This is a genomic window from Nonomuraea sp. NPDC003754, assembly GCF_053605785.1.
On record NZ_JBSGJX010000031.1, the window covers coordinates 53,199 to 108,548 of the forward strand.

Sequence of the window (55,350 nt, forward strand, 5' to 3'; positions counted from 1 at the left end):
CGAGACCGACAGCGCGATCACGAAGTCGACGGCGGGGGCGAAGGCGTCCCACGAGCCGCCGGCCGGCGCTGGAGCCCGCTGCAGGAGCGCGACCGCGAACCAGACGGTCGAGACGATCACGCCGATCGTGACGACCCGCCTGATGAGCCTGATCGCACCGAGCGGGTAGATCGTCAGCCCGGTGGTGATCACGCCCGCCACGATCACCCAGACCGCGTACGGCACGGCGTCGCCGACGATCGCCTGGGCGCCCATGGCGATGACCCACAGCTCGAAGGCACCCCACCCGAGCATCTGGATGATGTTGAGCACCGTGGGGACGTAGGACAGCCTCGCCCCGAACAGGCCTCTGAGCAGCACCATCGCCGGCTGTCCCGTCTGGGCGCCGGGGATGGCCGCGAGGCCCACCATGGCGGTGCCGATGAGACTTCCCACGACGGTGGCGGTGACCGCGGCGGTCATCGTCAGCGGGTTGTCGTCGAGGAGAGGGTTGATGAGGAAGAGGGCGAAGGAAAAACCCAGGAGGCTGACCCCGAGGTTGGCCCAGAAGGCGCCCTGGTCGAGGACGCCGAGGGTTCTGGGCGGGGCCTGGTCGAGGGTCAGCGGTACTTCGGCATGCTTCGGATCGACGACATGCGTCATCGCACGCTCCCTACGCCGGCATTACCCGGACAGGTTCATGCGGTCGGCGACGCCTGGGGGTCGCCCTCTCAGCCCGGCCATGCCCGAGCTCCCGCGGTTACTGGTTTGAGGCGAATTATTACATCTCGTTCCTTTTTGGCAACCACCCCCTACCCGCCTCCCCACCCCTCCCGCAAGCCCACACCACCGAACCGGCCCTCCCGGAGAAACCCCGACCACCCGCCCACACCACCGAACCGGCCCCCCGGCCACCCAGGAAGACCCTGCCCACGCCCCCCTACAACCGCGACCGCACGCCAGTACCGGCCTCCCCAAGAAACCCCGGCCCGCGCCTCCCCAGCCACCCCGGAAGACCCTGCCCACGCCCCCCTACAACCGCGACCGCACGCCCGCACTGGCCCCCGAGAAACCCCGGCCCGCGCTTTCTTCGCAGTTCCGGGAGGTTGTGGTGGGGCGGGTCCGCGAGAATGGGGACATGACCGTTCCCGAAATCGACGTCACCGACGTGCCCGCCGGAGCCTTCCTGCTCGACGTCCGCGAGCCCGAGGAGTGGACGGCGGGCCACGCCCCCGACGCCACCCACATTCCACTCGGCGAGCTGCAGGCCCGCGTCGACGAGCTCCCCTCCGGCCCCGTCTACGTGGTGTGCAGGGTCGGCGGTCGGTCCGCGCACGCCGCCGCGTGGCTCAACCACATCGGCCGCGACGCGGTCAACGTCGGCGGCGGCATGCAGTCGTGGGAGCTGGCGGGCAAGCCCCTGGTCAGCGAGAGCGGCCGGCCGCCGTTCGTCGCCTGACGCCACCTACGCGACATCCGCCGCTGGACGCCGCCAGGTGACGTCCGCCGCTCGACACCGCCTGTGTGACGTCCGTCGCTGGACGCCCCTGTGTGACGTCCGTCGCCTGACGCCGCCAGGTGACGTCCGCCGCTAGACGTCGCCTGTGTGATGTTCGTCGCCTGACGCCGTCTACTTGAGCAGCTTCGACATCCGCCGGTCGGCAAGGATCTTGCCCTCGGTCTGACAGGTCGGGCAGTACTGCAGCGAGGAGTCGGCGAACGACACCTCGCGGATGGTGTCGCCGCACACCTCGCACGGCTGCCCCGTCCTGTTGTGGACGCGCAGCCCCGACTTCTTCTCCGCCTTCAGGTCTTTGGCCGCCAGGCCGTGGGCGCGCTCCACCGCATCCCGCAGCGTGGTGACGATCGCCTCGTGCAGGTCGGCGATCTGCGCGTCGGTCAGCGTGGCCGCGATCTTGAAGGGTGACATCCGGGCCGCGTGCAGCACCTCGTCGGAGTAGGCGTTGCCGATGCCCGCGATGATCTTCTGGTCCCTCAGCAGGCCCTTGATCTGGGTACGGTTGCCGCCCACGATCTCCTTCAGCGCCTGGACGGTGAACTCGGGGACCAGCGGGTCGGGCCCGAGCGAGGCGATGCCGGGCACCTCCATCGGGTCCTTGACGACGTAGACGGCCAGACGTTTCTGGGTGCCTGCCTCGGTCAGCTCGAAGCCGGGCGCCAGGCCGTCGTCGTCGGGCGCCAGCCGTACCCGGACCGCGAGCGGGCCCTTGCCCGGACGCACGGGTTTGGCGCCCGACAGGTCGGCGCGCCAGCGCAGCCACCCCGCCCTCGACAGGTGGGTGACCAGGTGGAGGCCGTCGCAGTCGAGGTCGAGGAACTTGCCGTGCCTCGCCACGCCGGTCACCGTCAGCCCGCCGAGCGCGGTGACGGGCGGGTCGAAGGTCTTGAGCGCCTGGAAGGCGACCACGTCGACGGCCAGGATCGTGCGGCCGACCGCCTGCTCGCGCAGGAAGCCGGCCAGCGACTCCACTTCGGGAAGTTCCGGCATGCCTCCAGACTAGAGCGCACCCCCGGCGAGCGCCCTCGGACGAGCCGGGGCCGCGTCAGGGAAAAGGTCAGCTCGTGCCGCATCCCCTCGGCGGCCGCCCTCGCTCCCGAGCGGAAGTGACCATCCAACGCCCACCATCCCGAGCGGAGACGGCCGACTCGCGCCGCGCCCCGAGCGGAAGCGCCCGCCCCATACTCCGCGCCCCAAGCGGAAATGCCCGACCCGCGCGCCGCGACCCCGAGCGGAAATGCCCGACCCGCGCGCCGCGACCCCGAGCGGAAGTGCCCGACCCGCGCGCCGCGCCCCGAGCGGAAGCGGCCGACCCGCACTCCGCGACCTCGACCGGAAGCGGCCATCCCATGCCCCACGACCCCGCTCCCCGACGGAAGCGGCGGGTTCCTGACCCCCACGATCCCGGACGGCGGGGCCCGGGGTCAGGGGACGTCCCAGAAGGCCAGCTCGTGCCGCATGCCCTCGGTGAACAGTTCCTTCGCCCTGCCGAGGTCGGGTGCGGCCTCGTCGATCATCCCGGCGATGCGCTCGGTCAGCGCGGCGAACCCGGGGTCGGCGTAGGTGTCAACCCAGGCGCGGTAGCGGGGCTCCTCCGGCTTGTTCTCGGCGAGGATCCGGCCGAGGGTGGAGTATCCCCACATGCACGGGTACAGCGCAGCCAGGCCCTCGGCGTAGTCGGCCGCCGACTCCAGCAGGAAGGCGGTGTAGGCGGCGCAGGCCGGGCCCTTCCGCGCGCCGTCCAGGTCCGCGTCGAACGACGCCGACAGCGACCGGTGCAGCGAGAGCTCGTCGTGGTACGTGGTGTGCGCGAGGTCGACCAGGTCGCCCAGGTGGGCGGCGGGCGCCTGCCACGCCAGCCGGGCGAACACGCGCACGTAGTCGTGCAGGAACAGCCAGTCCTGCTCGAGCCACGACCTGAAGACCTTCTCCTCGAGGTCTCCTCTGCCGATGCCCACGACGGTGGGGTGCGCGAGTTGCGCGTCGAGCAGGGGCCGGCCGATGGCGTGCAGTTCCGCAGAAATCGACATATGCGGCAAGTTACCGGTTTTCCGTGGTGAGAGCGGCGGCGCCGAACGACACGCTGAACCGCTTGCACCAGATCGACACGCTGGTCAGGCTGCCGAGGTCGGTGTCGGCGGGGATGGCGTAGTTGGCGTTGCCCTTGTTCCCCTTGAGATGGCCGAGCTCCACGTACCTGCCGTCGTCGAAGTTGTGCCAGGAGTCGGTGACCGGCTGGTCGCTCAGCCATACGCGCAGGTCGGGGCCGTCGGAGGTGGCCAGGCGCTCGATGCGCAGCACGCGGCTGCCGTCGGGCAGCCTGAGCACCTTGGCGACACCCGACGTCTTGTGCTCATGGGTCACGAAATTTCCGGACATGAGGATGGTGGTTGCCGCAGCCGTCGCCGCCGGGACACCACCCGCCCCAGGGCTCGGCCTGCCCGGGGAGGACCGGTCCGGGGAGGACCGGTCCGGGGACGGCCGGTCCTGCGAGGGCGGCGCCGAGGACGTGACGGCCGCCTCCGGGAACGGCTCGTCCACCTCGACGGTGGTGAAGAGCCGCCACGGCTGGAACAGGTACATCGCGACCCCGAGGACCACCGCCACGGCGATCCAGGTCAGCGGATGGCGGAGGAGCTTCTTCATGGGTCCACCTGACCACGCCCCACGCCTGACGACGCTTACGGACCCCTTACGGCGTAATTTGAGGATATGAGTGTCACCATCGCCGAAGAGGTCCTGTTGCTCGCCCACAGCGAGGAGGACGGCAGGCAGCTGATCGGCTCCGCGGAACTGGGCGCTGCGCTGGGCGGTGCCGTCCTCGCCGAGCTGGCCGTCCAGGACCGGATCGAGCTGTCGAAGAAGACGGTCGCCGTCAAGGACCCCACCGGCACCGGCGACCCGGACCTCGACGCCGCGCTGACCCGTATCGCGGAGGACGGCAAGGAGCGCAAGCCCGCCTGGTGGGTCTCCAAGATCGGCACCAGCAAGCTGAAGACCCGCCTGCTGACCAAGCTCGCCGACGCCGGCGTGCTGTCCCAGGAGCGGGGCAAGGTGCTCGGCATCTTCCCCACGACGCGCTGGCCGGAGGCCGACGGCGGGGTGGAGGCCGAGGTTCGCGAGCGGGTGGCGAACGCGCTTGCCGGCGCGGACCCGGAGCCCCGTACGGCGGTGCTGATCGCGGTCATGCACGCGTGCAAGCTCGACCGCAAGGCCTTCCCCGGGGCGAGCAAGGAACGGATCAAGCAGATCACCGACGGCGAGTGGGCCGGCGAGGCGGTCGCCAAGACCATCGCCGACATCAACGCGGCCATCATGATCGCCGCCACCAGCGCCGCCATCGGCGCCGCAGCGGGCGGCTCCACAGGCTGACTCAGGGCAAGGCACCCGCCATCCCAACCGGCCCAGAAAGCCCGCGACCGGCTCAGGAAGACCCCGGCCGACCTACGAAGGCCCGCGACCGGCCCGGAAAGGCCCCGGCTCGGGGAGGGGTACCGCCCCTCCCCACCGGGGTGGTCACGACGGCGGGCGCACCGGCCCCGGGGTCAGCCCTTGTCCAGCGCGTCCTTGGGAACCGGCTGGTCCGCCTTCAGCGCCTCGAACAGCTGGGTGGCCCGCGTGGTGTCCCACTTGACCGCGGCCCCGCCCGCGACGTTCTCGTTGCCGCCGAACGGCACCACCGTCGTGATCGGGTCGCCGCCCATCGCGAGCCCGAGCGACAGCAGGTCGAACGCTCCGGTCGAGCCGTCGACCCGCACCGCGTCCGTGGCGCCGATGGCCAGCGGGATCGAGGTGAACGGGTTGATCAGCACCGCGGGGCTGGCCGCCTTCTTCACCACCGCGCCGAGGAACTGCCGCTGCCGCTTGGTCCGCTCGAAGTCGGGCAGCGCCCCGCCCTTCCTGGTGCGGACGTAGCCGAGCGCGGTGCCGCCGTCCATCTCCTGGCAGCCCTTCTTGAGCTTGAGCCCGGCCTTGGGGTCGTTGATCGCGTTCTTGACGCAGATCTCGACGCCGCCCACCGCGTCGACGATGCCGACGAAACCGGCGAAGCCGACCTCCATGTAGTTGTCGATCCTGATGCCGGTGACGTTCTCGACCGTGCGGGTCAGCAGCTGGGGGCCGCCGATGGCGAAGGCCGCGTTGAGCTTGTTGCGCCCGTGGCCGGGAATGCTGACCGCGGAGTCGCGGGGCAGGCTGACCAGGGTGGGCCGGTCGCCGCCCTCGGGGATGTGCAGCAGCATCATCGAGTCGGTGCGCCGGCCGACCGCGCGTCCGGTGGCGAGCTTCCTGCGCTGGGCCGCCGACAGGCCCTCGCGGCTGTCGGAGCCGACGAGCAGCCAGTTGGTGCCGGGGGTGTCGGCGGGACGGCCGTCGTAGTCGTCGAGGACGCCGTCGATGCCCTGGATCCGCCCGTTGATCCAGAAGAACCCGACCACGCCGAGCACCAGCAGGATGGCGATCAGGGCGGCGAGGATCATCAGGATCGTCCGGCCCTTGATCCGGCCGCCCAGCAGCGGGCCGCGGGGGCCGCGCGGCTCCCTGGGTTCCTTCGGCGGCTTGCCCAGGGGGCGGACGGGGCTGGTGCCCGAGCGCGCCTTGCCGTACACGCGGGACGAGGAGGGCGGCGGGGGCGGGGACGGCGGCTCGTTCACCCTGGTGGGCTCGGCGCCGGGGACACGGTGCGCGGGCGCGCCGCCCGAACGGGGTTGACCTTCCTGCCGCCTGGGCAGGGGGCGGCCGTCGCCTGGCGAGCGCATGGCCCTGGTGCGGTCGTCCTCGGTCACGTCGTTTTCTCCCCCTCGGTATGGTTCGACGGTACTTCGTGGCTCTCACCAGTGCAGAGTGCTCGCCAAGGTTTTCCCATGGAAAAGTACTCAGACAAGAGCCGGAGTCCCTCCGGAAACATCTGACGCGACCTGGATCGTTACGGTTGGTGGACGACGTCGAACGAAAGGATGATCGTGTCCGCTCCGGACCCATGGAGTACTAGCCCGTGCATCCGCACGGGACCCTCTGCGAGCTCGAAATGAGCGCCTATCTCGGCATCCTCGCCCTCTTTCTTCTCACCGCGGCGACCGGTTACTTCGTCGCCCAGGAATTCGCCTTCGTCGCCGCCGACAGGGGCCTGCTCCGCGAGCAGGCGAGCGGCGGTGACGCGGCCGCCGAGCGGGCGCTGCAGGTCACCTCGCGCCTGTCGTTCATGCTCTCCGGCGCGCAGCTGGGCATCACCGTCACGGCCCTGCTCGTCGGTTTCCTCGCCGAACCCGCCATCGCCACGCTCGTCCGGCCGCTGCTCGGCGACCTGCCGGCGGCCTTCTCCGTGGCCATCGGCGTCTTCGTGGCGACCGTGATCCAGATGGTGCTGGGCGAGCTCGTCCCGAAGAACCTCGGCATCGCCAAGCCGGAGACGGTGGCCAAGTTCCTCGCCCGCTCGACCGTGGCCTACCTGGCGGTCGCGGGCCCGCTCATCAAGCTGTTCGACTCGGCGGCGACCGGCCTGCTGCGCCGCCTCGGCGTGGAGCCGGTGGAGGAGGTGGAGCACGGCGCGACCCCGGAGGAGCTGTCCAGGATCATCGCCGAGTCCACCCAGGCCGGTGAGCTGCCCCCGCGGCTGTCGGAGCTGCTGGAGCGGGCGCTGGAGTTCGGCGACCGGACGGCCGAGGAGGCGATGGTCCCCAGGCCGCGCGTGGTCGTGCTGCGCGGCGACCGGACCATCTCCGACCTCATCGAGACGATGAGGGAGTGCGGCCACTCGCGCTACCCGGTGCTCGGCCCCGACGGCGACGTGGTGGGCGTGACGGGCGTGCGCGAGCTGCTGGCCTCGGGGCTGCAGGACGGCCCCGTCAGCGCGATCGCCCGGCCCGCGCTGCTCGTGCCCGACTCGCTGCCGCTGCCGCTCGTGCTGCAGCAGATGCGCGCCGCCAAGGACGACCTCGCCTGCGTCATCGACGAGTACGGCGGCCTGGCCGGCGTCCTGACCGTCGAAGACCTGGCCGAGGAACTGGTCGGCGAGCTCCTCGACGAGAACGACCCCGAGCCCGTCGGCGTGGTCGAGCGTCCCGGCGGTGTCTGGGACGTCCCCGGCACGCTACGGCTGGACGAGGTCGAGCGGGCCACGGGGATCGCGCTGCCCGAGAGCGACGACTACGACACCGTGGCCGGTCTGGTGCTGGCCAGGCTGGGCCGGATGGCCGAGCCCGGCGACAGGGTGACCGTGGAGCTCGTCGCCGACGCCGACCCGTTCAGCGACGACGCCCAGGAGTCGCAGGCCGAGCTCACGGTGCTGTCCCTGCAGCGCAGGGTCCCCGAGTGGGTACGGCTGGCCCCCGTCCCGCACCCCGCGGAGGTGGGCCGGTGAACCCGCTCGTCCTGCTCCTGCTCAGCGCGGCGCTGCTGGTCTTCAACGCGCTGTTCGTGGCCGCCGAGTTCGCCTTCGTCTCCGCGCGCAGGCACCGCCTGGAGGAGATCGCCTCCGGCGGCGGCAAGCTGACCAGGTTCGTCGCCAAGTCGGCGGTCGAGGCCGGCAAGCAGCTGTCGCTCATGCTGGCGGGCGCGCAGCTCGGCATCACGCTGTGCACGCTCGGCCTGGGCATGGTGACCGAGCCCGCGATCGAGCACTATCTGGAGCCGGTCTTCGCCTGGATCGGCATGCCGGAGGGGCTGCGGGTGCCGATCTCGCTGACCATCGCGCTGGCCCTGGTCACGTTCCTGCACATGGTCGTCGGCGAGATGGCGCCCAAGTCGTGGGCGCTCACGCACCCCGAGAGGGCCGCGCTGCTGCTGACGGCGCCCTTCCGCGCCTTCACGCGGCTGATGCGCCCGCTGCTGTGGGCGCTGAACGGTTTCACCAACCTGATCCTGCGCGTGTTCGGCGTGCACGCCCGTGACGAGCTCGCCACCACCAGGACGCCTCGCCAGCTCGCCATGCTGGTCGGCGAGTCCGGCCGGATGGGGCTGCTCGACCGCGACGAGCACGACCTGCTGACCAGGGCGCTGCGGCTGGAGGCCGAGGGCATCGAGCGGCTCATGGTCTCGATCGACCAGGTCGTCATGGTGCCTGCCGACGCGGACTCCGGCGAGGTCAGGCGGGTCGCGGGCAAGAGCGGCCACCTGCGGCTGCTGGTCGGCACGCGGTCCGACGTCAGGGGCGTGCTGCACGCGCGCGACGCCGTACTGCGCCCGGAGACCGCCGCCGGGGAGCTGGCGCGGCCGCTGCCGCGCCTGCCGTGTGTCACCCAGGTTCCCGAGGCCGTGGCGGCCCTTCAGGACGCGCGGGCGCACCTGGGGCTGGTCGTCGCGGCTGACCAGTCGGTCATCGGCATGGTGAGCCTGAGCGACCTGCTCGGCGAGCTGCTGGACACCAGAGCCGCGTGAGCCGGATTCCCCCGGCGCCCCATGGGCGCCGGGGGAGCCAGGCCACAGTTGTGTCACAAGAGGGCAAAGTCCGCCGGCCGCATCGCGACGGGCCGGTCCCCCGATGAATCAGCTCTGAGCGAAACATTCGAAAACACGAAATGGTCGTGTAAGCGAGTTGAAAGTGGCTCGCAAGCGAGGTCGGATACCGTTTCGCAAGCGGGCGCGGGCCGTGACCCAAAAAACGAGCCCCGGCTCTTGCGAACCGGGGCTCTGTTTCGTCAATGTTGGTCCACCGATGACATCGGGGACCTGAGTGGGCGAGGAGGGATTTGAACCCTCACGTCCTTTCGGACACACGGACCTGAACCGTGCGCGTCTGCCGTTCCGCCACCCGCCCTTGTGGGTGCGGAGAAACAGTAGCACGGATCAGACGCTGGTACCGAACCCGGATACGATCGCATCAAGACGCGGAGAGAAGAGCTGGGTGCAAGAGAGCGACTCAGGAGCCACCGGCACCCCAGCGGCCGCGACGATATGCACGGAGGAGGGGAGGTACCCGGTGGGAGTCCTTCAGCGCTTCGAGCGAAGGCTCGAAGGCTTGGTTGAGGGGGCCTTTGCGCGGGCGTTCAAATCTGACCTTCAGCCGGTCGAGGTCGCCAGCGCGGTGCAGCGGGAGATGGACGAGCGGGCCGCCATCGTGGCTCAGGGCCGGACGCTCGTGCCCAACGACTTCGTGGTGGAGCTGTCGACGACCGACGCCGAGCGACTCGAGGTCTACGCCGACAGCATCAGCCACGAGCTGGCCAACCTCGCCAGGGAGTACGCCAAGGAACAGGGCTACTCCTTCGTGGGACCGGTCCGGGTCCGGTTCGAGACGGCCCCCGACCTCGCGGTCGGGCTGTTCCGCATCCGCTCGGGCGTCATCAGGGGAGCGACGGTCGAGCAGGACGAGATCCGCCAGCCCAAGAGCGATCTTCCGGCCTCGCGGCCGGGGGCGTTCGGCGGCCGGCCGCGACTGCTGGTCTCCACGCAGGACGACCCGCAGGGCGACCGCTCGTACGAGCTGACCACCCCGGTGACCTTGCTCGGGAGAGGCACCGACTGCGATCTTCGTCTTGTCGATCCAGGCGTCTCCCGGCACCACGCGGAACTACGCGTCGAGGGTCCGCAGGTCGTGCTCGTCGACCTCGGCTCCACGAACGGCACATTCGTCAACGGCCAGCCGGTACGCAGGATCGAGCTCCAGAACGGCACTCGTGTCACCCTGGGGCGCACGACCCTGGTGTTCCGGCGCGATTAGAGGTAGACAAACGGTCCATGTCCGAGCTCACGCTGCTGCTGATCCGGCTCGCCTTCCTGGCGGTGCTGTGGTTCTTCGTCATTGCCGCAGTCGGGGTGATCCGGACGGACCTGTTCGGTTCACGTACGGCTCCGGCCGCGCCCCGGCCCAAGGCGGCGAGCCCCAAGCCCGCCGCCAAACCCAAGAGCAAGAAGGGGGAGCCACGCCAGCTGGTCGTCACGGGCGGCCCCCTGCAGGGCACCACCATCAGCCTCACGGAGACGCCCATCACCATCGGCAGGGCCAACGACGCCACGCTGGTCGTGACCGACGACTACGCTTCCAGCCGGCATGCCCGACTCTTCCCCCAGGACGGTCAGTGGATCGTGGAAGATCTTGGCTCAACCAACGGCACGTATCTCGACCGCTCGAAAGTCACCCGCCCGACCCCTGTGCCGCTCGGTGTCCCGATCCGGGTCGGCAAGACAGTCATTGAATTGCGCAAATGACCATCGCACTCCGCTACGCCGCCCGCTCGGACGTCGGCCTCCTCCGCGAAGGGAACGAGGACTCGGCGTACGCTAGCGGCCGCCTGCTCGCCGTCGCCGACGGCATGGGCGGGCACGCACACGGCGAGGTGGCGAGTTCCGTCGCCATCGCCGCAATGGCCTCTCTGGAAGAGAGCCAACAGGGGGGTGACCTGCTCAACGCCATCGAGGCGGCGGTACGCGACGCGAACCGCAAGCTCCACGAGATGGTCGGGCGGGATCCCAGCCTCAAGGGCATGGGCACCACTCTCACCGCGATGCTCTGGAACGGCACCCAGGTCGCGCTGGTGCACGTCGGCGACTCGCGCGCCTACCTGCTCAGACGCGGGGAGCTCTACCAGATCACCCACGACCACACGCTCGTCCAGCAGCTGGTCGACGACGGGCGGATCACCCCCGAGGAGGCGGCGACGCACCCGCAGCGGTCGATCCTGCTGCGGGCCCTCGACGGCAGCGGCGAGGTCGATCCCGACCTCACCCTGCGTGAGGCCCAGCTCGGCGACCGCTACCTGCTCTGCTCCGACGGGTTGTCGGGGGTGGTGAGCGCCGAGACTCTGCACGCGACGCTCACCAACATCGACGACCCCGAGGAGGTCGTGCGCCAGCTCATCGACCTGGCCAACAGAGGCGGCGGCCCCGACAACATCACCTGCGTGCTAGCCGACGTGGTCGATCTCACCGAGGGCGTACAGGTGCCCACGGAGGCGGCGGTGGTCGGCGCGGCCGGCTCCAACCGGCTTCGGGCGGGTTCCCCCGGGGAGCCGGCGGGGCGAGTGAGCGCGGCGACCGCACCCCAGCCGGTGATCACCGACGACGATGACGACTACGACGACGCCGAGGCGTCGGGGCGAGCCGTCAGGCGCCGTCGCGTGTGGCCCGTGCTGGTCTCCGTGCTCGGTGTGGCCGGGGTGGCCGCCGGTGTCGGCGGCTTCTTCGGCTGGCAATGGGTTCAGGACCAGTACTTCGTCGGAGCAAGGGGCGACGAGGTGGTCGTTTATCGCGGAGTGCAGCAGGAGGTGGGCCCCATCCAGTTCTTCGAGGTGGTCAAGCCCACCGGTCGCAAGGTCTCCGACCTGTCCTCCACCGAACAGGCTCTGGTGAAGGACGGCATCAAGGTCGCCGACGAGGGCGAGGGCCTCGAGAAGATCAACAGCCTGACGTTCAGTCTCAACGCCACCGAGCCGAAGCCCTCGGTCACCCCGTCATCAACCCCGACCAAGACGAGGTCCCAGTAGGTGAGCGAAGTGGTCGCGACCCCCGTCCCCATGCCCGCCAAGCGGCGTGCCGTCCAGCTGTTCATGCTGGCCGGAGCCGTGGCGATCGTCATGGGGGCCTACGCCAACGTCGGCCTGGCCGTCGACGGCGCCATCCCCGCCGGCATGCTGACGTACGGCCTCAGCCTCGGTGGCCTGATGCTGGTCGCCTACCTCGTCCTGGCAAAGTTCGCCCCGTGGGCGGACCCCCTCATCCTGCCCCTGGTCACCCTCGTCAACGGCCTCGGCCTGGTGATGATCTACCGGCTGGAGGTGGCAGGGCAGGAGGGCGCGTCCGCCACCAACCAGATCGTCATGACCGGCGTCGGCGTGGTGCTCTTCACCGTGACGTTGATCGTGCTGCGCGACCACCGTGCCCTGCAACGTCTCACCTACACCGCGGGCCTCGTGGGCCTGGTCCTGCTGATCTCCCCGCTCACCCCGGGGCTCGGCAAGACCATCAACGGCGCCCGCATCTGGATCGGCGTCGGCGGCTTCAGCATCCAGCCCGCCGAGTTCGCCAAGCTGGCGCTGGTGATCTTCTTCGCCGGTTACCTGGTGGCCAAGCGCGACGTCCTCGCGCTGGCCGGGCGGCGGCTGCTGTTCATCGACCTGCCACGCGCCCGCGACCTCGGCCCCATCCTGATCACCTGGGCCGTCGCGATCGGCGTCCTGGTGCTGCAGCGTGACCTGGGCTCCTCCCTGCTGCTGTTCGGCGGCTTCGTCGTGATGCTCTACATCGCCACGCAGCGCACCTCATGGGTGCTGATCGGCGTGCTGCTGTTCGTCGGCGGCGCCTACATCGCCGGCCAGCTCTTCAGCCACGTGGGCGACCGGTTCGACGTGTGGCTGGACCCCGCCAACCCCGCGTACTACGACCGCCCGTTCGGCGGCAGCTACCAGCTCATGCAGGGGCTGTACGGCTTGGGCGCAGGCGGCATCCTGGGCACGGGGCTCGGCCAGGGCCACCCCAAGGAGATCCCGCTCGCCTTCTCCGACTTCATCTTCACCGCCGTGGGCGAGGAACTCGGCCTCACCGGGCTGATGGCGCTGCTGCTCATCTACGCGCTCATCGTGGAGCGCGGCCTGCGCACCGCGATCGCGGCCCGCGACCCGTTCTCCAAGCTGCTGGCCGGCGGCCTCTCGTTCATCCTCGCCTGGCAGATCTTCATCATCGTCGGTGGCGTCACCGGCCTCATCCCGCTGACGGGTCTCGTCACGCCGTTCATGTCGCAGGGCGGTTCGGCGCTGCTGGCTAACTGGATCCTTATCGCCCTTCTGGTACGCATGTCTGATGCCGCCCGACGCCCCCCACCCCAGGCGATCCAGGACGAAGGACTGACGCAGGTGTTCCAGCGATGAACGGGCCTCTCAAGCGCGCGGCCGTGGCGTGTCTCGTCATGTTCGGGCTGCTCATGCTGAACGTCAACTACGTGCAGGCCCTCAAAGCCGAGAGCCTGAACGACGACGCCAGGAACAAGCGCAACTTCTTCGAGCGCTACGAGGTGCAGCGCGGCCGCATCACCGCGGGCGGCACCATCCTCGCGCAGTCGGTCGAGCAGAAGAAGGGCAACTTCCGCTTCGTCCGTGAGTACCCGGACGGGAAGGTCTTCGCGCACGTCACCGGCTACTTCTCCCCGGAGAGCGAGTCGGCGATCGAACGCGCCACCAATGGCTACCTCGACGCCAGCCACCCCGACCTGCTGCTGCGCAGGAGCATCGACCTGTTCACCGGCGAGCCGACGCGCGGCGCCAACGTCGAGGTGACGATCAACCCGAAGGCGCAGAAGGCGGGCCACGAGGCGCTGGCGGCCAGCGGCAAGCGGGGCGCGGTCGTCGCGCTCAACCCGAAGACCGGCGCGATCCTGGCCATGGTGTCGCTGCCCACCTACGACCCGAACGTGCTGTCGGGCACCGACAAGGGGACGGTCTTCGCCGCCTACAACAAGCTCGACAAGGACAAGACCAACGGTCCGCTGGTCAACCGGGCGATCAACCGCACCTACCCGCCCGGCTCCACCTACAAGGTGGTGACGGCGGCGGCGTTCCTCGAGGACGACTCCAGCCGCGACGGGCAGACCATCGTGCCCGCCCCACAGGTCCTCGATCTGCCCAACACCACCGCCGACCTGCCCAACTCGGGCGGCGCGGCCTGTGGTGGCGGCCAGGTGCCACTGGTGTACGCGCTGGAGCGCTCGTGCAACACGCCGTTCGGCAAGATCGGCATGGACCTCGGCTACGACCGGATGGCCGAGCAGGCCGCGAAGTTCGGCGTCGGTGAGCCGCTGTCCGTCCCGATGGAGGTCTCCAAGAGCGACGTCGGCCCCAAGGAGGACGCCGCCGCGCTCGCCCAGGCCTCGATCGGCCAGCGCAGCAACCAGATGACGCCGCTGGAGATGGCGATGGTGGCCGCCGGCATCGCCAACGACGGCAAGGTCATGCGGCCGTACCTGGTGCAGAAGATCACCGACGCCAAGAACGACACCATCGACGAGGCCGAGCCCGAGGAGCTGTCCGAGGCGGTCAGCTCCGAGACCGCGGCCAAGCTCAGGCAGATGATGGTCAGCGTCGTCAACAACGGCACCGCCAACCGCGCCCAGATCCCGGGCGTCGAGGTGGGCGGCAAGACCGGCACCGCGCAGACCACGCCGGGCAAGGCGCCGCACGCCTGGTTCATCTCCTTCGCGCCCGCCCAGGACCCGCAGGTCGCGGTGGCGGTCATCGTCGAGTCCGGCAGCGCGGGCACCGAGGCCTCCGGTGGCCAGACCGCGGCTCCCATCGCGAAGGCCGTGATGGAGGCGGTGCTCGCCAAGTGACCTCCCCCAGTCGCCGGCTCGGCGAGCGCTACCTCCTGGTGTCGCGCATCGCCGTCGGCGGCATGGGCGAGGTCTGGCGCGGCAAGGACGAACTGCTCGGCCGCGAGGTCGCCGTCAAGCTCATGCGGGGCGGCGTGGCGGCCGACCCGTCCTTCCTCGCCCGCTTCCGCAACGAGGCCAGGATCACCGCGGGCCTGTCCGATCCCGGCATCGCCCAGGTCTTCGACTACGGCGAGCAGAGCGACCTGGCCTACCTGGTGATGGAACTGGTGCCGGGAGAGTCGCTGTCGGCCATCCTGGCGCGCAACGGCGCGCTCGGCCCCGAGGTGGCGCTCGACGTGATCCACCAGACCGCCAAGGCGCTGCAGGCGGCGCACGCGGCGGGCATCATCCACCGCGACATCAAGCCGGGCAACCTGCTGGTCACCCGCGAGGGCACGATCAAGGTCACCGACTTCGGCATCGCCCGCGCGATGGAGGCCGCACCCGTCACGCAGACGGGCACCGTTCTCGGCACGGCCCAGTACGTCAGCCCCGAGCAGGCGCAGGGTCTGCCGCTGACGCCCTCGACCGACCTCTACTCGCTCGGCGTGGTGGCCTACGAGTGCCTGGCCGGCAGCACGCCCTTCCACGCCGACAGCCAGGTGGCGATCGCGCTCCAGCACCTCAGCGCGGCTCCCCCGCCGCTGGACGCCTCGTTCCCGGCGCCGGTGCGCGACCTGGTCATGGAGCTGCTGTCGAAGGAGCCGTCGAGGCGTCCCGCGAGCGCGCGGGAGCTGGCCGACCGGGCTCTCGCGCTGCGCCAGACGATGCTGGGCGCCGACGACTCCGGCACCGAGCTGCGCATGCTGACCGATCCGGCCGGGTTCCGCGTCAACCAGCGGACCGGCCAGGGTCCGGTCGGCGGCTCGCCCGAGACGGTCATCGAGCCCGCCGAGCCGTACGGCGGCACGCCGACGCCGGTGCCTCCCGGCGGGGGCGGCCCGTACGGGGACGACACGGGGCGGTGGGGCGCGCACACGCAGATCTCCGAGCCCGTGCGGCGGCGCAGGCGGCGCACCACGGTGCTGGTCGCGACGGCGGGGTGCGCCGCGGCGGTCGGGCTCGGGGCGTTCGCTATCGCCAATTACGGCCTCGGCGAAACCCCCAACGTGACGGAACCCACACAAACTGTGGAAAGCACTCCGTCCATGAAGCCGAGCAGGACCAAGACACCGTCACGCCGGCCCGCCACGGTTCCGCCGAGGACCGCTCGGCCGGTACCCTCACGGTCAGCTACGGTAAGCACGTCGGCCACTCCCACGCAGCGGCCGACGACGACGAAGACGCCAAAGCCGACCCCGACCCCGACCCCGACGCCCACACCAACGCCCACCCCCACCCCGACGCCAACAGTGACACCAACTGGCTCCCCCGATCCGGGCGAAACCATCCCGCCGAACGAGGAGACGTGATGCGTCGCGGGGTCGATGATGGACACTGGCGGCCCGCGAGCCGGCCGGTACCCAAGATGAACGGTAAGGGACAGTGCAGGAAATGACTCAGCCTCGGCTACTCGGAGGTCGCTACGAGCTCGACGGCGTCGTCGGGCGCGGCGGCATGGCCGAGGTGTATCGCGCACGAGACATCCGGCTGGACCGCATCGTCGCGATCAAGACGCTCCGCGCCGACCTCGCGCGTGACCACACCTTCCAGGCCCGCTTCCGCCGTGAGGCCCAGTCCGCGGCGTCCCTGAACCACCCGGCCGTCGTCGCCGTCTACGACACCGGCGAGGACGCCACCGACGGCACGCCCGTGCCGTACATCGTGATGGAGTACGTCGACGGGCGCACGCTGCGCGACCTGCTCAGGGCCGACCGGCGGTTGCTGCCCGAGCGCGCGGTGGAGCTGGTCGACGGGATCCTGCGGGCGCTCGACTACAGCCACCGCGGCGGCATCGTGCACCGCGACATCAAGCCGGCCAACGTGATGATCACCCGCGCCGGCGACGTCAAGGTGATGGACTTCGGCATCGCCCGCGCGATGGCCGACTCGGCCGCCACGATGACGCAGACCGCGCAGGTGATAGGGACAGCGCAGTACCTCTCGCCCGAGCAGGCCAGGGGCGAGCGGGTCGACGCCCGCAGCGACATCTACTCCACCGGCTGTGTGCTGTACGAGCTGCTGACGGGCCAGCCGCCGTTCACCGGCGACTCCCCCGTCGCGATCGCCTACCAGCACGTGCGCGAGGAGCCCATCCCGCCGTCGCAGATCGACCCCGAGATTCCCCCGTGGGCCGACGCGATCGTGCTCAAGGCGATGGCCAAGGACCCGGCCCAGCGCTACCAGAGCGCGGGCGAGATGCGGGCCGACATCCAGCGCGCGATGTCCGGCATGCCGGTCGAGGCGCAGACCATGACGATGGTCGCCAACTACGGCCCCGGCACCCGCACGATGGCCGCCCCGCAGGGCGCCGGCCCCGCCACGCAGCGCACCAGCGCCATCCCGCCCTACGAGTACGGCGAGGGCGAGCCCAGCCGCGGCGGCAGACGGCGCGCGGGCGGTGGCGGCGGCAACACGGCGGCGAAGACCGCGGCCTGGATCCTCGTCCCCCTGCTGATCATCGGCGCGTTCGTCTTCGTCGGCTACAAGTTCCTCGCCTCGGGGAGCAGCACGGCCGCCAAGCAGGTCACCGTGCCGCAGCTGGCCACGCAGAAGCAGAAGGACGCCGAGGCCGAGCTGACCGCGCTCAAGCTCAAGTTCACGGTCACCGAGGAGAACGACGCCGAGGTGCCGAAGGGCGTGGTCATCAGTACCGAGCCCGACGCCGGCACCAAGGTGGACGAGGGCGCCTCGATCGCTCTCAAGGTGTCCAAGGGCCCGAAGAAGATCGCCGTGCCCGACGGCCTGATCGGCTCCTCGCCGGAGGACGCCAGGAACGCGCTGAAGGACGCCGGTCTCGAAGGCGTGATCACGCCGGTGGTCTCCTCCAGGGAGCAGGACAAGGTCTTCGACACCAAGCCCAAGTCCGGCACGGAGGTCGAGGAGGGCAGCTCGGTCAAGCTGTACGTGCCCAAGGCCCAGGTTCCGGTGCCCGGCGTCGTCGGCAAGACGCAGGAGGAGGCCGAGAGCGAGCTGAAGGCCGAGGGCTTCCGGGTGAAGGTGGTGCCGCAGCCGGGCGAGCAGCCGCCTGGCACGGTCATCACGCAGAGCCCTGAGGCGGGCAGCTCGCAGAACCAGAAGACGACGGTCACGATCGTGGTCTCGACGGGGCCGGAGCAGCAGCAGCCGACCGAGGAGCCGTCGTTCCCCGCGACCGAGGAGCCGACGGACATCCCGTCCGACCCGGCGACCGATGATCCAGGCGACACCGGCGAGCCGCCAGACCTCGGCCCGTGACCCAGGACGGCCCCCTCACCCGGTTTCCGGGGCGAGGGGGCCGTTTCCTTTCCCGCACGCTCGTGATCGCGGCCGCCCGGCGTGCAGAGCGCCGGTAGGCGGTCGTGACGGCCCCAGGACCCCGCTGGAGGCTCGGGAACGCCGCTGGGCCCCGGTACACACCCGTGGACGGCCTGGAGGACGCCGGGGGCGTTCACCCGGGATCGGCGTGGACCGTCGCCGCCGCTCGGGGCGGCCCGGGGGCGGAATGTGACCGTCGCCGCCGCTCGGGGCAGCTTGGACGCCGGGGGCGTTCGCGCGGGGGCCGGAATGGAAACGTCCCCGCCGCTCGGGGGCAGCCTGGACGCCGGGGGCGTTCGCGCGGGGGCCGGAATGGAAACGTCCCCGCCGCTCGGGGGCAGCCTGGACGCCGGGGGCGTTCACCCCGGGGCCGGAATGGGAAACGTCCCCGCCGCTCGGGGGCGACGGCGGGGACGTTCACCCGTAAGTCGTTCCGAGGCGGCGCCGCGTTACACGATGGTCGACAACCAGTTGCCCAGCAGCTGGTGCCCGTGCTCGGACAGCACCGACTCGGGGTGGAACTGCACCCCTTCGATGGGCGCGGTGCGGTGCCGGAGGCCCATGATCGTCCCGTCGGCGGTCCGCGCGCTCACTTCCAGCTCGTCGGGCACCGTCTCGGGTCGTACGGCGAGCGAGTGGTAGCGCGTCATCGTCACGGGCGAGGGAAGCGACGCGAACACGCCTTTGCCGTCGTGGATGATGGCGCTCGTGCGCCCGTGCATGAGCTCGGGCGCCCTGGAGACGACCGCGCCGTAGGCCACGCCGATCGCCTGGTGTCCGAGGCACACGCCGAGCAGCGGCTTGCCGGTGGCGGCGGCGTGGCGTACCAGCGGCACGCTGACTCCCGCCGCCTCGGGCGTGCCGGGCCCTGGGCTCACCAGGACGCCGGCGAAGCCGTCGGCGTCCTCCACGCGCACGACGTCACGCGGCCGCACCTCGCACACGGCGCCCAGGAAGCGCAGGTACTGCACGATGGTGTGGACGAAGCTGTCGTGGTTGTCCACCACCAGGATCATTTGCGGACGGTCACCTCATCCAGCGTCACGGCGGGCTCGAGAAGAGGAAAGACGACATACCAGAGTACGGCTCCCGCCACGGCGACCAGCACGAGGGCCGCCAGGAGCCGCGTCGGCGGTCCGCCGGGCAGGTGCCGCCAGATCCAGCCGTACATGTCAGGCCTTCCTCTGCTCGGTGGACTTCAGCACGCCGTAGACGATGAGCCGCTGGGCGGCGGAGTACTCGGGGTGGCAGGTCAGGAGCGTGATCATCGCCCTGATGGGGGTGATGTCGGGTTTTCCGGGCACGGGGGCGAGGATGTCCACCTCGTCGGGCTCGACGACGTCCTGTGAGATGACCCGGTAGGTGTAGCGGGCCTCGCGGGCGTCCACGATGATCTCGTCGCCGCGCCGGAGCTCGTCGATGCGGTTGAACGGCGCCGCGTAGGTGGTGCGGTGGCCCGACAGGACGAGGTTGCCGATCTTTCCCGGCAGCGCCGATCCCGGGTAGTGACCGGGGCCCTTCTTCAGGTGTTCGGCGTCGACGCCCTCGACCACGGCGTACTTGTAGTCGTCGCCGAGCCTGGGGATGCGCAGCAGGGCCAGGGCGTTGCCGAGCCTGATCCGGCCGAGGTGGGCGGTCGCGTCGCCCTGCTCCTCGGCGAGCTGCCGCTGGAGCAGCTGCTGCTGGCGCTGGGTGTAGGCGCTGGTGCCCCACAGCAGGTAGGCGCAGAAGAACATCATCACCAGGCCGGCCGTGATGCTCAGCTCCCCGCAGGTCCGCAGCAGTGCCCTCACTCTGCTCAGGTTATGCACAGGCGTGGCGGACGCCGGGGATCGCCATGTTCCGCGCGTGGCGACTATCCTGGGCAGACCAGAGAGCCTGGGGACTATCCGGATGGCCCCCGGCCGCCAGCAGGAGTTATCCCGTGCCCAAGCCGAAGACTCGCAAGAAGGCGGTCTACACGCCGCCGCAGAAGTCGCAAGAGGTCAAGGTCAGCCCGCGATGGCTGGCGCCGACCATGGTCCTGTCGTGGATCGTCGGGATCCTGTGGATCGCGGTCTACTACGTGGCCCCTCAAGCGCCTCTGCTCAAGGATCTCGCCAACTGGAACCTGCTGGTCGGGTTCGCTTTCATCATCTTCGGTGTGGTGCTTTCCACCCGCTGGCGTTAGTACTTTCCACAGGTTTTCCACAGCCTGGGGAAAGTCTCAGGACAGCAACGACGTCGCGCGGATGACCGTCAGCGCGACCATGATCACGAAGCCCCCCAGGAGGGCCAGCGCCTGATACAGGGCGCGGTGCTTCCTGGGGGCGTAGACCAGCGCGGTGGTCAGCACCGCGCCGGTGACCAGGCCGCCGACGTGGGCGGTCCAGCTGATGCCGAATCCCGTGACGGCCGGCACCACGAACGTGATCACCAGGTTGAGCACGATGACGGTCGCGATGCCGCGCACGTCGAGCTTGAGCCTGCGCCCCACGATGAAGATCGCCGCGAACAGCCCGAAGACCGCGCCCGAGGCGCCCACCGTGGCCGTGCGCAGGTCGTCGAACCACAGGCTCATCACCGAGCCGCCCAGCGCGCACAGCAGGTAGAGGGCGGCGAACCTGACGTGCCCGAAGGCTCGCTCCAGGTAGGGCGCGATGGCCCAGATCGCCCAGGCGTTGAAGAGCACGTGGAAGATCATCGTGGTGGAGTGCGCGAAGGCACTGGTGATCATCCGGTGGTACTCGCCCTCGCCGACCACGTAGACCGTGTTCATCATGAGGGCGGAACCGAGCCTGTTGTCGGTGAGGAGCTGGCCGGCGAAGACCAGGGCGATGAGCCCCAGGATCGTGTAGGTGACGTAGGGCGTCGTGACGACGCCGCCGCCGAAGGTCGAGCGTGCCTGCCGTACGGTCCTGTTGCCCTCGGCGACGCACTCGGGGCACTGGAAGCCCACCGCCGCGTCGCGCATGCAGTCAGGGCAGATGGGCCGTTCGCAGCGCTGGCAGCGGACCCACGTCTCCCGGCCAGGATGGCGGTAGCACGTGGGCACGGTCTCCTGGGGGCTGGGCGGCTGGCTGGTCATGAGGGGCCTTTCTCGTCCACTGACCGCCAGCCTACTCATCGGGAGGGTCGGCGCTGGACCGTCGCGGGCGACAGCCTCGCGTTCCCGACGAGCGCGGCCGCCCAGCCCGTCGCTCAGCCCTCGACGCGGTCGATCGTGACCGACTGGAGGACCACGTCCTCGGTGGGTCGGTCGTTACGGCCGGTCGTCGTCTTGGCGATCGCGTCGACGACGTCCTGGCCCTCGACGACCTCTCCGAAGATCGAGTGCTTGCGGTTGAGGTGCGGCGTCGGCACGACGGTGATGAAGAACTGCGAGCCGTTGGTGCCCTTGCCGAAGCGGACGCCCGCGTTGGCCATGGCCAGCAGGTACGGCTTGTTGAAGACGAGCTCCGGGTGGATCTCGTCGTCGAACTCGTACCCGGGGCCGCCGATGCCCTGGCCGAGCGGGTCGCCGCCCTGGATCATGAATCCGTCGATGACGCGGTGGAAGATCGTGCCGTCGTAGTAGCGTCCGGTGCTCTTCTCGCCGGTGCCGGGGTGGGTCCACTCCTTGGTGCCCTCGGCGAGCTCCACGAAGTTGCGAACCGTCTTCGGCGCCTTGTTGGGGAAGAGTTCGATCTTGATGAGACCACGGTTGGTCTGCAGGTTTGCGATCAGCTTCTCAGCCACGAGACAGCTGCCCCCCTCTGTGCACAGGGATCATTCTGTGATGGTTTGCATGTCAAGGCCGCTGGGGCCACTCATGCATCCTCCCACGGCTCGTCATGATTGAGCCGCCTTGTACCGGGAAGGTCACGCTGCGGGGCCCCAACGACAGGGGAGGTTGTCGTGTCCCTGACACTGAGAAAGCGCCACGTCGTGGTAGAGATTCCCGCGACGTGGTTGGGCCGCATGAAGGCTCAGGCCATGCGGGCCGGATACCGGCTCGCCCCGATGGCGGACCAGGCCAAGACGGTCACCGCGCATCGGATCGAGGATGCCCGTTACTGGGCGGCGCCCAAACTGGAGGATGCCGCTCATCGGGTCGAGGATCAGCTCGCCCCGAGGATCAGCGCCATGCTGAGCCAGGCGGCCAGCAGAATCGACCCGACACCGGCAAGGTCCCGCCGGTGGCCGGTCATGGTGTTGATGACCGGGGTGGCACTGGGCGCCATGGGGTTCGTGTTCTACCGCCGCAACGCCCAGCAGTGGACCGACCACATGAAGGAGTCCGCCACTGACGCCTCTCGCTGGGTCAGCGAGCGGGCACACAAGGCGGCCGACAAGGTGTCATCCCACGCGGAGGACACGGCCGAGAAGGTCGACGAGGCGGCGCCGAAGACGACCTGACGGGTGCGACGCGGCCGCGCCCCTGCGCGCGGCCGCGTTGACCTCTAACCAAGCGCTTGCTACAACCAGCGCATGAGCCTGTCACCGCTCGACGACTTCCCCGTCCACCAGGCCCCTCAGGTCATGCGCCACGTGGCGACCTCCGATCGCAACTTCTACGATCGCTACTACTTCAACTGCCATGCCGGCACCGACGAGCTCATGCTCATCGTCGGGCTCGGGCAGTACCCCAATCTCGGCGTCACCGACGCCTTCGCCTGTGCCCGCCGTACGGACCTGCACCGGGTGGTGCGGGCGTCACGGGAACTCGGCGGCGACCGCATGGACACCTCCGTCGGCCCGTTCAGGATCGAGGTCATCGAAGGGCTCAAGCGGCTCAGGGTGATCCTGGAGCCGAACGAGCATGGCCTGTCCTTCGACCTCACGTGGACGGGCACGATCCCGGCCACGCTCGAACCCCGCCACTTCCTGCGCTGGCAGGAGCGGGTGATCTTCGATTCCGTACGGCTGGCACAGACCGGCCGCTGGAGCGGCACCATCGTGGTCGGCGACGACGAGATCCCCGTCGACGGATGGCAGGGCACCAGGGACCGCTCCTGGGGCATCAGACCGGTGGGCGAGCCGGAGCCGCCCGGCATCCAGGTCAAGAACCCGGGCACCTTCTACTGGCTGTACGCGCCCATGCAGTTCGACGACCACGCGATCCTCTGCATCGTGCAGGAGGACCACGAGGGCCGCAGGGTCCTGGAGGAGGCCGTCAGGGTGTGGTCGGACGGCCGGGAGGAGTATCTCGGCCGCCCCGGCTACCACCCCGTCTACGCCCCAGGCACCCGCGACGTCGTGTCGGCCACGATCACCTTCGACAAGATCGAGGTGCGGTGCACGCCGATCCTGCCCGTCCATCTCATGGTCGGCACGGGGTACGGCCTGGAGCCCGACTGGAAGCACGGCATGTACCAGGGAAGCCAGCCCGTGGTCCAGGGGGTGACCTACACGCTGCCCGAGGACGCCGGCCGCATGTGGGGCATGGTCGACGCGGTCGCGCGCTTCGAGTACGACGGGCAGGTCGGCCACGGGCTCTTCGAGTACTGGGCGCTGGGCCCGCACCCGTCCTTCGCCTGAGCCCCGCCGTACCGGACCCCCATCGCCGGTACGGCGGGGCCGCGCCCCGTTACTCGGCGCGGCAGGCGATGGTCACGGCCTTGGCGTTCTCGTCGTCCGCGGGGGCGATCGCGACCGCGCTCTCCGTGATCTCGGCGGCCTGGATCGGGGCGTCCTTCCGCTCGGCCTCCGTGGCGGGCGTCGCGGGGACGGCCTCGGTGACCTCGCTCCACCGCTGGACGTGCGGGGCGCCGTCGGGCGGGGTCGTGACCGTCACGGTCTCCCCGTCGGGCGCGACCTTCGCGGCGCGCGCCACGGCACCGGTCGCGTCGACGTCAGCGGAGAGCCGGACCTCGCCCTTCTCGGCGTGCTCGATCTCGGTGGCGGGGATGGCGTCGACGAACTCGAAGGTCCTGCCGTCGCTCGTCACGCAGGTGCCCTTGGCGGGCGGCTTGGCGGGCGGTTCCCCTGAGGCGGCGTTGGCCGATCCGGCCAGCCCCCCGGCCAGCAGCACGGCACCCACGGCAACGAGAGCGGCGATACGTCGCTTGAACACTTCCCTCTCCTTCGTTGATCGAACGGAATGAACGCAGCTTCGCCCACGCAACCTGAAGGCAGCCTGAACGCCGCCGAAATGATCTTCAGGTTGGCTTTAGGTCGCGTCAGGCACGCTGAGCACTGTGCGAGTTCTACTGGTCGAGGACGAGAAGAGGCTGGCCGACCTGGTCAAGGGCGGCCTGGCGGGTGAGGGCTTCGCCGTCGACGTCGCCTACGACGGCCGCGACGGGCTGTGGATGGCCTCGGAGAACGACTACGACGCGATCGTGCTGGACGTCATGCTGCCCAGGCTGAACGGGTACGCCCTCTGCGCGAAGCTGCGCGAGGCGGGCAACTGGACTCCGATCATGATGCTCACCGCGAAGGACGGCGTCTACGACGAGGCCGAGGCGCTCGACACCGGCGCGGACGACTACCTCGCCAAGCCCTTCTCCTACGTCGTCCTGGTGGCCAGGCTGCGCGCCCTGGTCAGGCGGGGCGGCAAGGAGCGGCCCGTGTCGATCACCGTGGGCGACCTGACCGTCGACCCCGCGGGCATGCGCTGCCGCAGGGGCGGCGTCGAGATCGCGCTGACCCCGAAGGAGTTCGCGGTGCTGCACGGCCTGGCCCGCCGGGCGGGCGAGGTGGTCAGCAAGAGCGAGCTGCTCGCCCAGGCATGGGACTTCAGTTACGACGGCGACCCCAACATCGTCGAGGTGTACGTCAGCGCGCTGCGCCGCAAGATCGGCCCCGGCGTGATCGAGACCGTCAGGGGCGCCGGCTACCGTCTGGAGGCGGTGTGAAGAGCCTCTTCTCCGTACGGCTGCGCGCCACGGTCGCGGCCACCGCCGTCGTCGCCGTCGCGCTCGGCATCGCCGCGGCCGTCCTGGTCATCTCGCTGAAGGGCAGCCTGGAGGCCAGCGCCAGGTCCGAGGCGGCCAGGAAGGTCGTCGCGGCGATGCCGCTGGCCGCCGTCACCAAGCCCGCCGAGCTCGTCCTGACCGCCGACCCGGACGTCCAGGTCAGCACGCCCACGGGGACGGTGGACCCGTGGGAGACGGTGGGACCGTGGGAGACGGCGACCCCGGGCCAGTTCGCCGTCGCCAGGATGGCGGTCGACACGGAGACGGGTCCTGTCGAGGTCTGGGGCCGGGCCTCGCTGGCCGGCGCCGAGCAGGCGCTCCAGACGCTGAACGGGCTGCTGCTGCCGGGGGTGCCGCTCCTGCTGGCCGTGGTGGCGGGGATGACGTGGTTCTCCGTCGGCCGGGCGCTGGCGCCCGTCGCGGCGATCAGGGCGAAGGTCGCCGACATCACCGCGCGCGACCTGCACCAGCGGGTGCCCGTCCCCGAGTCGGGCGACGAGATCGCCGGGCTCGCCGTCACGGTGAACGCCACGCTCGACCGGCTGGAGACGGCGGTCGAGCGGCACAAGCAGTTCGTCGCCGACGCCGCGCACGAGCTGCGCAGCCCGATCGCGACCCTGCGCGCCCGGATGGAGCTGGCCGAGCCCACCGAGCTGTCGACCGAGGCGCTGGCCGACGTCGAACGGCTGCAACGGCTGTCCGGCGACCTCCTGCTGCTGGCCAGGCTCGACGCGGGCGAGCCGCTGCGGAGGGAGGAGGTGGATCTCGGCCAGGTCGTCGCCGAGCGGAGCGCCCGCCCGGGGGCGGCCGTCACCCTCGACATCAGCCCCGACGTGGTCGTCAGCGGCTCGCGCGGCCACCTCTCGCGGCTGGTCACCAACCTGGTGGACAACGCGGTACGGCACGCCGCGACGGCGGTCGAGGTCAGGGCGTACGAGAAGGACGGCGAGGCGGTCCTGGAGGTGCTCGACGACGGGCCGGGGATCCCGCCCGAGCACAGGGAGGCCGTCTTCGACCGCTTCACCAGGCTGGACGAGGCCAGGGCAAGAGACGGCGGAGGGGCCGGGCTCGGCCTGTCGATCGCCAGGGACATCGCGACGCTGCACGGCGGGACGCTCGCCGTACGGGACGGCGGGTTCGTCGCGAGGTTCCCTGCGCACCGGAACTGACGCGGCCGGGGCGGGACGGACCCGCCCCCGGCCGCGGCTGCCGGCCTCAGGCGTCGCGGTCGAGCTGCAGGAACGCCCGCTCGATCGCCTCCGGGTAGGGCATCTGGGAGACCAGGTCGCGCAGGCCCTCGACGTGCGCGCGGCGGGCCAGATCGGCCGTGACCGCAAGGTCGTTCAGCTGGGCCGAGACGAACGCGCGGTCGACCACCGCGCCGTGCCCCGGCACGATGACCTGCTCGGGCAGCTCGGCCAGCAACGCCGCCAGCGTGCCCGGCCAGTCGAGCGGGTAGGCGTCGCCGAAGGCGGGCGGTGCCCCCTCCTCCACCAGGTCGCCGGCGAAGACCACACCGGCGTCCGGCACGTGCACGACGATGTCGTTGTCGGTGTGCCCCCTGCCGAAGTACCGCAGGTGCACCGGCCTGCCGCCGATGTCCAGCGTCGCCCGGTCGGTGAACGTGTGGTCGGGCACCACGATCTCCACGTCGGCGGCCTCGGGATCCCGGCCGGCCGCCACCCGCTCCCTGGTGCCCTCGCCGTCCCTCTTGATCTCCTCGGCCGCCCGCGCGTGCGCCCAGAACTCGGCGGGCACGAACAGCGCGTTGCCGAAATAGTGATCGAAGTGGGCGTGGCTGTTGACGACCGTCCACGGGTCGGGAGTGATCCTCCTGATGGCCTCGATCAGGTCGGCGGCCTTGGGGTGGGACTCCCGCGTGTCGAGGACCAGGCACTGGCCGTCACCGACGACCAGGCCGACGTTCAGGTCGTAGGACTCGTGCCGACGGACGAACACCCGGTCGCCGATCTCCAGCCACTGCTCGTTCATGTCCTCATCTTGGCGGATACGAGCGACTCGTGTGCCGGCCCGGCCTCCTCGTGGCCGGAGGCCGCGCGGACGGAGAAGGTGCCCGCGAGGTCCGGGACGGCCAGCAGGCGCAGGAGCAGGGCGCAGTGCCCCGTCGCGTCCTCGTCGCCCCACTCGACGGTGAGCAATCGCGTCGGCCCGCCGTCGCGACCGCCCTCCCCGCTGAGCGCCTCGGTCCGCAACTCGCCCACCCGCTCCCGCATCAGCCCGGTGGCGAGCGCGACGTGCGCGGCGCCCGCCTTGCCGTACCTGCCGGCCACCGAGCCGAACGCCACCACCAGCCGGGGGCGCTCCACGGCGGCCAGCAACGCGTCCAACCCGCCGACCCGCGGCGCGACGTGCAGCGCGATCTCTCCGTCCGTCAGCTCGGTGAACCGCGCGGGGCGGTTCACGCCGCCCGCGTGCACGATCGCCGTCACCCGCCCGAGCCGCCCTTCCAACGCCCGTACGGCACGCGCCACCGCCGCGGAGTCGCCGAGATCGGCGGGTTCGTAGGCGTGCTCCCCCGGGAGGTCGGCGAGAGCGGCGGCCAGCAGGGGATCGTCGTCCGGCTCGGACCTGCCGAGGAGAGCGAGCCTGGCGCCCGTGGCGCCGGCGAGCGCCTTCGCGCACTCATGGCCGAACCCCTTACCGCCGCCGCTGACCAGCACCACATCGCCGGAATCGAGGGGGATCCGCCCTTCGGCCGGCAGCTCCACCGGCACGCTCTCCCGCCGCCACGTCCCGCCCCTGTCGTCGACGACCAGCTCGTGGTAGCCGGGAACGGGCCGCTCGGGCGCGAGCACGCGGCCGTTCGTCACCACCAGCGCGACCGCCAGCTCCGGGTGCTCGAGCCAGAGCGTGCGCAGGAATCCCGCGTAGGCGTCGGTCCGCGCCGCGACGAGCAGCGGTCTCCCCTCGGCGACGGCCCCGCGAGCGGCGGCGAGCAGCTCGCCAGGCGACGGCTCGACCACCGCGCGACTCTCCTCGACCGGCTCGTCGAAGGGCACCAGCCGTTCACCGAAGCAACGCACCGCACTCCGCACCCGAACTCCCCCCACCCTCGTTGCACCCTCCTCCGGCGACCCGGTCGGTCCGGCGCGCTCCTCAGGCCCTCCCGGGTATCGGCCGGCCACCCCCGCCACCGATCGGCCGCTCCCCCTCGGCCGCAGAACGGGTCGGAATTTATTCAGGCCCCTCCTAAGGGTCAACGGAGACACACGGCGCTTCCTCGACCTTTGCCGCTATGACTCTCCGCCCGGCCGGAAAACACCTTTCGTCCGGTCACGGCGGCTGCGTAATGTCCGATGCGTGATCAGACCCGATTCCGGGCGGACGGACCGGTTGCCTGCCGGCGACCGGCCGCCACCGCCCGGTGGCCTGGCGGAGCGGCTCCGCGAGATCGCCTGCGACGAGTCGGGGTCGGAGGGCGAGAAGCTCGTCGGCGGGAACACCAAGGTGTTCGCGCACGCCGGCGTGGGGTTCGACATCGAGTCGGCGGCCAGGTGCATGCGGGAGGTGCGCCGGCGGGCGCCCTCCCCGACGACGGAGTTCAAGGCGGGCATCCTGCTCCGCGGCAAGCACCGCGGGACGCTCGCGTGGCTGCTCGGTCCCGCGGGGCCGCTCCTCGGCAACGCTCACGTCCATCTCGTCGACAAGGCCTTCCTCGTCGTCCGCGCCGTGGCCGAGCTGCTGCCCGCCGCCGGAGACACCCCCGCCGACGTGGCCGCCACCGTCTACCGCGAGGGCCCTCACGCGCTCGGCCACGCGCGGTGGACCGCCTTCCTGACGTCCTTCAACGACGTGCTGCGCACCAAGAACGGCCGTGGTCCCGTGGTATCGGTCGAGGAGGCGTTCGACCTGGTCGACGTCCTGCGGTCGGCCGGTGCCGGTGGCCCGACCGGCGCCGTCATGGAGCGGCTCGCCGGGGCGCGACCTCGCGTGGCGGCCTTCCGGGCGCGGCTGCTCGGCGAGCCGCCGCTGATGCCGGTGCTCGACCCGCTGGTCCCTGCCATCGTCGGGGCGGTCGACCGCTGGGCCGCGGACGACGCTCCCCTCTTCCTCGTCCACGACCGGCAGACCATGCTGACCGACGAGCGCATCGCCCAGCTCAGGGCACATCCGGTCGTCCGCCGTGGTTCCCCGACCGGCCGGCTGGCCGGGGTACGGCTCGTCGACTCGCGCACGGACCCGCGGGTCCAGGTCGCCGACCTTCTCGCCGGAGCGGCACGGAGGATAGCCGAGGACGAGCTCGAGGGGCGCGGCGACGCCGAGCTCACCGCGCTGCTCCGCCCTTATGTCGACGCGTCCTCGATCTGGGGGGACGACCGGAGCCGGTTCCTGCCGGTGCCCGCTGGTTGAATGCGGTCATGGACGCGCTCTCGGCCAGGGACAGATTCATGACGGCGCGGACCGCCACGCTCGCCACGGCCGACACCGGCGGGGTGCCGCACCTGGTGCCGATCGTGTTCGCCGTCCACGACGACCTGATCGCGTTCGCGGTCGATCACAAGCCGAAGCGGTCCACGGACCTGCGCAGGCTGCGGAACATCGCCGTCAACGAGCGGGTCAGCCTGCTGGTGGACCACTACGAGGAGGACTGGTCGCGGCTGTGGTGGGCGCGCGCGGACGGCAGGGCGGCGATCGTGGGCGACCCGGCCGAGAGCGCGCGCTGGATCGCCCGGCTGGCCGAACGCTACGCGCCCTACCGGTCCCGGCCGCCCGAGGGGCCCGTGGTCACGATCGCGGTGGAGCGGTGGAGCGGCTGGTCCGCCGCCGGATGATCAGCGGGCTTCGGTGGAGCGGCTGGTCCGCCGCCGGGTGATCAGCGAGCTTCGAGCGTTCGGCGGCAGTGGTCCAGGGCGTGCGCGGCGAAGGCGGCGCGGTCCACGCCCGGCACGCCGATGACGATCTGGGTGCTGAACCCGTCGAGCATCGCGCGCAGCCGTACCGAGAAGGCCTCCGCGTCTGTGGCGACGAACTCGCCCGCGCGCACGCCGTCGTCCACCACCCGCACCAGATCCTCGTGCCAGCGCCGGTCCAGCTCGGCCTGCGTCTCCCGCAGCTCGGGAACGGCGAGCGTGCGGCTCCACACGTCGACCCAGAGCAGCCAGCGCGGATCGGCGGTGCCGCTGGGCAGGTAGAGGTCGATGTAGCCGGCCAGCCGATCGCCGGCCGGAGCGCCGCGCTCGACGATCTCCGCCCGCCGGGGGGCGAGCCGTTCCTCGCTCCAGCGCAGCGTCTCCACCAGCACCTGATCCTTGCTGCCGAAGTAGTAGAGGATGTGGCCTCCGCTGGTGCCCAGCCGCCGGGCCAGCCCGGCCATCGTGAGGTCGGCCAGGCCGTGCTCGGCGATGGCGGCCATCGCCGCCTCCAGCACCTGCTCCCGTGGCCGGTCCAGCCGGCGATGCCCCCGCGCCATAGCTCACCTTGCGATAACGGTCGTTGACGAGTCCTTGACGGACCAATCTACGGCAGTGCATTTTGAATGCCATTCAAACAGTTTGAACGGCATTCAAAGATCGGCCCAGGAGCGCCCATGATCCAGCCGCCAACGGCCCCCGCCGCTGCTCCCGCCCCTCCCTCTCTCGCCCGCATGCTCGGCCTGTTCGGCGCCGTCATGCTCACGCTGTCGTGCATCACGCCCGCGTCCTCGCTGTTCATCATCGTTCCCGAGGTTCTCGCCGGGCAGGGCAGCGGCGCTGTGCTCACCCTGCTGGCCGGGGTGACCGTCTCGATCGCCGTCGGCTGCTGCTACGCCGAACTCGGCACGCTCAGACCCAGCTCCGGCGGCGAGTACGCCATGGTGACGGCGATGCTCGGCCGGCTGTGCGGCTGGCTCACCTTCGGCCTGTCCATCACGCTGCTGATCGTGATCCCGCCGATCATCGCGCTGGGCACGGCCGACTACCTGAGCGACCTGCTCGCGGTGGACCGGGCCGGCGCCGGCGCCGTCGTGATGCTCGCCGCCACCGCCTTCGCGGTGCTCGACATCCGGTCGAACGCCCTCATCACCGGCGTCTTCCTGGCCATCGAGGTGGTCGCCGCCTGCGTGGTCGCCGCCCTCGGCTTCACGCACGCCCAGCGGGGCCCGGAGGTCCTCCTGTCCCCTGTCGTGCCCGACGGGCAGGGCGGCGCTTCTCCGTTCGGGATCGCCGCGCTGATGGCCGGGCTCACCGTGGCGATGTTCGTCGTCAACGGCTTCGGCACCGCGACCTACCTGGCCGAGGAGATCAAGGAACCGCGGCGCGACATCTCCCGCGCGGTGTTCTGGTCGCTCGGCCTGGCGGCCGTCGTCATCATCGTGCCGGTGATCGCCACCGTGCTGGGCGTCGGCTCCCTCGACGACCTGGTCAACGGCTCCTTCTCCGACTACGTGCGCACCTGGGCCGGCGACGGCGTGGCCACCGCGGTCAACCTGGGCATCGCCATCGCCATCTGCAACGCCGTCCTGGTCATGGTGCTCCAGAACGGCCGCGTCGTGTTCGCCTCCGCCCGCGACCGCGCCTGGCCCGCTCCCGTCGGCGCCGCGCTCACCCGCATCCACCCGCGCTGGGGCTCGCCGTACGCGGCGACGCTCGCCATCGGGCTGCCCGGCGTGGCGATGGCGGCACTGCTCGACATCGAGCAGCTGCTCGGCCTCACCTCGGTGATCGTGACGGTCGTCTCGCTGCTGCTCGCCGCGGCCGCGCTGCGCTCCCGTACGGCACGGCACCGGGAGGAGCGGGCCTGGCGCATGCCCCTGTGGCCGCTTCCGCCGCTGGTCGTGATCGCGGCCCTGGGCTACGCGCTGCTCGAGCAGAGCGTCACCGACCTGGTCGTCGCGGGCGGCATCGTCGCGCTGTTCGCCGCCTACTACCTGCTCTACCTGCGACCTCGCCACGCCACCCACTGGGTCGTCACCGTGCCCGAGGACTGACCCCCTGCCACGTCGCCGCACCACCCGCCAGGGCGCCACGGACCCCGGGGACTGACCTCGCATGACTACCCGTCGAGGAGGACGGACAACGATGACCGCCGATCTGACCGTGCGGAACGCCAGGATCCACACCGTCGACGACGCCTTGCCCCGCGCGCAGGCGCTGGCCGTACGGGACGGCCGGATCGTGTGGGTCGGCGCGGACGCCGACGCGCCCGCGGCGGCGGAGACCGTCGACGCCGGAGGCCGCCTGGTGCTGCCCGGCTTCGTGGACGCGCACAACCACGTACGGCTCGGCTCCGACGACGCGTGCGTGCAGCTCGCGGGGGCCGCCGACCTGGCCGAGATCGGCCGCAGGATCGGCACGTGGCGGGCCGAGCACCCCGAGGCCACCTGGATCGAGTGCGAGGGCTTCGACTACACGGCCGTCCCCGGCCTGCCCCGCGCCGCCGACCTGGACGCCCTCACCGGCACCGTCCCCACGATCGTGTTCGGCTACGACGTGCACACGCTGTGGGCCAACACCGCCGCCCTGCGTCGCCTCGGCATCGACCGCGACCACACCGAGCTGCCGTTCGGCGTGGCCCAGGTGGACGCCACCGGCACGCCGACGGGCTTCGTCACCGAGTTCGCCGTGCGCGGGCTGTCCCGGGAGGGCCATCGGGCGCTGGCCGCGCTCGGGGTGCCGTGGGCCGGCCCCGACCGGCAGTACGCCCGGCTGCTCGCCAGCCTCGACATGGCGACCGGACACGGCATCACGACCATCGTCGAGCCGCAGAACTCCCTGGACGACCTGCGGCTGTTCGAGCGCGCCCGCGCCGAGGGCAGGCTGCGCTCCCGCCTGATCGCGGCGCTGTTCCACCCGCGGGGGACGTCCGCCGCTGACCTGGCCGACTTCGCGCGGGCGGCCGCCGCCTACGACGACGACCGGCTGCGCGTCGGACCGCTCAAGCTCTACATCGACGACGTCGTGGAGCCGCTCACCGCCGCGCTGCTGGAGCCGTACTGCGGGCACGGCGACCACCGGGGCGAGACGTTCTACCCGCCCGGCGAGTTCGCGGACCTGCTGGCCTCGCTCGACGCGGCGGGCTTCCAGGCGTTCGTCCACGCCACGGGCGACCGGGGCATCCGCACGGTCCTCGACGCCGTCGAGCACGCCCGGCGCGTGAACGGCCCGCGCGACGCCCGCCACCAGGTGGTCCACGTGGAATGCCTCGACCCGGCCGACGTGCCGCGCTTCGCCGAGCTCGGCGTCGTGGCCTGCATGCAGCCCCGGCACTGCTCCCCCGACATCGCCGGGCCGGGACGCGACTGGGCGGAGGCGGTGGGGCCGGCCCGCTGGGCCAAGGCGTGGCCGATGCGCTCCCTGCACGAGGCGGGCGCCGTCCTGGCCTTCTCCAGCGACTGGAACGTGGCCGAGATGGACCCCATGGTCGGCATCTACACGGCCGTCACCCGGCAGGGGCTCGCGGGTGGACCCGCGTGGATGCCGGAGGAGGCGGTCAGCCTGGAGACGGCCATCCGCGGGTACACGCTGGGGTCGGCCTACGCCAACTTCTGCGACCACGACAGGGGCTCGCTCACCCCGGGCAAGCTGGCCGACTTCACGGTTCTCTCGGACGACCTGTTCGCGATCCCGGTGGCGGAGATCCCGGGGGTCCGGGCGGACCTCGTCGTCGTGGGCGGGGAGGTCGTCCACCAGCGGAGCTGACCGGGCGCACGGCCCCACCCGACGCCGTGGGCGGGGCCGTCCCGGGGTTCTACCGTGGGGCCGTCCCCGGAATCTGCCGTGGGGCCGTCCCGGGGTTCTGCCGAGGGGCCGTCCCCGGGTTCTGCCGGGGCGGCTCCGCGGCCGGGCGGTCTTTCAGGTGTCCGCCGCGGACGGCCATCGCGTGGGCGGCGGGCAGGCCCCAGGTCCGCGCCCCGGAGGTCCGCCCGCCGCAGATCCGCCGACGTGAGGAACATCCTGGTCAACCGGGGTGGAGCGGAGAAGTCCATGCTCCGCGCGGACAGGCCGACGAGCTTCGCCGCCCGCAGATCGGGCCGGTTCGGCTCGTCCCTCCTGGGCCTGCGGGCCAGGGCGGTCATCGCGGCGTCGACGTCAGCGGGCAGCTCGATCCAGGCGAGTTCCGGATCGTCGTCCTCGGCGACGTATCCCCTTCCGCGTTCCTCTCGCGCATCGTGCGCGCCCGGACGAAGGAACACAGGACACCGATGACCGCCGTGTGATCGACCGCCGATTCGGACATCACGTGTTCCAACGCGTGAATGCCGCCCAGCCGCTCCTCGAGCTTGTCGGAGGCGAGCTGGCCGACCGCCTTGCCGAACCGGTCCGTCACCTGTCCGCCGACGGGTGTGCGGCGAACCAGCGCTTCATCCTCGAGCGTGTCATGCCCATAGACAATCAGACATGGCGATCTTGCGAGTCCCCGCACGACCCCGAATGATGGTCTGCACCATGGACTTCACCATCAGCTACCAACCCACACCCGACGACGTGTCACGAGCGCTCCAGCAGGGCGTGATGCGGCAGCTCAAGCTCGTCTCCCTGGCAGTGCCGCTGGTCCTGGCCGCGTCGGGGCTGGCGTGCCTCGCCGTCGGCGCCGTCGGGCTCGGAGCCGGCATGCTCGCGGGCGCCGTCGCCTTCCCCCTCGTGCTGAGCGTGGCGATCCGCCGGATGGCGAAGCGGCAGCTCACCTACCTCTGCGTCCCCACGACGCTGCGGGTGACCGGCGACGGTTACGAGACGCGAACCGACCAGTCCACCACCGCGACGCGGTGGTCGCTTTTCAGCCGGATCGAGACCACTCCCGAGTTCTGGCTGTTCTTCGTCAACAGGCAGTTCACGGGGTTCCTCCCGAGACGCGCGTTCAGCGACGGACAGCAGGCCGAACTCGACGGGCTCTTCGCGGTCAGGGAGGAAGCACGCCGGCCAGCGAGAGCCTAACGTCGTCAGCGGGAGACAGCCGGACCCCGGTGGCCCGCTCCCCCTGTCGTGGATGTTGCGTTTCACGCGGGGTACCACGGGCGCCGGTCAGGCCGGAGAAGGCGGTCGCTGGTTGTCGAGGAAGGTCAGCACGGCGAGAACCCTGCGATGGCCGCCGTCTGAAGGCGGCAGGCCGAGCTTGGCGAAGATGTTGCCGATGTGCTTGTGCACCGCGTTGTCGGTGACCGTCAGCCGCTGGCCGATCTCGGTGTTGCTGAGGCCCTGGGCCATCAGCGCCAGCACCTCACGCTCGCGGCCGGTGAGCATGTCGAGGCCGCTCCTGCGGCCGATCATGAGCTGGGAGATGACCTCGGCGTCCATGACCGTGCCGCCCGCCGCCACCCGCCGGAGATCCTCGATGAACTGGCTCACCCGACTGACCCTGTCCTTGAGCAGGTATCCCACTCCTCCGGAGCCGTCGGCGAGCAGCTCGCGGGCGTAGAGCCGCTCGACGTACTGAGAAAGGACCAGGACCGGCAGGGCGGGGTCGGCCTGGCGGAGCGTGACGGCGGCCTTGATGCCCTCGTCCCGGAAGGACGGCGGGAGCCGTACGTCCACGATGACCAGATCGGGCCGGTGCGTGGCGACGGCGTCGGCCAGGCCGGACGCGTCCGGCACCACCGCGGACACCTCGATGCCCTTGCTGCCCAGGAGCAGCTCCAACCCGGCCGACAGCAGAACGTTGTCCTCGGCGATCACGACGCGCACGGCAGCTCCACGGTGATGGTGGTGGGGCCGCCCGGCGGGCTGTCGACGCCCACGGCCCCGTCGAAGGCGGCGACTCTCTTACGGATGCCGGCGATGCCGGTGCCACGCCTCTCGTCGACGCCGCCCCGCCCGTCGTCGGCGACCTCGACGTGGAGGGTGTCGTCTCTCCGGGCCAGCCGTACGGTCGCCCGGGTGGCACCGCTGTGCTTGGTGGCGTTGGTGATCGCCTCGGACACGATGAAGTAGGCGGCGGTCTCGACCGCGGCGGGGACCGGCCCGAGGTCGTCCAGGTCCGCCTCGACGGGCAGGCCCGCCTGGGCCGCCACAGCGTTCAGGGCGCCGGCCAGCCCCCGGTCGGCGAGGATGGGCGGGTACATCGTGCGGATCACCTGGCGCAACTCGGCCATCGCCGCCTCGGTACCTTCATGGGCCTCCTTGAGCAGCCTGCCGACCGTCCCGCTGTCGTCGCCGAGCGCCTCCCTGGCCACGCCCAGTCGCATCGCGATGGCCACCAGCCTGGCCTGGGTGCCGTCGTGCAGGTCGCGCTCGATCCGGCGCAGCTCGGCGGCGTGCGCGTCGAGCACGCCCGACCTGCTCTCGGTCAGCTCGTCGACCCGCGCGGCGAGCCGGTCCTCCGAGGACGGCGCCAGCGCGGCGAGGCAGGCGTCGGCGTGCATGCGGGCCAGCTTCGGCACGATCCGCCAGGTGAGCGCCGCTCCCACGACGATCTGCGCCAGGCCCAGGCCGAGCGCCTGCGACCATCCCGTCACCGGGAACGCCACCATCAGCCGCAGCGGGTCGTCGGCGGGGAACAGCCACCACAGCGGCGCCTCCAGGACGGCGTTCACGACGAGGCCGACGACGGTCAGGGCGGCCAGTCCGGTGGGTATGCCCGTCGCGACGTGCCGCACGGCCCACCGCAGGTCGCGTCGGCTCTCCGGACTCCGGAGCAGTTCCCGCAGCTGGGCGCCGACGCCCTTCGGCAGGCGTGCTTCCCTCGGGGACACCGTGACGCCGAGGAGCGCCGCCGCCCGCCCCCGGTTCCACTCGGCCCACCTGCGCAGGATCGCCATCATGCGCGGAACCGCCACCAGACCGCCCGGAGCCAGCACGGCTATCACCAGGAGCGGCAGGGCGATCACCGTCGCCATGGCGGAGGGCAGCAGCACCAGGTGGTAGCGGATGCACCGCCACAGATACGTCAGTACCACCTAACGAAGGATCTTTCGGGCAGGAAGCTCCATGGCCCGGCACACTACCAACACCACGGCGTGCTCTTGCGCGAGCCCGACGGCCCCGTCACCGCCACGAACCTGCCACGGGGAAAGGCGAGGGAGACCTCGTCGAGCGCCACCACCTCGCCGTACGCCTTGGTCACCCGGTGCAGGCTGACGGCAGAGGTCACGAACGGCGTCCGGCGACGGCGAGGGCGATCAGGCCCGCGATGCCCGCCACGCCGCCCGCCAGCCCGACCAGCGTCACATCGCCGGCCATGGCGATGTTGGACACCAGGTTCACCGTCACACCGACCACCACCAGCACCCAGAGCAGGGCACGGAGCAGACGGCGCCGCGTCCGAGGGCGGTGCGGCGGGCGGATCGCGGGGTCAATTCGGTACAGATCGCTCATGAGTCCCACGCTAGAAGCGCCCGCCGTCCGGGAGAATCCCGCCCGCCGCCGGATGGACGGTACAGCCCGCTGTAGTAGGCGCGGCTCGGTCGCGGCCGTCAGGACCGCGTATCGTCACGATCCGGGTCGCCTGGTGGCCATGTGTCGAACGGCGTCGGCCGCATCGAATCCCTGAACTGCTTCGCCCTGGTCACGCAGTCAGGGCAGATGGGGGCCTTGACGGATCTGGCCAGGGCTCCCGGTGTCGGCTCACGGTGGGTGCCCAACACCGTCATGTCCGGAGGAAGCCCGGTCTCGGGGTCGATCGTGGCGGTCATGACAGTCGCGGGGATGTAGCCGAAGGTGCGCTTGCATCCATGACATCGGCCGATGGTCGTGATCTGCTCGTCTCCCATATGGCGTCCGCCCTCCTCCTCCGCACCGTACAACGTGAACCCCGAGCGGGCGCCGGTCAGGCCACGGGGTGCGGTGCCGTACGGGACTGACCGGCCATCAGGTGGTCGATGAGCGCCAGCAGCACGTCGCGGCCCGCCGTACGGTCGCGGGCGTCACAGAGCACCAGCGGCACCTGCGGATCCAGATCGAGCGCCTTGCGGATCTCCTCAGGGGTCCGGTCCCTGACGCCGTGGAAGCAGTTGACACCGACGACGAAGGGGATGCCGCGGCTCTCGAAGAAGTCGATCGACGCGAAGCTGACGTCCAGCCGGCGGGTGTCGACCAGGACGACCGCGCCCATCGCTCCGTTGACCAGGTCGTTCCACATGAACCAGAAGCGTTCCTGTCCGGGGGTGCCGAACAGGTAGAGCACGAGCTCGCCGCTGATGGTGATGCGCCCGAAGTCCAGCGCGACGGTGGTGGTGGCCTTGTCGCCCACCCCTTCCAGATCGTCGACGCCGACGCTGGCGTGGGTCAGGTACTCCTCCGTCCGAAGGGGAGGAACCTCGCTCACCGCGCCGACCAGGGTCGTCTTCCCGACGCCGAAACCACCGGCGATCAGGATCTTCACCGCCAGGGGGGCAGCGCCCCCGTGGTCAGAGCTTGCGTAGCCCATCCCTCACCGCCTCGAGGATTGCCATGTCGGGAAGCCCACTCGCCTGGGCGAAGGCCAGCGGTGGCCGGGCCCGCAGCTGACCGGCCTCGATCAGGTCACCGATGAGGATCTTGGTCACCGACACCGGGAGGTTCAGCGCGGAGGCGACCTCGGCCACCGCCAGGGGCCGCTTGCACAGCGCGAGAACGGTGCGGTGCTCCGGCTGCATCCTCCGCAGGCCGCGACCGGTCTCCGGAGAGACCTCGGACATCGTCGTCACCAGGGTGATCAGCGCGAGATCGTCACGCTCGGAGCGGGTCCGCCCGCCGGTGATCGTGTAGGGACGGACAAGGGTCTCGTCGGCGTGATCGTCGTCGAAACCCTCCGTCCAGTGCTTCATCCGTGTCTCCCCGCATCGTCGGGCCGCGGGGTACGCGTGCCGGTCCCCAGCTTCTGGCCGACCTGCTGGACCAGGGTGTGCATCGCGACGGTCATCAGTTCGGCGTCGACCTCCTGGGAGGCGACGACGGCCAGATGGGTGCCGCGGCCCGCCGCTGTGACGAACAGCCACAGGTCGGCCATCTCGATGATGACCTGGTGAACCGGTCCGCCGCTGAAAAGCTGTCCGACACCGCGAGCCAGGCTCTGCTGGCCGGTGGCGATCGCGGCGAGGCGTTCGGCGTCCGAGCGTTCGATGGTCCGGGACCGGCTGATCACCAGGCCGTCGTCGGACAGCACGATGGCGTGCCGGGTGCCCGCGACCTGGTCGACCAGGCCGTCCAGGAGCCAGTCCAGGTCCGTGTCGGTGGCGGTGGTGCGCTGCGTCATCTTCGATCTTCCGTCGTAGGGGAACTGGGGTCGGGGGTTCCGTTCGGCCCGGGCTGGGCGGCGTCCTCACCGGTCCGGCGCCTGCGGGACTGCCTCTGGAACGCCCCGATCGTGGCACTGGATCGGCGGGGCTGGTCGCGGAGGGCCCAGCTCTCCTGGTCGGGCTGTTCATCCCGGTCCGCCGGGAGCCTGAGCTCGGTGACCAGGTTGGCCTGGCGCACCCGTTGGGGCAGCGGCCTGCGGTCGGCCGGCGGCTGCGCGTCGTCCCGATCCGGTGATCCGCCGGCGGGCGTCGTCACGGAGGCCATCGCGCGCCCTCTGGAGCGAGTCGGCAACTGCGCGTCCTCGTGGGGCGGGCGGGGACCGGCCGTACCTTCCCGCGGGTACGGCTGCGGACCGGTGGCGTCCTGCCCGACCTCCTCGGGGAGGGCGACAGGCTCGGGGACCGCACGAGGGCGGTCCACCACCAGCGGTTCCGGGAGCAGCACGATGACACGGGTGCCGCCGAAGGCCGACGGCCGCAGCTCCACCTGGAGACCCAGCCCCGCGGAGAGCCGGGCGACCACGTACAGGCCGAGACGCACGTCGTCGGCGTGGGTCATCACATCGAGCTGCGGCGGCGACTTCATCAGGGCGTTGGCGGCGGTGTACTGCTCGGGTTCCATGCCCAGGCCGCGGTCCTCGATCTCCACGGCGATGCCCCGGCTGACCGGTGCGGCCCGCACCTCGACGGGGGTCAGCGGCTTGGAGAAGGTGGTGGCGTTCTCCATCAGTTCCGCCAGGACGTGGACCAGCGGTCCCACCGCGCGCTCGGCCACCCAGGGTTCGCCCTCGACGTCGATCGAGATCCGCCGGTAGTCCTGGACCTCGCCCTGCGCGGCGCGCAGCACGTCGAGCAGCCGTACCGGCTTGCGCCAGCGGCGCTGCGGCTGGCCGCCGCCGAGGATCACCAGGTTCTCCTCGTAGCGGCGCAGCCGGGCGGTGAGATGGTCCAGGTCGAACAGGCCCTCCAGCACCTCGGGGTCCTCATGCTTGCGTTCCAGCTCGTCCAGCTTCTTCAGCTGAAGACCAATGAGAATCTGGGTACGGCGGGCGATGCGCTGGAGCATGCGCTGGAAGCCGCGGTGTTGTTCGGCCTGCCGTACGGCGGTGAACACCGCGCTGCGACTGGCCAGGTTGAGGGCCTGCCCGAGCTCGCCGAGCTCGTCGGGGGTGGGCTCGACCGTGCGTACTTCCGCGTCCACGTCGACGTCCTCGCCGCGCTCCAGCCGGGCGACCACGTCGGGCAGCCGCTCCTGGAGGTGGTGGGCGTCCTCGCGCAGATGGAGGATGCGCCGGCGGAGAATGGCGGTGAGGCGCCAGCTGGTGACGATCACTAGGCCCAGGGCGAGCAGGCCCACACTGGTGATGCTGATGAAGATCACGAAGAGCTGGTCGGCGTGGCCGTAGCCGAGCGCGCTGACGTTGTCGAGCCGGAGGCTGAGGAGTTGCAGCAGCTGCGCGCTGACCGTGTCCACCGACGAGCGCCACGCGGGACCGACCTCGCGGAGCGTCACCTTGTCGCTCTCGGCGCCGACCCCGGAAGCGACCAGCCGCCCCTCCAGAGCGGTCATGGTCTCCCACGCCTTGCTGGTCGTCAGCGTCGCGTACCGGCTCTCGTTGTCGAGGAGATGGGGGATCACCCGGAACCGCAGCAGGTGCTTCCTGGTGCCGATGGCGTCGGTGACCAGGGCGTACTCCTCCCTGGTCAGGCGCCCGCTCTCCCAGCCACGGGCCAGGACGGCGTCCTCGCGGCCGAGCATGTCGACGACCCAGAAAAGGTCGATCAGCGTCTCCGCCTTGCTGTTCACCTCGCCGTGGTCGGTGTGGCTGAGAACGGTCAGGACGCCGAGGCCCGACTCGAGGACGCCGCTGTAGTAGTCGAACGCCTTCTGCGGGCTGGACCAGCCGTCGTCGACCGCCCGGCGCTGCTGGTCGAGCAGACCGAGGTCGCGTACGGTCCGGGCGATGGCCTCGGAGAGCCCGTCCGGTCCTTTGGCGGTGTCCAGGGAGGTCAGCGGACGGAAGGCGCTCACGGCCCGGTCGGTCACCGCGCGCTGCTTGGCAAGCTTGTCGCGGGCGGCGCCACGGGGGTCGGTCTGCGCCTCCGCGGTGAGCCGCCGCTCCTGGTCCAGGCTGAGGAACAGGTTGGCCGCGGGTCTGCCGACGGTCGTGGTGGCCAGATCCATCTGGGCCTTCTCCGCCCGCCACTGGCTGGACAGCTGGAACATGCCCGACGCCAGCAGCGGAGCGAAGGTCACGCTCGGCACGAACACCACGATGAGCAGCACGGTACGCAACGGCAGCCGGCGGGCACCGGCCAGTCGCCGCGGCCCGCTGCCGGTCGACTCCGATAACCCGGTCCCGTCGCCGATTCCCGTTCGTCGTCGCCCGCCCCTGCCCCATCCAGCCACGTGCAGGACACTCTCCTCACCGATCGGTGCGGTCATGACGAAAATCACCAAAAGAGGTGGCCCGATAGTAGCCATACGGCAAGTTGCGTCGAAAGCCCCCGCCTCACCGGCCCGGCCGCGAGCACCTGCGCACGTCGCGGTCCACCCGGCCGCGTCGCCGTCCCGTGCGAACATCGCCGACCTCCGGGCACGGGCGGGCTTGAGGGCCCACCAGCGGTCACATCGCCGCGGGCCGCGGGCCCTGCGGCGCGCGGGCCAGCGCTGTTCGGGCGGGGCGGTGGTGTTCGGGCGGGGCTCGTGTTCGGGCGGGGCTCGTGTTCGGGCGGGGCGGTGGGGTTCCGGCGGGGCGGTGGTGTTCGGGCGGGGCGGTGGTGTTCGGGCGGGGCGGAGGGGTTCCGGCGGGGCGGCTCTGCGTCAGGCGGCCGGTCGGATCTCGCGCGGGCGCGGGAGACGATTGCCCGCGTGAGGGCCTGTTCGGCGGCCACCGAGCGGGGTTCCGTCTCCCTCTAGGATGCCGATCATGCGTCCTGCTCCCCTCCTCGCCGCGACCGTGCTCGCCTGCCTGCTGTTATCCGGCACCGCACCCGCGGCGTCCGCCTACCCCATCAAGGACCGCGCGCTGACCGCGAACGAGCTGTACCGTACGGGCGAACTCCAGGCGAGCCGGTGCGCGGAGCGCGATGTCCAGCCGAACGACGCCGCCGCCGCCAAGCGGTACCTGATCGCGGTGCTGAACTGTCTCAACCGGTCGTGGGGCGCGCACTTCAAGCGGGCGGGCCTGCCCTTCACCAGGCCCAGGATCGGATTCATCACCAAACCACGCAAGTACTGCGGAGACGCCTGGGGCAACGCCTCGGCCACCTACTGCTACGCCGAGCAGCGCTTCCTCGTGCTGCTGGACGATTCCCTGCTCGAAGACCCATCCGACCTGTACCTGTTCCGTCTGGTCGCGCACGAGTACGGGCACCATGTGCAGTACCTCACCGGGATCGACCACGCCTACGACCGTCATCCGTACCGGAACAAGAAGGAACTGAACGAGCAGAGCCGCCGCGTCGAGCTGCAGGCGGAATGCTTGAGCGGGATGTTCATCGGCAGCGTCTGGGACTCCCTGAAGGATCGCGACGAAGAGGACTGGGAAGTCCTGCGGGAGATCATGCGGAAGAGCGGCGACGTCACCCATGGCAAGGGGCACAACATCGCCGCCTGGCTCGACAAGGGCTTCCGTGCGACGTCCCCGCAGGTGTGCAACACCTGGACGGCCTCCTCGTCCAAGGTCGCCTGACCGCCCTCGCGAGCCATGCGGGTCGGTCGTCAACGCGCAGGGGTGACGCACGTCAGCCCGGCCACCTTTCTGCGTGAGCACGCACCGCGCCGACCTGACAATCCCGGCAGATCAGACCAGCAGGAGGGGCCGCACGAGGTTCCAGCACTCCACGTCCGCGGCGTTGAGCAAGCCGGGGCGCGGGTCGGCCGGCCGATAAGGGCTGCCATCGGGACGGCGCGCGAAACCGCCCGCCTCGGTCAGCAGCAGGACGCCGGGGGCGTGGTCCCACGGCAGGGTCCGGTGGAACAGGACGAAATCCTGCTCGCCGTCCAGCAGTCGGGGATAGTCCACGCCCGCGCAGCCCGTGCCCGGTCCCAGAACGGCGAACCGAGGCGCTGCCGCCTCCACCCGTGCTCTCGCCGGCGGATCGAGGAACCTGGTGAGTGCCGCCCCGCGTAGTGCGGCCGGATCGGCGGGAGCGGGTTCCCTGCGCACCCGAACCCCGTCCCGCCAGGCCCCTGACCCTCGCTCGGCGACATAGACGCGGCCGTCGGCCGGCCGTACGACCCACGCGGCGACCGTCTCCCCGTCGCGCACCAGCGCCGCCATCACCGCGTACTCGGGACGACCGGCGACGAAGTTCGAGGTTCCGTCCATCGGATCGACCAGCCAGGCCGCCGGCGCCTCCCGCAGCGCCTCGAGCAGCCGAGGATCACCGGCGGTCGCCTCCTCGCCGACGACCGGGGCATCCACCACTCCGCGCAGCCCACGGCTGATCAGCTCCTCAGCCTCACGGTCGGCCACGGTGACCACCTCGCCGGGCGACTTCTCGGCCACCTCGCCATCGGCCAGCGCCCGGAACCGGGGGGTGATCGCGATCTCGGCGGCGTCGAGGAGTATCTCGGTCACCTTGTCGATCCACATGACCCCGACCATAGCCCTGCGCCATTCCGGTATGGGCCCAGATGTGGTTCAGCGCACCATGACTCACCAGCCATTCGCACGGGAACCCGTGAATCGCGCCGCGCGCAGGGGTCGCCCGCGAGCCGTTCCCGATCGTCGCCCCGAGAAAGGAGCACGAGCGCGGGCCTGACCATGAAAATCGGGTTCCTCACCGGCCGCCGGGGCCTCTAATTTGGTGGCCATGCTCCCCGACCTGCGCGAAATCCAGTCGGCTGAGTCGTACGCCGCCCGGCGCAACGACCTCGCGTTCTGGGCCCCCTGGGCGAGGCACGGCCTGAAATCGCTCGGCTTCCCCCAACCGAGCACCTTCCGGATCCCGGGCGAAAGCACGAACCCGGTGCTGGTCGGCGACAACGGCATCGTGGTGAAGCTGTACGGCGAGTACTGGTGCGGCCCGGACAGTCTGCGTTGTGAATCCGAGGCCTACGAGGTGCTCGCCGGGTGCGGGCTGCCCGTCCCCCAGCTGCTCGGGCGTGGCGAGCTGCTGCAGGACTCCCCCGGCTGGCGCTGGCCGTTCCTCGTGTTGTCCGAGGTCACCGGACAGTCATGGCGGCAGGTGGTCGCGGAGGCGGACCGCGCGACCGAGCTGGAGCTGGCCGCGCAGGTCGGCACGCTGCTGGGGCGGCTAAGGGAGGTCCCACTCACCGGCGCCGACATACTGCGCCCGGGTTCGGCGGCCTTCGGTGACGTGCTGCGCGAACGCAGGATGAAGACGGTCGCCGACCATCGCACCTGGGGCTACCTGTCCCCCCGGCTGCTCGACGCGGTCGACGATTTCCTGCCTGACGTCGATGACCTGCTCGGCGGCGTGACGCCGGAGTTCGTCCATGGCGACCTGCACGGCGAGAACCTGCTCATCGCCCCCGAGCGCACGGCGCTCACCGGGCTGCTCGACTTCAACGACGTGTACGCGGGCGACTTTCGTTACGGTCTGGTGCAACTGCACCTGGACACCTTCCGCGCCGATCGCGAGCTGCTTGCCACGGCGCTGCGCCACGCGAACTGGCCGGTCTCGGCCGGCTTCGCCGAGGAGATGCTCGTCTACACCTTCCTGCACGACTTCGAGGTGTTCGAGAGGACCCCCCTGGACCTGCGCGAGATCACCGACCTGACCGAACTCGCCCAGGTGTTGTGGGGCATCGGACAGTGAACCCTGGAGGCGGGACCGCCTCGCGATCCTCCCGGAGCCGGAACGCCCCGCCGGAGGGCCCTTGTTGGCCGTGATCCGTTCGTGGGACATTGCCCCGTGGACGAATATCGGCGATCTCTCTGGTACAGATCCTGCCTGGTTCTGACCATCTTCGACCTTGGATGGGTGGCATCGGGACTGAGCTTGGCGTTATCGGATCTCAGCAAGCCATGGCCGTCATGGCACATGTGGACCGGCATCGGGATCGGCTTTGTGACCTCGATCATCAACGTGGTCGGTCGCACGCGACACCGGGCTTGGACCAAGCTCTGAGTTCTGGAGCCGACCCAACGGCAAGCCAGGCGGGAAGACTTGCGCGCGGCTCCCGCCCGTGACCTGCCCCTTACCGGTAAGGATCTGACCTCGCGGAACGGCGTGACGCAGCCGTCCGGCGCGAGTCTCGCCGATCGCAAGGCGCGTATGGGACATGACAGCGACCGGGCCACGCTCATCCACCAGCACGCCACGCGTGACGCCGACCAGAAGATCGCCGACGCCCACGACCGCGAGAGTGCTGACCGTCGCTGACGCCGCCGTCGTCTCTTTCCGCCACACGCACGAGCTCGCGCAGGTGCATGGGAGAGGATCCGACGGCCGCCGCCCTCACCCTCAGGGAGCGATCAGAACCGGAGTCCCCAGAGGCAGTCCTGCCAGCACCTTGAGCGCGGAAGCAGGCACCCGGACGCAGCCGTGCGTGACCGCCTTGCCGAACACCTTCCGGTCCGGCCAGCCGTGGAAGGCGACCGTACCGGGACCGCCGCCGAAGGTGTCGAGCGTCGCCGAGTGTGTGCCGAGCGGCAGGATCAGCGGGCTGTAGGTCTTCTTCTTCGGCGACATCAGGGCCAGCAGGAAGGTCCTGCCCACCGGGGTGGGCGTCTCAGGGCCGCCGACGGCCACCGTCCAGGTGCCGAGCTTCTTGTTCGCGTTCATCACGGTCAGCTGCCTGGTGCCCAGCTTCACGACGGCGCGGTAGCGGCTGCGCGCCTTCTTCAGGCCCGTGGCCTTGATCCAGCCGGTCACGTGGTTGGGCTTACTGGGCAGGAGCACGCGGTACCAGCCCTTGCGCGCCTCCACCACTGGGACCCAGGTCTGGCTGCCGAGCTGCTTCGCCGGAAGGGTGGCAGCGGGCGTGCCGCCGGGCTGGGCGTAGACGGCCACCGTGCGTGCGGGATGGACCACGAGGCCGCTCAGCTTGCCGTACGTGTCGGTGTCCTGCGGGAGGCCGCTCAGCTCCGTGAACGTGGTGGCCGCGGGAAGTGCGGCCGCCGTGACCGAGGCGCCTGCGGCGACGGGCGATGCGGCAACGCTGGCGTGGGACGAGGCGACGACGCTCATGGCGACGAGCGCGGCGCCGATGAGTCGGCGGGGGGCAGCGAGCGGCACGATCGGCTCCTGAAGTGCTATGACACATGCGACACGAACGCGTAACCATCTGGCCAGCTAGATAACGGTTTGGAACGGTTGAACACGCGGGGCCAGCGGGTGTGACATTTTTACACAGATGAGTCCTATGAGGCTCTAGCTCACTCATAACTCCCGAGGTGCGCTCGTGACACCCCCTAGTCTCTCTTCAGTACGTCGCTGGATCGCAGCGGCGCTCATGCTCGCAGTGGCGGCGCTTGCAGTGCTCGCCGTCTCCAATACGGCCTCAGCGGGAGCGGTCCAGGGAAAGCCGCCCGGCGACAACGGCGACGTCAAGATCCACAAATGGACGACGCCGGAGGACGACCAGCGCAACGAGCCGCACGTCTGCGTGTTCTACCTGGTCGGTTTCAACTTCGACGCGGCCGAGCAGGTGAGCTGGGAGATCAAGTCCTGGCCGCCCACGGGTGACCGGACCACTGTGAAGAGCGGCACCCTCGTGCTCGACGAGGACGGGCACGGCCGTACCGTCGACATGACCCTGCCGAACGGGCACTACAAGCTGTTCTGGACATTCGCTGGGAAGCACGGCGCGCCCAAGCACAAGGTGTTCTGGGTCAAGTGTGGGCCCACGCCCACCCAGACCCCTACGCCGACGGGAACCCCCTCTGGAACGCCCACCCCAACGGTGACACCGTCCCAGACGCCCACGCCGACGGTGACCCCCTCTCAGACGCCCACCCCGACGGTGACGCCGTCCCAGACGCCCACGCCGACGGTGACCCCCTCCCAGACGCCCACCCCGACGGTCACTCCGACTTCCACACCCACCGCGACGTCCACAGTGACCCCCACGGTGACCCCCACTCCCTCGCGGACGCCCACCTCGACGCCGACGCCGAGCAACACGCCGGCCCCCACCCACCCGGGTAAGGGAGATCGCGAGACGGTGACCAGCGACTGGCTCGAGTGGGACGAGACCGTCCCGGAGACGCAGGACCAGCCCAAGCCCGCGCCCACCCCGACGCCGGTGAAGACCGACATCCCGGTCACCGGCTGACACACGACACCGAACGACGGAGGGCCCGGATCACCACGATCCGGGCCCTCCGGTGTATCGGCCTCGAACTGCACGACCGACGATTGACCGCTGCTCGCCGCCCTCAATGGCACGCAACGGCACGACCATCAAGGGGCGTGAGCTGTAGAAGCTCGCATCGCCTGCCCGAGTGTGACGGGTGGCCAACCAAAGCCGATCAGAAACCCTGGGCAAAGCGGCTGACTTCAGGTCATCTGCACCATCCGAGGCGCGTGAAACCATACGACTGTGCCAAACGATGCTGTCCATGGGGGTTCCAACCAGTTCGCCGCTCGTCTCGTGGCCACCGCCACCGGTCCGCTCGACCCCGCGTCGGCGGACGCCCCGCAGGTGCTGCACTGGCCCGGGCGCAGGCTGCTGGTGCAGCGCGGGGACACCGAGCTGGCCGTCCGCGACCTGGACGGGGATGAGACAGAGGTCCGTTTCCCCGCGCCCTGGCCTCGCCGGTACGGCTCGGTGGCCGTCTCTCCCACGGATGACCTCGCCGTGTTCGCCGGCGTGCACGCGCTACGAGCCGTGGATCCGACCGGCGCCGTGCGGTGGGAGATCCGGCACGGTTGTTGGTCCGCCGCCGCGTGCATCAAGACCCATGCCTCGTTCTCCGAGTACGCCGACGACTACCACCACGGCCACGCGGACAGCGGATCGGCGGCCTTCTCCTCGGACGGCCAGCTCCTCTGGGCCCACATCCGCAACCGCGCGGGGCGCGACGCCAAGGAGGAATGGCTGATCGTCGACCCCGCCGATGGCATGGTGCTGACCCGGGCCGAGACGATGACCGTGGGATCGGGCTCCGCCCACTTTCCCCACCCGAACCCGGCGTACATGGGGCTGACTGTCGGCGAGGGCGAGGAGAACTCGCCCGTGCTGTGGGGACACTGGGATGGCGCGAGGCTCGCTGTCCAGCGGTTCCTCGAGGAGGTCCTCCTCTGCGTGAGCCCGTCCGGGGAGTACTTCCTGACCACGGATCTGGGGCAGTGGGCCCTCTACCTGCACCGGGCGGAGGACGGCATGGAACTGCGGCATCTGGACGCCGAGGAAGCCGTGACCCCTCCCTCAAACGAGGACGACGACCGCGCTCGGTGGGACTACGAGGCGGCGTTCCCATACGACGACACCGCCGTGGTCGGCACCGAGTACTACGCGGAGGTCCCCCGCCACTGGCTTGTCGACCCACGCACGATGACCCTGCGCGGCCGGATCGCCTACCCCTTCTCCGTCTCGGGATCTCCCCGATCGGCGGGGCAGGGCGCCTGGTACACGGTCTCCAAGGACCAGACCACCCTCCACCTGTGGAACCTGCCGTACAGGGAATGAGTCGATGGGCTCCATGCCAAGGCCCTGGCACTCGGCGAACGCGCCGTCGCCACCCTCAAGGCCGGGAAGACATTGACCAAGCAGCGCCGCTGCCCCCCGCCACGCGACCGCGATCGTGCACGCCATCCTCGTCCTGCACTACACCGAGACCGCCCGTCAACCACGATGAAAATGGCTCAGTGTGCCTCGCGGCCCTTGATCAATCCCACTACACTCCGGCCGGCCGAAATTGTCACTGACGGACTCTGTGCTTCCCACCCATGAGCAGAAACGAGCCTTCTGTCGTGCACACGAAACGGATGGATGTGGAGGTGGAGGACTGCGGTCAGGTCTATCTCCTGGATCGGGGGGACTACGAGGCCGCCGACAGGCCAGATGACTCACCGACTCACTCCATTGGGCTCATTAAAGTAAAGGGGAGAGGCGTCGCCAGCCTGAACATCGCCACACAGTGGGGCGTGATTCCCTTCACGGTGACTGTCGCCGACCGAGGTCCGGGCGCCGACTTTGACGGCTATGAGGACATCGCGGAGATCAGTTACGAGTCCCCGTCGAGCGAGGTATTTCTGGTGGGATGGCTCATGGATTGGGACGATGAAAAGGCGCACAGCCTTTCCACACTGCTTTCTGGTCCCGGTACGTACCGCTCGGTACCACGTCCGAGGAATGGATGAAGAGCGCTGCTCAGTAGATGACCACTACCTTCAGATATGGCCTGCGCCACAGCATGATGCGGCCATACTGAAAACTATGAAGTCCGAAGACTGACTTGAATCGAGCCCGCGCCGTTAGCTTGGGAATTGCATGACTCTTGGCTCGTGGGCGCGTGGCCGCAGACTGGGTGTGAGTGAATGTGATTTGACCCCCCGTTACCCCGGCTAATGGCACGCTAATGGCACGACGATCTCAACCTGGACCAGGGATTCCTTCTGGCAGTCCTCTGCTCTACGGTGTGCCGTTACGACGTTCTCTGTTGTGATCGGAGTGTTGAGCATGAGGTTAACAACGCCCACGGAGCCGTTCGATGTAGCGGTTGTCTTCCCTGAACTGGCAGAACAACGCAGAACCACAGTTCGGCTGCATCCGCGTCGAGGGATGCCGGCCGCCACAGACAGCTCTATTGGAGGGCCGGTGTTGTGGCCTGCGGATGAGCTGTGGCCTATCTGCCCCATGCCGCAGACTCATGACCCTTCAGAAGGATGCGACCCGCTTCCGCTGGTTCCCGTCATGCAGCTCTTTGCTCGAGATGTTCCCGAGCTGCCCTTCCCTGATGACGCCGACACCCTCCAAGTGCTGTGGTGCCCGCTCAATCATGAACCGTACTTCCATCCGCACACGATCGTGCGCTGGCGGAAGGCGGAAGCGGTCGGCGATCTCCTCATCGAGATCCCCGCGCCGGATCCTGCCAGCGACGACTCGTACCTCCCTACTGCCTGCATGCTGTCGCCGGAGCGTGTAAAGGAATACCCTGCTGGCTGGGGACTTCCCGCTGACCTCAGGAATCGGATCTGGGCATGGGAAGATGAATTCCCCCACTCTGACGAGTGGAGTTATTTCGCACACCTCTCGAGTGCTCCAGGCAGCAAGGTCGGGGGCTGGGTGCACTGGATTCAGGATCCTGAGAAAGTCGACTGCAGTGAAGGCCATGAGATGGCGCATCTGCTGACGATTGCTAGTCGGGAGTTCGACATCGAGAGTGGGAAGCGTTGGGCTCCTATCGAGGAGCGTCCGCTGCTCGCTCCGCACGCCCCTCTGGAAATACGGGAGCCCACGGATCTCGTGATCCAGGACGCTGGATCGCTCTACCTGTTCGTCTGCCTGGAATGCCCCGAGCGCCCGGTGGGCTCTCTCAGTCAAGGGTCATGAACATGGCCCGGCATCGCGCATAAAGCCGCATGCCTGCGCCTGTCCGATCAGAGGTCACCGTGGCCTGCCGCCATTTGAGCCACCTGGCCGGAGTGCCTGCGGCGTCACCGCCTGTCGATCAGTTCCACCAAGCGGCGCCTCAACCGCGGCCGGCAGGCCCTACTGGTGCTGGTCTACCTGCGCAAGGGCGAGACCTTCGCCGAAATCGCCGCGGGGTTCGACATCGGCACCACGACCGCCTGGCGCTGATCGGGCACGCAACGGGCACGACCGCGAAAACGACCCCAATAGAGATGAAAAGCCCCGGCGATTGACCTGGTCTTTTCTGTGAGTGGAGCCTAGGAGGTTCGAACTCCTGACATCCTGCTTGCAAACGGGAGCTGGTCACGACGCGGAGAACTCTTCGCCTTGGTCACGCGGTAGATACGGTCTGGTGACGTGTGCTCCCGCGAGACGGTGTTGCTGTATCCCGCTGCTGTACACAGCGCTCCGGCCGACGGCCTGCCTCGTCATCTGATGGCAAGCGGACCCGTACCGCAGGCCCGCCAGCCCCGAAGAACGGAAGCCGCGCGACAGCCAAAAGAGCACCGCATTAGGAGGGTGGCGCTCCTGTGGTCCGGTGTGCTGGGTGACCTTCGGGGATGCTGAGCATCGATAGAGCCATGCTTTGATCATCTCGCGTATGTCCCACACCTGGAGGTTATCGGGAGGGGCAGCCCTAGCTTTGTGCTGCAAGTGCAGCAGCCACTCGAAACGGGATATCTTCTTCGCCATGAGTGCCCAGTACGCATGGCCTGAACGCTTCCCTGCAAGACATCAGGTGACCAAAAGTTCTGATCACCCGGCGGTCAGTCCACTCGGCAATCTGTATCCCCCGGCTACCGAAGCAGAGGTTCGCGAGCTTGAAGAGCGGCTAGGTGTGGAGCTGCCCCCGAGTTACCGGCAGTTTCTCCTGTTCGCCAACGGATGGGGCAGCGACGATGACTGCTGCCTACTGCGGGTCGAAGAAGTCGGCTGGCTCCGTGATGCCGATCCCTCGATCGCCGAGAGCTGGTCAGCACCCAAGCGGGAGAACTCATGGAGCGTGCCCGACGAGCTCTACTTCGTCTACGGACTGGAACAGGACTCCATCCATTACAGAGGGGAGTATGTGCCCGACACCCTTCTGATCGGATATTGGGATGACGGAGTGGCTCTCCTCAATCCCCACATCCGCGCCGCTGACGGTGAATGGGAAGCCTGGTATCTCGCGCCGTGGAAACCCGGCGCTAACCGTTACAGGTCCTTCTGGGACCTCGCAATGGACGAGCTGCAAATGCGATACCCGAGTTGACATCCCTTCCGTCGTTCCGGCGTGACCTACGTTCACAACCTCGAATCCGGCCCTCACCACTGCGCCGACTACTATTCGGTCATCACCCAGAAAGAGTGCTCCTTGCCGACTCTGAAGCAACATATGCCGCTTCAAGGGCGCGGGACAGGAGAAGTCGGCCGAGCGCCTGATCGTCTCGGTTCCCAGGTCTACAAGCTCGTTGAGGTCATCGAGCAGCGATACCGTGCCCTGGTGCTGCTCGGCACGTTCGCAAGCCTGCGATAGGGCGAGTTGGCCGGCCTTCAACCACGTGATGTCAACCCTCGACGCCAGAACCGTCCGCGTGGAACGCCAGCTGATCCAGATCACCGGCAAGGGGCTGGTGTTCACGACCCAAGTCCGCAGCAGGCAAACGAACAGTCGCAATCCCCGAGCTGATCATCGATCAGCTTCGCGCCCACCTGAAGGACTTCGCCCAGGAGGGTGACGAAGGACTGGTGTTCGTCGGACCCGCCGACGGCCCGATTTGCAACAGCAACTTCAACCGCCGTGTCTGGCACACCGCACTCGAAGACGCGGGCCTACCGAAGATCCACTTTCACGACCTCCGGCACACCGGCAACAACCTTGCCGCCAACGCCGGCGCCTCGATCCGCGAGCTGATGACTGCATGGCCACTCCAGCACACGCGCCGCGATGATCTACCAGCACTCCACCGACGAACGCCAACGCGAGGTGGCACGCAAGCTCGACCGCCTCGCCAGAGGAGCTATGCACGGTCGATCAGCCTGGACTCGACCGTGTGACATCAACAGTGGACCCAGACGAAAGGGTTCTCTCGCTCGAATCTCAGGCAATAGCAGCGATGTCACCGTCATCGAAGTAGATCGACTGATGGAGCCGACCGCCGAGGGCGATGGCGTACCGGGCGAGAACATCCTGCCCAGAGATCTTTCCTTGCTCGATCTGTGAGATGCGCCCTTTGGTAACCCCCATGCGCTGCGCGATGTCCTGTTGGGTCAGCCCGCGACCGCGACGGATCTCGGCGAGCCGGTGTCCTTGCACCTTGGCGAGGAGTTCCTGCTTGCCCGCCTCCACGGCTTCCTCGCCACCGGCACGTTCAATGTGCTCGGCACGAATGTCCTTCCAACGCGCGTATCCCGTCATGATCTGCCCTCCTCCGCCTGACGTTCCTTCAGATAGGTCTCATAGCGCTGCTCAGCGAGCGGGATGGCCTGCCTATACCAGGCGTTCCATCGCCCTGCCTTGTCACCCGCAACCAGCAGGATGCTTGATCGCCACGGATCGAAAGCGAACAAGATGCGCACGGTACCCGGTCGGAGCTCCTTCAAGTTCTGAAGCCGTGACGCGGTGATCGTATCGACCAGCGGCCGTCCCAGACTTGGCCCTCCATCGGCGAGCGCGTCGATCGCTTGCACAACGCGCATGTGTGTCGCGTCGTCGAGTTGCTCGATCCATTCACGCACCTCATCGACGATGTAGACGTCCCATTCTTCGGCGGCCACATGATGCAGTATAGCGAATGGTATACATCCATAGAGCGCAGAACCGGCCGGGCGCGGTCAACCTCGAAGCCCAGACTGGATGCAGCCACTCTCGGCCAGGAGCGGCCCTTGCCAACTCAAGACGGATATGCCATGTCTGCACGCAGGACCGCGCTCCTACCGACACCGCGCCACCCAGGAACGTCAGCGATAGGCGACACACGATCTCAACAGGCTGGTGCGCGGTGCGCTCCCTGTCATCGGACAAGGGACCGAAATCGGCTCGAGGAAGATCACGACCCCAGCCTCGACCTGGGCTTTCTGTGGGTGGAGCCTAGGAGATTCGAACTCCTGACATCCTGCTTGCAAACGGGAGCCGGTCACCCTGCGGTGAGGCCTTAAGCCTGGTCAGGCGGCAGATGCGGGCTGGCGACGTGTGATCATGTAAGCCGGTATTGCTGTACCCCCTGCTGTACACAGCACCCCGGCCGGCGACCCACCCCGTCATCCCGAGGGCAAGGGGACCCGTACCGCAGGGCCGCCAGGCCCGAGGAACGGAAGCCCCGCGGCAGCATGACCATCCGTTTTCCGGCGGACCGACCAATGTCAGCAGCGACATGAGCTGCCGCCAGACACTCATGATGGCTGACCATATCGATAGTTATAGCTACAGCGGAATCAGGCAGGCTGGATTTTGGCATCGTCCCGCCGAGTCAGCGAACAATCGATACCGTGTCTGCTGCGATGGGTCTGCCTTACCTCGTGTGCAGCTCATTCATCACTCCGCCAATTCACGTTGAGTCAACAATCTTCCCCCTTTCATCTTAGTCGAACAAAAGAGCTATCCATGCAATTAGTGGACTGCGAGTTTCTCAATTGATGCATTCGAGATTCACCTCTGTGCGTTGCGCGTGTTGCCTTAGCATGCCAACGCTTTGGCTTGCGCGCCCGCATGCTTCATCAGGAGAGAGCTTCCCCTTCCTGATGCTTTGCAGGGTAACCTCAAATTTCTAGTTATCTCAAGTTCTCCGTAGTAACCAAACTATACATATCTGAATAGTCCGATACGCGAATTTCACATCCATATGTTCTCGTGGGGGACAAATACGCCCCTTAACCTCGCCGCGAGGCCGATAGATAGGGCAACACCCCACCAAGCTTCCGACCCGAGCGTCGGACAAGAAGTTTGCCCAGTCGTGAGAGGCGTCGTAGGGCATGCTCACCCAGGAAGGACGATAAGCGCGTAGGCGGGGCGGGCCGCGACCGGCCGAAGAGCCGCAGCGCGGCCAGCGACCGCCTACGCGCGGCGGGTCGCCGCAGGCGGCACGCCCTTGAAGACGTAGAGAAAGTTCTCATCCGCAGCCCGCAAGCTTCGATGATCTTGACTAGTTAGGGCTGTTCCCGCTGGATCCGGCTCACCACGGGCTGGGCATCCTCCAAGACCGGGGTTCGGGGACGACGCCGCACAGATAGGTGGACTCCTCCAGTAGCTGCGGCGTCAGCGTGATCCCGGTGAGGCGCTCGGCCAGGAGGAACGCCGGCCCGTCGTGGAGGTTGGGGAAGGAGGAATGGACGGAATCGATCCGTCCCATGGTCTCCACGAGCTCGTCCGGCACCTCCTCCATGTAGCCCTCCTGGGCGACGAAGCAGAACCGAAGCTCGCCGTTGTCGATCCAGTAGAAGTAGTCGAGGGCCTTGATCGTCATGAGGTAGTGGGAGACGAGGCGGGTGCCCGCCGACAGCGGCATGATCACCCCCTCGGCGATGCCGTTCCAGTCGGGCTCGATGACGAACGCCCAGTCGCCGATGGTCGTCACGCCGATGAACGCTCCGGGTCCGGAG

At 69.5% G+C, this 55,350-nt stretch carries 56 protein-coding genes, 1 tRNA gene, 2 pseudogenes and 1 riboswitch (2 of these 60 running past the window's edge); of the genes and pseudogenes, 30 read left to right on the top strand and 29 right to left on the bottom strand.

Going from position 1 to position 55,350, the window contains the following annotated elements:
* Positions 1-642, bottom strand: the 5' end (the start) of a protein-coding gene (locus tag ACWEVS_RS31650) for a purine-cytosine permease family protein (RefSeq protein WP_452554400.1). The gene continues 714 nt to the left of window position 1, outside the view; 642 of the gene's 1,356 nt are visible here — the first part of the coding sequence; it begins with the start codon at positions 640-642; its stop codon lies beyond the left edge, outside the window.
* A riboswitch (TPP riboswitch) is annotated at positions 633-747 on the bottom strand. (Overlaps the previous gene by 10 nt.)
* 370 nt (positions 748-1,117) lie before the next feature.
* On the opposite strand from ACWEVS_RS31650, the gene ACWEVS_RS31655 reads away from it, so the two are divergent.
* Complete coding sequence (locus tag ACWEVS_RS31655) at positions 1,118-1,438, top strand: rhodanese-like domain-containing protein (protein WP_354917015.1); 321 nt, start codon at positions 1,118-1,120, stop codon at positions 1,436-1,438.
* Positions 1,439-1,609: 171 nt separating this feature from the next.
* Here the strand turns inward: ACWEVS_RS31655 and ACWEVS_RS31660 are convergent, their stop codons facing one another.
* From ACWEVS_RS31660 to ACWEVS_RS31670, 3 genes are all read right to left on the bottom strand, one after another.
* Complete coding sequence (locus ACWEVS_RS31660; RefSeq protein WP_449930044.1) at positions 1,610-2,488, bottom strand: Fpg/Nei family DNA glycosylase; 879 nt, start codon at positions 2,486-2,488, stop codon at positions 1,610-1,612.
* Positions 2,489-2,922: 434 nt separating this feature from the next.
* Entirely contained in the window at positions 2,923-3,528 is a 606-nt protein-coding gene (locus ACWEVS_RS31665) for a TenA family protein (protein WP_449930046.1), read from the bottom strand.
* A 10-nt stretch (positions 3,529-3,538) separates the two neighbouring features.
* Positions 3,539-4,144, bottom strand: coding sequence for a DM13 domain-containing protein (locus tag ACWEVS_RS31670; protein ID WP_452554401.1), 606 nt, complete (start codon positions 4,142-4,144; stop codon positions 3,539-3,541).
* Positions 4,145-4,210: 66 nt separating this feature from the next.
* Here ACWEVS_RS31670 and ACWEVS_RS31675 point away from each other — a divergent pair, with 66 nt between their 5' ends.
* Positions 4,211-4,870, top strand: a complete 660-nt coding sequence (locus ACWEVS_RS31675) for a GOLPH3/VPS74 family protein (protein WP_452554402.1) — start codon at positions 4,211-4,213, stop codon at positions 4,868-4,870.
* Between the two features lie 173 nt (positions 4,871-5,043).
* Here the strand turns inward: ACWEVS_RS31675 and ACWEVS_RS31680 are convergent, their stop codons facing one another.
* The gene (locus ACWEVS_RS31680; RefSeq protein WP_449930052.1) at positions 5,044-6,282 is read right to left on the bottom strand and encodes an LCP family protein; all 1,239 of its coding nucleotides are present in this window, start codon (positions 6,280-6,282) and stop codon (positions 5,044-5,046) included.
* Between the two features lie 242 nt (positions 6,283-6,524).
* On the opposite strand from ACWEVS_RS31680, the gene ACWEVS_RS31685 reads away from it, so the two are divergent.
* Positions 6,525-7,856 (top strand): hemolysin family protein, encoded by a 1,332-nt coding sequence (locus ACWEVS_RS31685; protein ID WP_452554403.1) that lies wholly within the window; start codon positions 6,525-6,527, stop codon positions 7,854-7,856.
* Complete coding sequence (locus ACWEVS_RS31690) at positions 7,853-8,872, top strand: hemolysin family protein (RefSeq protein WP_452554404.1); 1,020 nt, start codon at positions 7,853-7,855, stop codon at positions 8,870-8,872. Before ACWEVS_RS31685 ends, ACWEVS_RS31690 begins: the two co-directional genes overlap by 4 nt.
* 296 nt (positions 8,873-9,168) lie before the next feature.
* Here the strand turns inward: ACWEVS_RS31690 and ACWEVS_RS31695 are convergent.
* Positions 9,169-9,251: transfer RNA gene (locus ACWEVS_RS31695), tRNA-Leu, on the bottom strand.
* A 162-nt stretch (positions 9,252-9,413) separates the two neighbouring features.
* Between ACWEVS_RS31695 and ACWEVS_RS31700 the strand changes: the two genes are divergently transcribed.
* The 7 genes from ACWEVS_RS31700 to pknB all read left to right on the top strand — a co-directional run bounded on the left by ACWEVS_RS31700 (position 9,414) and on the right by pknB (position 18,128).
* Complete coding sequence (locus ACWEVS_RS31700; protein ID WP_354916992.1) at positions 9,414-10,154, top strand: DUF3662 and FHA domain-containing protein; 741 nt, start codon at positions 9,414-9,416, stop codon at positions 10,152-10,154.
* Between the two features lie 17 nt (positions 10,155-10,171).
* Entirely contained in the window at positions 10,172-10,642 is a 471-nt protein-coding gene (locus tag ACWEVS_RS31705) for an FHA domain-containing protein FhaB/FipA (protein WP_354916989.1), read from the top strand.
* Positions 10,639-11,916 carry a Stp1/IreP family PP2C-type Ser/Thr phosphatase gene (locus ACWEVS_RS31710; protein WP_449930059.1) on the top strand — a complete coding sequence of 426 codons (1,278 nt, stop codon included), beginning with the start codon at positions 10,639-10,641 and terminating at the stop codon, positions 11,914-11,916. Before ACWEVS_RS31705 ends, ACWEVS_RS31710 begins: the two co-directional genes overlap by 4 nt.
* A 30-nt stretch (positions 11,917-11,946) precedes the next feature.
* On the top strand, positions 11,947-13,296 hold the full coding sequence (locus ACWEVS_RS31715) for an FtsW/RodA/SpoVE family cell cycle protein (protein ID WP_354917108.1): 1,350 nt from the start codon (positions 11,947-11,949) through the stop codon (positions 13,294-13,296).
* On the top strand, positions 13,293-14,750 hold the full coding sequence (locus ACWEVS_RS31720; RefSeq protein WP_449930061.1) for a peptidoglycan D,D-transpeptidase FtsI family protein: 1,458 nt from the start codon (positions 13,293-13,295) through the stop codon (positions 14,748-14,750). The genes ACWEVS_RS31715 and ACWEVS_RS31720 overlap by 4 nt, the downstream gene beginning before the upstream one ends.
* A complete protein-coding gene (locus tag ACWEVS_RS31725) occupies positions 14,747-16,204 on the top strand; it encodes a serine/threonine-protein kinase (protein ID WP_452554405.1) in 1,458 nt (485 codons plus the stop codon). Before ACWEVS_RS31720 ends, ACWEVS_RS31725 begins: the two co-directional genes overlap by 4 nt.
* 82 nt (positions 16,205-16,286) lie before the next feature.
* Complete coding sequence (pknB, locus tag ACWEVS_RS31730) at positions 16,287-18,128, top strand: Stk1 family PASTA domain-containing Ser/Thr kinase (protein ID WP_449930065.1); 1,842 nt, start codon at positions 16,287-16,289, stop codon at positions 18,126-18,128.
* A gap of 509 nt (positions 18,129-18,637) precedes the next feature.
* Here pknB and ACWEVS_RS31735 read toward each other — a convergent pair.
* Genes ACWEVS_RS31735 through ACWEVS_RS31745 form a run of 3 tightly spaced genes read right to left on the bottom strand, consistent with a single transcriptional unit; the run spans position 18,638 to position 19,981 of the window.
* On the bottom strand, positions 18,638-19,204 hold the full coding sequence (locus tag ACWEVS_RS31735; protein WP_354916974.1) for an anthranilate synthase component II: 567 nt from the start codon (positions 19,202-19,204) through the stop codon (positions 18,638-18,640).
* Positions 19,201-19,359, bottom strand: coding sequence for a hypothetical protein (locus ACWEVS_RS31740; RefSeq protein WP_354916971.1), 159 nt, complete (start codon positions 19,357-19,359; stop codon positions 19,201-19,203). Before ACWEVS_RS31740 ends, ACWEVS_RS31735 begins: the two co-directional genes overlap by 4 nt.
* A gap of 1 nt (position 19,360) precedes the next feature.
* A complete protein-coding gene (locus ACWEVS_RS31745) occupies positions 19,361-19,981 on the bottom strand; it encodes a class E sortase (RefSeq protein WP_354916968.1) in 621 nt (206 codons plus the stop codon).
* 131 nt (positions 19,982-20,112) lie between these two features.
* On the opposite strand from ACWEVS_RS31745, the gene ACWEVS_RS31750 reads away from it, so the two are divergent.
* Positions 20,113-20,358: a cell division protein CrgA gene (locus ACWEVS_RS31750; protein ID WP_354916965.1), complete on the top strand. Its 246-nt coding sequence runs from the start codon at positions 20,113-20,115 to the stop codon at positions 20,356-20,358.
* Between the two features lie 36 nt (positions 20,359-20,394).
* Here ACWEVS_RS31750 and ACWEVS_RS31755 read toward each other — a convergent pair whose 3' ends face one another.
* Positions 20,395-21,255, bottom strand: a complete 861-nt coding sequence (locus ACWEVS_RS31755) for a rhomboid family intramembrane serine protease (RefSeq protein WP_452554406.1) — start codon at positions 21,253-21,255, stop codon at positions 20,395-20,397.
* Positions 21,256-21,368: 113 nt separating this feature from the next.
* Positions 21,369-21,905 carry a peptidylprolyl isomerase gene (locus tag ACWEVS_RS31760; protein ID WP_452554407.1) on the bottom strand — a complete coding sequence of 179 codons (537 nt, stop codon included), beginning with the start codon at positions 21,903-21,905 and terminating at the stop codon, positions 21,369-21,371.
* Positions 21,906-22,127: 222 nt separating this feature from the next.
* Here ACWEVS_RS31760 and ACWEVS_RS31765 point away from each other — a divergent pair, with 222 nt between their 5' ends.
* Positions 22,128-22,565 carry a hypothetical protein gene (locus ACWEVS_RS31765; protein WP_449930072.1) on the top strand — a complete coding sequence of 146 codons (438 nt, stop codon included), beginning with the start codon at positions 22,128-22,130 and terminating at the stop codon, positions 22,563-22,565.
* Positions 22,566-22,637: 72 nt separating this feature from the next.
* Positions 22,638-23,687 (top strand): hypothetical protein, encoded by a 1,050-nt coding sequence (locus tag ACWEVS_RS31770; protein ID WP_449930074.1) that lies wholly within the window; start codon positions 22,638-22,640, stop codon positions 23,685-23,687.
* Positions 23,688-23,736: 49 nt separating this feature from the next.
* On the opposite strand, the gene ACWEVS_RS31775 is transcribed toward ACWEVS_RS31770, so the two are convergent.
* Positions 23,737-24,222: a hypothetical protein gene (locus tag ACWEVS_RS31775; RefSeq protein WP_449930076.1), complete on the bottom strand. Its 486-nt coding sequence runs from the start codon at positions 24,220-24,222 to the stop codon at positions 23,737-23,739.
* 124 nt (positions 24,223-24,346) lie between these two features.
* Here ACWEVS_RS31775 and ACWEVS_RS31780 point away from each other — a divergent pair, with 124 nt between their 5' ends.
* Together ACWEVS_RS31780 and ACWEVS_RS31785 are read left to right on the top strand one after the other, a co-directional pair.
* Complete coding sequence (locus ACWEVS_RS31780) at positions 24,347-25,006, top strand: response regulator transcription factor (RefSeq protein WP_449930078.1); 660 nt, start codon at positions 24,347-24,349, stop codon at positions 25,004-25,006.
* Positions 25,003-26,235, top strand: a complete 1,233-nt coding sequence (locus ACWEVS_RS31785) for an ATP-binding protein (RefSeq protein ID WP_452554408.1) — start codon at positions 25,003-25,005, stop codon at positions 26,233-26,235. The genes ACWEVS_RS31780 and ACWEVS_RS31785 overlap by 4 nt, the downstream gene beginning before the upstream one ends.
* Positions 26,236-26,281: 46 nt before the next feature.
* On the opposite strand, the gene ACWEVS_RS31790 is transcribed toward ACWEVS_RS31785, so the two are convergent.
* Entirely contained in the window at positions 26,282-27,058 is a 777-nt protein-coding gene (locus ACWEVS_RS31790; RefSeq protein WP_452554409.1) for an MBL fold metallo-hydrolase, read from the bottom strand.
* On the bottom strand, positions 27,055-28,110 hold the full coding sequence (locus ACWEVS_RS31795) for an SDR family NAD(P)-dependent oxidoreductase (RefSeq protein WP_452554410.1): 1,056 nt from the start codon (positions 28,108-28,110) through the stop codon (positions 27,055-27,057). Before ACWEVS_RS31795 ends, ACWEVS_RS31790 begins: the two co-directional genes overlap by 4 nt.
* A 277-nt stretch (positions 28,111-28,387) precedes the next feature.
* Here ACWEVS_RS31795 and ACWEVS_RS31800 point away from each other — a divergent pair, with 277 nt between their 5' ends.
* Positions 28,388-29,437 carry a DUF3800 domain-containing protein gene (locus ACWEVS_RS31800; protein ID WP_452554411.1) on the top strand — a complete coding sequence of 350 codons (1,050 nt, stop codon included), beginning with the start codon at positions 28,388-28,390 and terminating at the stop codon, positions 29,435-29,437.
* A gap of 8 nt (positions 29,438-29,445) precedes the next feature.
* Positions 29,446-29,859 (top strand): TIGR03668 family PPOX class F420-dependent oxidoreductase, encoded by a 414-nt coding sequence (locus ACWEVS_RS31805; protein WP_452413213.1) that lies wholly within the window; start codon positions 29,446-29,448, stop codon positions 29,857-29,859.
* 41 nt (positions 29,860-29,900) lie between these two features.
* Here the strand turns inward: ACWEVS_RS31805 and ACWEVS_RS31810 are convergent, their stop codons facing one another.
* Entirely contained in the window at positions 29,901-30,497 is a 597-nt protein-coding gene (locus ACWEVS_RS31810; RefSeq protein ID WP_449930090.1) for a TetR/AcrR family transcriptional regulator, read from the bottom strand.
* A 117-nt stretch (positions 30,498-30,614) separates the two neighbouring features.
* Here ACWEVS_RS31810 and ACWEVS_RS31815 point away from each other — a divergent pair, with 117 nt between their 5' ends.
* Both ACWEVS_RS31815 and ACWEVS_RS31820 read left to right on the top strand, forming a co-directional pair.
* Complete coding sequence (locus ACWEVS_RS31815; RefSeq protein WP_452554412.1) at positions 30,615-31,994, top strand: APC family permease; 1,380 nt, start codon at positions 30,615-30,617, stop codon at positions 31,992-31,994.
* Positions 31,995-32,085: 91 nt separating this feature from the next.
* On the top strand, positions 32,086-33,705 hold the full coding sequence (locus ACWEVS_RS31820) for an amidohydrolase (protein ID WP_452554413.1): 1,620 nt from the start codon (positions 32,086-32,088) through the stop codon (positions 33,703-33,705).
* A 373-nt stretch (positions 33,706-34,078) separates the two neighbouring features.
* On the opposite strand, the gene ACWEVS_RS31825 is transcribed toward ACWEVS_RS31820, so the two are convergent.
* Positions 34,079-34,429 (bottom strand): hypothetical protein, encoded by a 351-nt coding sequence (locus ACWEVS_RS31825; protein ID WP_452554414.1) that lies wholly within the window; start codon positions 34,427-34,429, stop codon positions 34,079-34,081.
* Between the two features lie 23 nt (positions 34,430-34,452).
* Here ACWEVS_RS31825 and ACWEVS_RS31830 point away from each other — a divergent pair, with 23 nt between their 5' ends.
* Positions 34,453-34,941, top strand: a complete 489-nt coding sequence (locus ACWEVS_RS31830) for a YcxB family protein (protein ID WP_452554415.1) — start codon at positions 34,453-34,455, stop codon at positions 34,939-34,941.
* Positions 34,942-35,028: 87 nt separating this feature from the next.
* Here ACWEVS_RS31830 and ACWEVS_RS31835 read toward each other — a convergent pair whose 3' ends face one another.
* From ACWEVS_RS31835 to ACWEVS_RS31870, 8 genes are all read right to left on the bottom strand, one after another.
* Complete coding sequence (locus ACWEVS_RS31835) at positions 35,029-35,688, bottom strand: response regulator (RefSeq protein ID WP_452554416.1); 660 nt, start codon at positions 35,686-35,688, stop codon at positions 35,029-35,031.
* On the bottom strand, positions 35,676-36,899 hold the full coding sequence (locus ACWEVS_RS31840; protein WP_452413208.1) for a sensor histidine kinase: 1,224 nt from the start codon (positions 36,897-36,899) through the stop codon (positions 35,676-35,678). The genes ACWEVS_RS31835 and ACWEVS_RS31840 overlap by 13 nt, the downstream gene beginning before the upstream one ends.
* 44 nt (positions 36,900-36,943) lie before the next feature.
* The gene (locus tag ACWEVS_RS31845) at positions 36,944-37,093 is read right to left on the bottom strand and encodes a hypothetical protein (RefSeq protein WP_449930102.1); all 150 of its coding nucleotides are present in this window, start codon (positions 37,091-37,093) and stop codon (positions 36,944-36,946) included.
* Positions 37,090-37,317: a hypothetical protein gene (locus ACWEVS_RS31850; RefSeq protein WP_449930104.1), complete on the bottom strand. Its 228-nt coding sequence runs from the start codon at positions 37,315-37,317 to the stop codon at positions 37,090-37,092. The genes ACWEVS_RS31845 and ACWEVS_RS31850 overlap by 4 nt, the downstream gene beginning before the upstream one ends.
* A 451-nt stretch (positions 37,318-37,768) precedes the next feature.
* The gene (locus ACWEVS_RS31855) at positions 37,769-38,368 is read right to left on the bottom strand and encodes a GTP-binding protein (RefSeq protein ID WP_354916903.1); all 600 of its coding nucleotides are present in this window, start codon (positions 38,366-38,368) and stop codon (positions 37,769-37,771) included.
* Entirely contained in the window at positions 38,349-38,747 is a 399-nt protein-coding gene (locus tag ACWEVS_RS31860; protein ID WP_354916900.1) for a DUF742 domain-containing protein, read from the bottom strand. The genes ACWEVS_RS31855 and ACWEVS_RS31860 overlap by 20 nt, the downstream gene beginning before the upstream one ends.
* On the bottom strand, positions 38,744-39,175 hold the full coding sequence (locus ACWEVS_RS31865; protein WP_354916897.1) for a roadblock/LC7 domain-containing protein: 432 nt from the start codon (positions 39,173-39,175) through the stop codon (positions 38,744-38,746). The genes ACWEVS_RS31860 and ACWEVS_RS31865 overlap by 4 nt, the downstream gene beginning before the upstream one ends.
* Positions 39,172-41,664 (bottom strand): sensor histidine kinase, encoded by a 2,493-nt coding sequence (locus ACWEVS_RS31870; protein WP_452554417.1) that lies wholly within the window; start codon positions 41,662-41,664, stop codon positions 39,172-39,174. Before ACWEVS_RS31870 ends, ACWEVS_RS31865 begins: the two co-directional genes overlap by 4 nt.
* Positions 41,665-42,148: 484 nt before the next feature.
* Here ACWEVS_RS31870 and ACWEVS_RS31875 point away from each other — a divergent pair, with 484 nt between their 5' ends.
* Positions 42,149-42,913, top strand: coding sequence for a neutral zinc metallopeptidase (locus ACWEVS_RS31875; protein WP_452413205.1), 765 nt, complete (start codon positions 42,149-42,151; stop codon positions 42,911-42,913).
* 111 nt (positions 42,914-43,024) lie between these two features.
* On the opposite strand, the gene ACWEVS_RS31880 is transcribed toward ACWEVS_RS31875, so the two are convergent.
* Positions 43,025-43,819: an inositol monophosphatase family protein gene (locus tag ACWEVS_RS31880; RefSeq protein ID WP_452554418.1), complete on the bottom strand. Its 795-nt coding sequence runs from the start codon at positions 43,817-43,819 to the stop codon at positions 43,025-43,027.
* 220 nt (positions 43,820-44,039) lie between these two features.
* Here ACWEVS_RS31880 and ACWEVS_RS31885 point away from each other — a divergent pair, with 220 nt between their 5' ends.
* Positions 44,040-45,008: a phosphotransferase family protein gene (locus ACWEVS_RS31885; protein ID WP_452554419.1), complete on the top strand. Its 969-nt coding sequence runs from the start codon at positions 44,040-44,042 to the stop codon at positions 45,006-45,008.
* A 648-nt stretch (positions 45,009-45,656) separates the two neighbouring features.
* On the opposite strand, the gene ACWEVS_RS31890 is transcribed toward ACWEVS_RS31885, so the two are convergent.
* Positions 45,657-46,430, bottom strand: a complete 774-nt coding sequence (locus tag ACWEVS_RS31890; protein WP_452554420.1) for a L,D-transpeptidase — start codon at positions 46,428-46,430, stop codon at positions 45,657-45,659.
* A gap of 226 nt (positions 46,431-46,656) precedes the next feature.
* On the opposite strand from ACWEVS_RS31890, the gene ACWEVS_RS31895 reads away from it, so the two are divergent.
* The 7 genes and pseudogenes from ACWEVS_RS31895 to ACWEVS_RS31925 form a co-directional block, all read left to right on the top strand.
* On the top strand, positions 46,657-47,469 hold the full coding sequence (locus ACWEVS_RS31895) for a hypothetical protein (protein ID WP_452554421.1): 813 nt from the start codon (positions 46,657-46,659) through the stop codon (positions 47,467-47,469).
* A gap of 267 nt (positions 47,470-47,736) precedes the next feature.
* Positions 47,737-48,825, top strand: a complete 1,089-nt coding sequence (locus ACWEVS_RS31900) for a hypothetical protein (protein ID WP_452554422.1) — start codon at positions 47,737-47,739, stop codon at positions 48,823-48,825.
* Positions 48,826-49,085: 260 nt separating this feature from the next.
* On the top strand, positions 49,086-49,499 hold the full coding sequence (locus ACWEVS_RS31905) for a hypothetical protein (protein WP_449930123.1): 414 nt from the start codon (positions 49,086-49,088) through the stop codon (positions 49,497-49,499).
* A gap of 553 nt (positions 49,500-50,052) precedes the next feature.
* The gene (locus tag ACWEVS_RS31910; RefSeq protein ID WP_452554423.1) at positions 50,053-50,691 is read left to right on the top strand and encodes a hypothetical protein; all 639 of its coding nucleotides are present in this window, start codon (positions 50,053-50,055) and stop codon (positions 50,689-50,691) included.
* Positions 50,692-50,838: 147 nt separating this feature from the next.
* Positions 50,839-50,937 (top strand): annotated as a pseudogene (locus tag ACWEVS_RS31915) (helix-turn-helix domain-containing protein); the annotation flags it as partial.
* Positions 50,938-51,463: 526 nt separating this feature from the next.
* On the top strand, positions 51,464-52,024 hold the full coding sequence (locus ACWEVS_RS31920) for an SMI1/KNR4 family protein (protein ID WP_449916153.1): 561 nt from the start codon (positions 51,464-51,466) through the stop codon (positions 52,022-52,024).
* Positions 52,025-52,425: 401 nt separating this feature from the next.
* Positions 52,426-52,809, top strand: a pseudogene (locus ACWEVS_RS31925) (hypothetical protein); the annotation flags it as partial.
* A 43-nt stretch (positions 52,810-52,852) separates the two neighbouring features.
* On the opposite strand, the gene ACWEVS_RS31930 reads toward ACWEVS_RS31925, so the two are convergent.
* From ACWEVS_RS31930 to ACWEVS_RS31940, 3 genes are all read right to left on the bottom strand, one after another.
* On the bottom strand, positions 52,853-53,170 hold the full coding sequence (locus tag ACWEVS_RS31930) for a helix-turn-helix domain-containing protein (protein WP_449916150.1): 318 nt from the start codon (positions 53,168-53,170) through the stop codon (positions 52,853-52,855).
* The gene (locus ACWEVS_RS31935; RefSeq protein WP_452554424.1) at positions 53,167-53,529 is read right to left on the bottom strand and encodes a type II toxin-antitoxin system RelE/ParE family toxin; all 363 of its coding nucleotides are present in this window, start codon (positions 53,527-53,529) and stop codon (positions 53,167-53,169) included. Before ACWEVS_RS31935 ends, ACWEVS_RS31930 begins: the two co-directional genes overlap by 4 nt.
* 1,394 nt (positions 53,530-54,923) lie before the next feature.
* On the bottom strand, positions 54,924-55,350 hold the 3' portion of the coding sequence (locus ACWEVS_RS31940) for a DUF6461 domain-containing protein (protein ID WP_452554425.1). It continues 173 nt past the right edge of the window; only the last 427 of its 600 coding nucleotides appear in the window; the start codon falls outside the window, past its right edge; its stop codon occupies positions 54,924-54,926.

Coding starts and splice junctions, on each gene's coding strand:
- ACWEVS_RS31905 (WP_449930123.1), top strand. CDS start 49,086: ATGAGCAGAAACGAGCCTTCTGTCGTGCACACGAAACGGATGGATGTG.
- ACWEVS_RS31715 (WP_354917108.1), top strand. CDS start 11,947: ATGCCCGCCAAGCGGCGTGCCGTCCAGCTGTTCATGCTGGCCGGAGCC.
- ACWEVS_RS31865 (WP_354916897.1), bottom strand. CDS start 39,175: ATGACGCAGCGCACCACCGCCACCGACACGGACCTGGACTGGCTCCTG.
- ACWEVS_RS31815 (WP_452554412.1), top strand. CDS start 30,615: ATGATCCAGCCGCCAACGGCCCCCGCCGCTGCTCCCGCCCCTCCCTCT.
- ACWEVS_RS31755 (WP_452554406.1), bottom strand. CDS start 21,255: ATGACCAGCCAGCCGCCCAGCCCCCAGGAGACCGTGCCCACGTGCTAC.
- ACWEVS_RS31685 (WP_452554403.1), top strand. CDS start 6,525: ATGAGCGCCTATCTCGGCATCCTCGCCCTCTTTCTTCTCACCGCGGCG.
- ACWEVS_RS31870 (WP_452554417.1), bottom strand. CDS start 41,664: ATGACCGCACCGATCGGTGAGGAGAGTGTCCTGCACGTGGCTGGATGG.
- ACWEVS_RS31805 (WP_452413213.1), top strand. CDS start 29,446: ATGGACGCGCTCTCGGCCAGGGACAGATTCATGACGGCGCGGACCGCC.
- ACWEVS_RS31765 (WP_449930072.1), top strand. CDS start 22,128: ATGAAGGCTCAGGCCATGCGGGCCGGATACCGGCTCGCCCCGATGGCG.
- ACWEVS_RS31665 (WP_449930046.1), bottom strand. CDS start 3,528: ATGTCGATTTCTGCGGAACTGCACGCCATCGGCCGGCCCCTGCTCGAC.
- ACWEVS_RS31820 (WP_452554413.1), top strand. CDS start 32,086: ATGACCGCCGATCTGACCGTGCGGAACGCCAGGATCCACACCGTCGAC.
- ACWEVS_RS31885 (WP_452554419.1), top strand. CDS start 44,040: ATGCTCCCCGACCTGCGCGAAATCCAGTCGGCTGAGTCGTACGCCGCC.
- ACWEVS_RS31810 (WP_449930090.1), bottom strand. CDS start 30,497: ATGGCGCGGGGGCATCGCCGGCTGGACCGGCCACGGGAGCAGGTGCTG.
- ACWEVS_RS31860 (WP_354916900.1), bottom strand. CDS start 38,747: ATGAAGCACTGGACGGAGGGTTTCGACGACGATCACGCCGACGAGACC.
- ACWEVS_RS31705 (WP_354916989.1), top strand. CDS start 10,172: ATGTCCGAGCTCACGCTGCTGCTGATCCGGCTCGCCTTCCTGGCGGTG.
- pknB (WP_449930065.1), top strand. CDS start 16,287: ATGACTCAGCCTCGGCTACTCGGAGGTCGCTACGAGCTCGACGGCGTC.
- ACWEVS_RS31670 (WP_452554401.1), bottom strand. CDS start 4,144: ATGAAGAAGCTCCTCCGCCATCCGCTGACCTGGATCGCCGTGGCGGTG.
- ACWEVS_RS31880 (WP_452554418.1), bottom strand. CDS start 43,819: ATGTGGATCGACAAGGTGACCGAGATACTCCTCGACGCCGCCGAGATC.
- ACWEVS_RS31660 (WP_449930044.1), bottom strand. CDS start 2,488: ATGCCGGAACTTCCCGAAGTGGAGTCGCTGGCCGGCTTCCTGCGCGAG.
- ACWEVS_RS31720 (WP_449930061.1), top strand. CDS start 13,293: ATGAACGGGCCTCTCAAGCGCGCGGCCGTGGCGTGTCTCGTCATGTTC.
- ACWEVS_RS31770 (WP_449930074.1), top strand. CDS start 22,638: ATGAGCCTGTCACCGCTCGACGACTTCCCCGTCCACCAGGCCCCTCAG.
- ACWEVS_RS31830 (WP_452554415.1), top strand. CDS start 34,453: ATGGACTTCACCATCAGCTACCAACCCACACCCGACGACGTGTCACGA.
- ACWEVS_RS31790 (WP_452554409.1), bottom strand. CDS start 27,058: ATGAACGAGCAGTGGCTGGAGATCGGCGACCGGGTGTTCGTCCGTCGG.
- ACWEVS_RS31850 (WP_449930104.1), bottom strand. CDS start 37,317: ATGAGCGATCTGTACCGAATTGACCCCGCGATCCGCCCGCCGCACCGC.
- ACWEVS_RS31655 (WP_354917015.1), top strand. CDS start 1,118: ATGACCGTTCCCGAAATCGACGTCACCGACGTGCCCGCCGGAGCCTTC.
- ACWEVS_RS31910 (WP_452554423.1), top strand. CDS start 50,053: ATGCAGCTCTTTGCTCGAGATGTTCCCGAGCTGCCCTTCCCTGATGAC.
- ACWEVS_RS31930 (WP_449916150.1), bottom strand. CDS start 53,170: ATGACGGGATACGCGCGTTGGAAGGACATTCGTGCCGAGCACATTGAA.
- ACWEVS_RS31855 (WP_354916903.1), bottom strand. CDS start 38,368: ATGGGCTACGCAAGCTCTGACCACGGGGGCGCTGCCCCCCTGGCGGTG.
- ACWEVS_RS31710 (WP_449930059.1), top strand. CDS start 10,639: ATGACCATCGCACTCCGCTACGCCGCCCGCTCGGACGTCGGCCTCCTC.
- ACWEVS_RS31740 (WP_354916971.1), bottom strand. CDS start 19,359: ATGTACGGCTGGATCTGGCGGCACCTGCCCGGCGGACCGCCGACGCGG.
- ACWEVS_RS31920 (WP_449916153.1), top strand. CDS start 51,464: ATGAGTGCCCAGTACGCATGGCCTGAACGCTTCCCTGCAAGACATCAG.
- ACWEVS_RS31675 (WP_452554402.1), top strand. CDS start 4,211: ATGAGTGTCACCATCGCCGAAGAGGTCCTGTTGCTCGCCCACAGCGAG.
- ACWEVS_RS31735 (WP_354916974.1), bottom strand. CDS start 19,204: ATGATCCTGGTGGTGGACAACCACGACAGCTTCGTCCACACCATCGTG.
- ACWEVS_RS31875 (WP_452413205.1), top strand. CDS start 42,149: ATGCGTCCTGCTCCCCTCCTCGCCGCGACCGTGCTCGCCTGCCTGCTG.